Origin of the sequence: Streptomyces sp. A0592 (assembly GCF_004795115.1) — a bacterium.
GTDB classification, from domain to species: Bacteria; Actinomycetota; Actinomycetes; order Streptomycetales; family Streptomycetaceae; genus Streptomyces; species Streptomyces erythrochromogenes.
Genome location: NZ_SSBM01000034.1, coordinates 1 through 56,057 on the forward strand (window position 1 = coordinate 1; position 56,057 = coordinate 56,057).

Annotated in this window: 52 protein-coding genes and 1 riboswitch (1 of these 53 running past the window's edge); of the genes, 25 read left to right on the forward strand and 27 right to left on the reverse strand. The window is 72.4% G+C overall.

Annotation, left to right across the window (positions count from 1 at the left end):
- Positions 1-257: 257 nt before the first annotated feature.
- Both E6U81_RS31865 and E6U81_RS31870 read right to left on the reverse strand, forming a co-directional pair.
- Positions 258-1,214 carry an NAD-dependent epimerase/dehydratase family protein gene (locus tag E6U81_RS31865; RefSeq protein ID WP_136233498.1) on the reverse strand — a complete coding sequence of 319 codons (957 nt, stop codon included), beginning with the start codon at positions 1,212-1,214 and terminating at the stop codon, positions 258-260.
- Positions 1,211-1,858 carry a ScbR family autoregulator-binding transcription factor gene (locus E6U81_RS31870; RefSeq protein WP_136233499.1) on the reverse strand — a complete coding sequence of 216 codons (648 nt, stop codon included), beginning with the start codon at positions 1,856-1,858 and terminating at the stop codon, positions 1,211-1,213. The genes E6U81_RS31865 and E6U81_RS31870 overlap by 4 nt, the downstream gene beginning before the upstream one ends.
- A 182-nt stretch (positions 1,859-2,040) precedes the next feature.
- Between E6U81_RS31870 and E6U81_RS31875 the strand changes: the two genes are divergently transcribed.
- Positions 2,041-2,616, forward strand: coding sequence for an AfsA-related hotdog domain-containing protein (locus tag E6U81_RS31875; protein ID WP_240804132.1), 576 nt, complete (start codon positions 2,041-2,043; stop codon positions 2,614-2,616).
- A 123-nt stretch (positions 2,617-2,739) separates the two neighbouring features.
- Here the strand turns inward: E6U81_RS31875 and E6U81_RS31880 are convergent, their stop codons facing one another.
- Entirely contained in the window at positions 2,740-3,096 is a 357-nt protein-coding gene (locus tag E6U81_RS31880; protein ID WP_276615833.1) for a zinc ribbon domain-containing protein YjdM, read from the reverse strand.
- Positions 3,097-3,164: 68 nt separating this feature from the next.
- On the opposite strand from E6U81_RS31880, the gene E6U81_RS31885 reads away from it, so the two are divergent.
- Together E6U81_RS31885 and E6U81_RS31890 are read left to right on the forward strand one after the other, a co-directional pair.
- Positions 3,165-4,793, forward strand: a complete 1,629-nt coding sequence (locus E6U81_RS31885) for an AMP-binding protein (protein ID WP_136233502.1) — start codon at positions 3,165-3,167, stop codon at positions 4,791-4,793.
- Between the two features lie 138 nt (positions 4,794-4,931).
- The gene (locus tag E6U81_RS31890; RefSeq protein WP_136233503.1) at positions 4,932-6,149 is read left to right on the forward strand and encodes a serine hydrolase domain-containing protein; all 1,218 of its coding nucleotides are present in this window, start codon (positions 4,932-4,934) and stop codon (positions 6,147-6,149) included.
- Between the two features lie 41 nt (positions 6,150-6,190).
- Here the strand turns inward: E6U81_RS31890 and E6U81_RS31895 are convergent, their stop codons facing one another.
- Positions 6,191-6,475, reverse strand: a complete 285-nt coding sequence (locus tag E6U81_RS31895; RefSeq protein ID WP_136233504.1) for a hypothetical protein — start codon at positions 6,473-6,475, stop codon at positions 6,191-6,193.
- A 281-nt stretch (positions 6,476-6,756) separates the two neighbouring features.
- Between E6U81_RS31895 and E6U81_RS31900 the strand changes: the two genes are divergently transcribed.
- Positions 6,757-8,823, forward strand: a complete 2,067-nt coding sequence (locus tag E6U81_RS31900; RefSeq protein ID WP_136233505.1) for a discoidin domain-containing protein — start codon at positions 6,757-6,759, stop codon at positions 8,821-8,823.
- 114 nt (positions 8,824-8,937) lie between these two features.
- A complete protein-coding gene (locus E6U81_RS31905; protein ID WP_136233506.1) occupies positions 8,938-9,603 on the forward strand; it encodes a TetR family transcriptional regulator C-terminal domain-containing protein in 666 nt (221 codons plus the stop codon).
- 13 nt (positions 9,604-9,616) lie between these two features.
- Here E6U81_RS31905 and metE read toward each other — a convergent pair whose 3' ends face one another.
- Positions 9,617-11,935: a 5-methyltetrahydropteroyltriglutamate--homocysteine S-methyltransferase gene (metE, locus tag E6U81_RS31910; RefSeq protein ID WP_136233507.1), complete on the reverse strand. Its 2,319-nt coding sequence runs from the start codon at positions 11,933-11,935 to the stop codon at positions 9,617-9,619.
- Positions 11,936-12,115: 180 nt separating this feature from the next.
- A riboswitch (cobalamin riboswitch) is annotated at positions 12,116-12,342 on the reverse strand.
- A 116-nt stretch (positions 12,343-12,458) separates the two neighbouring features.
- Between metE and E6U81_RS31915 the strand changes: the two genes are divergently transcribed.
- A complete protein-coding gene (locus tag E6U81_RS31915; RefSeq protein ID WP_136233508.1) occupies positions 12,459-13,016 on the forward strand; it encodes a hypothetical protein in 558 nt (185 codons plus the stop codon).
- Positions 13,017-13,105: 89 nt separating this feature from the next.
- On the opposite strand, the gene E6U81_RS31920 is transcribed toward E6U81_RS31915, so the two are convergent.
- Positions 13,106-14,785, reverse strand: a complete 1,680-nt coding sequence (locus E6U81_RS31920; RefSeq protein WP_136233509.1) for an FAD-dependent monooxygenase — start codon at positions 14,783-14,785, stop codon at positions 13,106-13,108.
- Positions 14,786-14,932: 147 nt separating this feature from the next.
- On the opposite strand from E6U81_RS31920, the gene E6U81_RS31925 reads away from it, so the two are divergent.
- Both E6U81_RS31925 and E6U81_RS31930 read left to right on the forward strand, forming a co-directional pair.
- A complete protein-coding gene (locus tag E6U81_RS31925) occupies positions 14,933-16,117 on the forward strand; it encodes a SchA/CurD-like domain-containing protein (RefSeq protein ID WP_136233510.1) in 1,185 nt (394 codons plus the stop codon).
- Positions 16,118-16,130: 13 nt separating this feature from the next.
- Complete coding sequence (locus tag E6U81_RS31930) at positions 16,131-16,388, forward strand: acyl carrier protein (protein ID WP_136233511.1); 258 nt, start codon at positions 16,131-16,133, stop codon at positions 16,386-16,388.
- 100 nt (positions 16,389-16,488) lie between these two features.
- Here E6U81_RS31930 and E6U81_RS31935 read toward each other — a convergent pair whose 3' ends face one another.
- Together E6U81_RS31935 and E6U81_RS31940 are read right to left on the reverse strand one after the other, a co-directional pair.
- Positions 16,489-17,571, reverse strand: a complete 1,083-nt coding sequence (locus tag E6U81_RS31935) for a methyltransferase (RefSeq protein ID WP_136233512.1) — start codon at positions 17,569-17,571, stop codon at positions 16,489-16,491.
- Positions 17,572-17,606: 35 nt separating this feature from the next.
- Positions 17,607-18,650 carry a right-handed parallel beta-helix repeat-containing protein gene (locus E6U81_RS31940; RefSeq protein WP_136233553.1) on the reverse strand — a complete coding sequence of 348 codons (1,044 nt, stop codon included), beginning with the start codon at positions 18,648-18,650 and terminating at the stop codon, positions 17,607-17,609.
- 333 nt (positions 18,651-18,983) lie between these two features.
- Between E6U81_RS31940 and E6U81_RS31945 the strand changes: the two genes are divergently transcribed.
- Both E6U81_RS31945 and E6U81_RS31950 read left to right on the forward strand, forming a co-directional pair.
- Complete coding sequence (locus E6U81_RS31945; RefSeq protein ID WP_136233513.1) at positions 18,984-19,346, forward strand: hypothetical protein; 363 nt, start codon at positions 18,984-18,986, stop codon at positions 19,344-19,346.
- 147 nt (positions 19,347-19,493) lie between these two features.
- Complete coding sequence (locus tag E6U81_RS31950; protein ID WP_136233514.1) at positions 19,494-23,306, forward strand: helix-turn-helix domain-containing protein; 3,813 nt, start codon at positions 19,494-19,496, stop codon at positions 23,304-23,306.
- A 63-nt stretch (positions 23,307-23,369) separates the two neighbouring features.
- Here E6U81_RS31950 and E6U81_RS31955 read toward each other — a convergent pair whose 3' ends face one another.
- The 7 genes from E6U81_RS31955 to E6U81_RS31985 all read right to left on the reverse strand — a co-directional run bounded on the left by E6U81_RS31955 (position 23,370) and on the right by E6U81_RS31985 (position 30,476).
- Complete coding sequence (locus E6U81_RS31955) at positions 23,370-24,935, reverse strand: hypothetical protein (protein ID WP_136233515.1); 1,566 nt, start codon at positions 24,933-24,935, stop codon at positions 23,370-23,372.
- Positions 24,936-25,069: 134 nt separating this feature from the next.
- Positions 25,070-25,264 carry a hypothetical protein gene (locus tag E6U81_RS31960; protein WP_136233516.1) on the reverse strand — a complete coding sequence of 65 codons (195 nt, stop codon included), beginning with the start codon at positions 25,262-25,264 and terminating at the stop codon, positions 25,070-25,072.
- Between the two features lie 44 nt (positions 25,265-25,308).
- A complete protein-coding gene (locus E6U81_RS31965) occupies positions 25,309-26,022 on the reverse strand; it encodes an ATP-binding cassette domain-containing protein (protein ID WP_136233517.1) in 714 nt (237 codons plus the stop codon).
- A complete protein-coding gene (locus E6U81_RS31970; RefSeq protein ID WP_136233554.1) occupies positions 26,015-26,905 on the reverse strand; it encodes an ABC transporter ATP-binding protein in 891 nt (296 codons plus the stop codon). Before E6U81_RS31970 ends, E6U81_RS31965 begins: the two co-directional genes overlap by 8 nt.
- A 101-nt stretch (positions 26,906-27,006) precedes the next feature.
- The gene (locus tag E6U81_RS31975; RefSeq protein ID WP_136233518.1) at positions 27,007-27,873 is read right to left on the reverse strand and encodes an ABC transporter permease; all 867 of its coding nucleotides are present in this window, start codon (positions 27,871-27,873) and stop codon (positions 27,007-27,009) included.
- Positions 27,866-28,831 (reverse strand): ABC transporter permease, encoded by a 966-nt coding sequence (locus E6U81_RS31980; RefSeq protein WP_136233519.1) that lies wholly within the window; start codon positions 28,829-28,831, stop codon positions 27,866-27,868. Before E6U81_RS31980 ends, E6U81_RS31975 begins: the two co-directional genes overlap by 8 nt.
- A 46-nt stretch (positions 28,832-28,877) precedes the next feature.
- Positions 28,878-30,476 (reverse strand): ABC transporter substrate-binding protein, encoded by a 1,599-nt coding sequence (locus tag E6U81_RS31985; protein WP_136233520.1) that lies wholly within the window; start codon positions 30,474-30,476, stop codon positions 28,878-28,880.
- A 180-nt stretch (positions 30,477-30,656) separates the two neighbouring features.
- Here E6U81_RS31985 and E6U81_RS31990 point away from each other — a divergent pair, with 180 nt between their 5' ends.
- Together E6U81_RS31990 and E6U81_RS31995 are read left to right on the forward strand one after the other, a co-directional pair.
- Complete coding sequence (locus tag E6U81_RS31990; RefSeq protein ID WP_136233521.1) at positions 30,657-31,613, forward strand: fibronectin type III domain-containing protein; 957 nt, start codon at positions 30,657-30,659, stop codon at positions 31,611-31,613.
- 64 nt (positions 31,614-31,677) lie between these two features.
- Positions 31,678-33,774 carry an NB-ARC domain-containing protein gene (locus E6U81_RS31995; protein ID WP_136233522.1) on the forward strand — a complete coding sequence of 699 codons (2,097 nt, stop codon included), beginning with the start codon at positions 31,678-31,680 and terminating at the stop codon, positions 33,772-33,774.
- A 152-nt stretch (positions 33,775-33,926) separates the two neighbouring features.
- Here the strand turns inward: E6U81_RS31995 and E6U81_RS32000 are convergent, their stop codons facing one another.
- A complete protein-coding gene (locus E6U81_RS32000; protein ID WP_136233523.1) occupies positions 33,927-34,112 on the reverse strand; it encodes a DUF5999 family protein in 186 nt (61 codons plus the stop codon).
- A gap of 156 nt (positions 34,113-34,268) precedes the next feature.
- On the opposite strand from E6U81_RS32000, the gene E6U81_RS32005 reads away from it, so the two are divergent.
- Together E6U81_RS32005 and E6U81_RS32010 are read left to right on the forward strand one after the other, a co-directional pair.
- Positions 34,269-34,706: an SRPBCC family protein gene (locus E6U81_RS32005; protein ID WP_136233524.1), complete on the forward strand. Its 438-nt coding sequence runs from the start codon at positions 34,269-34,271 to the stop codon at positions 34,704-34,706.
- A 65-nt stretch (positions 34,707-34,771) separates the two neighbouring features.
- Entirely contained in the window at positions 34,772-35,503 is a 732-nt protein-coding gene (locus tag E6U81_RS32010) for a hypothetical protein (protein WP_240804134.1), read from the forward strand.
- A gap of 434 nt (positions 35,504-35,937) precedes the next feature.
- On the opposite strand, the gene E6U81_RS32015 is transcribed toward E6U81_RS32010, so the two are convergent.
- Positions 35,938-37,167 (reverse strand): acyl-CoA dehydrogenase family protein, encoded by a 1,230-nt coding sequence (locus tag E6U81_RS32015; RefSeq protein ID WP_136233525.1) that lies wholly within the window; start codon positions 37,165-37,167, stop codon positions 35,938-35,940.
- A 214-nt stretch (positions 37,168-37,381) separates the two neighbouring features.
- On the opposite strand from E6U81_RS32015, the gene E6U81_RS32020 reads away from it, so the two are divergent.
- Entirely contained in the window at positions 37,382-38,026 is a 645-nt protein-coding gene (locus tag E6U81_RS32020; protein ID WP_136233526.1) for a TetR family transcriptional regulator, read from the forward strand.
- A 203-nt stretch (positions 38,027-38,229) separates the two neighbouring features.
- Here the strand turns inward: E6U81_RS32020 and def are convergent, their stop codons facing one another.
- Complete coding sequence (gene def, locus E6U81_RS32025; protein WP_136233527.1) at positions 38,230-38,781, reverse strand: peptide deformylase; 552 nt, start codon at positions 38,779-38,781, stop codon at positions 38,230-38,232.
- A gap of 123 nt (positions 38,782-38,904) precedes the next feature.
- On the opposite strand from def, the gene E6U81_RS32030 reads away from it, so the two are divergent.
- From E6U81_RS32030 to E6U81_RS32050, 6 genes are all read left to right on the forward strand, one after another.
- Positions 38,905-40,143, forward strand: coding sequence for a MurT ligase domain-containing protein (locus tag E6U81_RS32030; RefSeq protein ID WP_030029096.1), 1,239 nt, complete (start codon positions 38,905-38,907; stop codon positions 40,141-40,143).
- Between the two features lie 28 nt (positions 40,144-40,171).
- Positions 40,172-40,900 (forward strand): glutamine amidotransferase, encoded by a 729-nt coding sequence (locus tag E6U81_RS32035; protein WP_136233528.1) that lies wholly within the window; start codon positions 40,172-40,174, stop codon positions 40,898-40,900.
- Between the two features lie 215 nt (positions 40,901-41,115).
- Positions 41,116-42,141 (forward strand): 6-phosphofructokinase, encoded by a 1,026-nt coding sequence (locus E6U81_RS32040; RefSeq protein ID WP_136233529.1) that lies wholly within the window; start codon positions 41,116-41,118, stop codon positions 42,139-42,141.
- A gap of 103 nt (positions 42,142-42,244) precedes the next feature.
- The gene (locus E6U81_RS32045) at positions 42,245-43,201 is read left to right on the forward strand and encodes a cytochrome c oxidase assembly protein (protein WP_136233530.1); all 957 of its coding nucleotides are present in this window, start codon (positions 42,245-42,247) and stop codon (positions 43,199-43,201) included.
- Positions 43,202-43,233: 32 nt separating this feature from the next.
- Positions 43,234-43,392: a hypothetical protein gene (locus E6U81_RS40150; RefSeq protein ID WP_037929045.1), complete on the forward strand. Its 159-nt coding sequence runs from the start codon at positions 43,234-43,236 to the stop codon at positions 43,390-43,392.
- 84 nt (positions 43,393-43,476) lie between these two features.
- Positions 43,477-44,184 carry a lysophospholipid acyltransferase family protein gene (locus tag E6U81_RS32050; RefSeq protein WP_136233531.1) on the forward strand — a complete coding sequence of 236 codons (708 nt, stop codon included), beginning with the start codon at positions 43,477-43,479 and terminating at the stop codon, positions 44,182-44,184.
- 51 nt (positions 44,185-44,235) lie between these two features.
- Here E6U81_RS32050 and E6U81_RS32055 read toward each other — a convergent pair whose 3' ends face one another.
- The 8 genes from E6U81_RS32055 to E6U81_RS32090 all read right to left on the reverse strand — a co-directional run bounded on the left by E6U81_RS32055 (position 44,236) and on the right by E6U81_RS32090 (position 51,420).
- Positions 44,236-45,897 (reverse strand): alpha/beta hydrolase, encoded by a 1,662-nt coding sequence (locus tag E6U81_RS32055; RefSeq protein WP_136233532.1) that lies wholly within the window; start codon positions 45,895-45,897, stop codon positions 44,236-44,238.
- Between the two features lie 180 nt (positions 45,898-46,077).
- The gene (locus E6U81_RS32060) at positions 46,078-46,863 is read right to left on the reverse strand and encodes an urease accessory protein UreD (protein ID WP_240804135.1); all 786 of its coding nucleotides are present in this window, start codon (positions 46,861-46,863) and stop codon (positions 46,078-46,080) included.
- Positions 46,860-47,555 carry an urease accessory protein UreG gene (gene ureG, locus E6U81_RS32065; RefSeq protein WP_240804136.1) on the reverse strand — a complete coding sequence of 232 codons (696 nt, stop codon included), beginning with the start codon at positions 47,553-47,555 and terminating at the stop codon, positions 46,860-46,862. The genes E6U81_RS32060 and ureG overlap by 4 nt, the downstream gene beginning before the upstream one ends.
- A gap of 39 nt (positions 47,556-47,594) precedes the next feature.
- The gene (locus tag E6U81_RS32070) at positions 47,595-48,269 is read right to left on the reverse strand and encodes an urease accessory UreF family protein (RefSeq protein WP_136233533.1); all 675 of its coding nucleotides are present in this window, start codon (positions 48,267-48,269) and stop codon (positions 47,595-47,597) included.
- A 13-nt stretch (positions 48,270-48,282) separates the two neighbouring features.
- On the reverse strand, positions 48,283-50,004 hold the full coding sequence (locus E6U81_RS32075) for an urease subunit alpha (RefSeq protein WP_136233534.1): 1,722 nt from the start codon (positions 50,002-50,004) through the stop codon (positions 48,283-48,285).
- Positions 49,997-50,308, reverse strand: coding sequence for an urease subunit beta (locus E6U81_RS32080; protein WP_031150035.1), 312 nt, complete (start codon positions 50,306-50,308; stop codon positions 49,997-49,999). The genes E6U81_RS32075 and E6U81_RS32080 overlap by 8 nt, the downstream gene beginning before the upstream one ends.
- Positions 50,309-50,323: 15 nt before the next feature.
- Entirely contained in the window at positions 50,324-50,626 is a 303-nt protein-coding gene (locus E6U81_RS32085; protein ID WP_136233535.1) for an urease subunit gamma, read from the reverse strand.
- A 344-nt stretch (positions 50,627-50,970) separates the two neighbouring features.
- A complete protein-coding gene (locus tag E6U81_RS32090; protein WP_136233536.1) occupies positions 50,971-51,420 on the reverse strand; it encodes an ATP-binding protein in 450 nt (149 codons plus the stop codon).
- 196 nt (positions 51,421-51,616) lie between these two features.
- On the opposite strand from E6U81_RS32090, the gene E6U81_RS32095 reads away from it, so the two are divergent.
- Both E6U81_RS32095 and E6U81_RS32100 read left to right on the forward strand, forming a co-directional pair.
- Positions 51,617-52,501, forward strand: a complete 885-nt coding sequence (locus E6U81_RS32095; protein WP_136233537.1) for a helix-turn-helix transcriptional regulator — start codon at positions 51,617-51,619, stop codon at positions 52,499-52,501.
- Positions 52,502-52,514: 13 nt separating this feature from the next.
- On the forward strand, positions 52,515-52,742 hold the full coding sequence (locus E6U81_RS32100) for a DUF397 domain-containing protein (RefSeq protein ID WP_136233538.1): 228 nt from the start codon (positions 52,515-52,517) through the stop codon (positions 52,740-52,742).
- 160 nt (positions 52,743-52,902) lie between these two features.
- Here E6U81_RS32100 and E6U81_RS32105 read toward each other — a convergent pair whose 3' ends face one another.
- Positions 52,903-54,075, reverse strand: a complete 1,173-nt coding sequence (locus E6U81_RS32105) for an 8-amino-7-oxononanoate synthase (RefSeq protein ID WP_136233539.1) — start codon at positions 54,073-54,075, stop codon at positions 52,903-52,905.
- A gap of 156 nt (positions 54,076-54,231) precedes the next feature.
- On the opposite strand from E6U81_RS32105, the gene bioB reads away from it, so the two are divergent.
- On the forward strand, positions 54,232-55,491 hold the full coding sequence (gene bioB, locus E6U81_RS32110) for a biotin synthase BioB (protein WP_136233540.1): 1,260 nt from the start codon (positions 54,232-54,234) through the stop codon (positions 55,489-55,491).
- Positions 55,484-56,057, forward strand: partial view of an adenosylmethionine--8-amino-7-oxononanoate transaminase gene (locus tag E6U81_RS32115; RefSeq protein WP_136233541.1) — the beginning only. The gene runs 755 nt beyond the window's last position; only the first 574 of its 1,329 coding nucleotides appear in the window; its start codon is at positions 55,484-55,486; the stop codon falls past the right edge of the window. Before bioB ends, E6U81_RS32115 begins: the two co-directional genes overlap by 8 nt.

Sequence of the window (56,057 nt, forward strand, 5' to 3'; positions counted from 1 at the left end):
GCCCCACCACGATCGCCGAACCACCCACGACCTCGACGAAAGCACCACCGAACAGCTCCGCCAGCGACTCGTCCCACTCGTCCGGCACAACGCCACGCACGTCATACGCCTTGACGATGTTCGAAAGGTCGGGCATTTCCACTCCTCCACAAGGGTCTTCGGGATGACCAGGACCGGCTGTGTCCGGGACGCTACCCGCCCCCTTCCCCGCCACGGCCCGTCCGCCCCCATCCCGTTGAGGCTTTGGCAGATCCACGTCACTCTGGCCGGACCGCGCCCCTCTCCCGGTACCAGGACGCCGCCCGGCCGAGCCGGTGCAGTGGGCCCGGCCCCGGGGCGATGCCCGCGAGCCGCCATGCCGCGTCCGCGCGGTACCAGTGGTCCCGCGCCAGCAGCGTGAACTGCCGCTCGCTCACCCAGCCGGGGGTCGCGGCCAGGGCCTCCAGGCACCTGCTCCAGGGCCAGTCCGCGGTGGGCCGCTCCGGCAGCACCCCGTGCCCGGCCAGGGCGTGCATGAGGTCCCGGTTGCGCACTGGCTCCGGGTGGTGGGCGTGCAGGACGCCCGTCGTGCCGGCCGCGGCACCGTTCCCGAGGGCGAACGCCGCGAGGAGCCGCGCCAGGTCGTCGACGTCGACGAAGGAGGCCAGCCCCGCTCCCCCGTCCCACTGCGCCGGCACCCGCCGGAAGGCGTCGGCGAGGGCCGGTACGACCCATCGGTCGCCCCTGCCCAGCACCAGCCCGGCGCGCAGCACCAGGCCCCCCGCATCGAGTACGGGCGCCTCCCCCGACAGCCGTCCGGCGCTGGCGGGCGAGACCGGCGCGGGCGTCAACTCCCCCGCCTGCGCGCCGCGGTGCGGTCCCGGGCCGTAGACGGCGCACGTCGACAGGTGGACGATGCGCCGCACCCCCGCGCGCCGCGCCTCCGCCATCAGGGCGGCGGTTCCGGCGGAGTTGACCGCCTCGCAGCGGTCGGCGTCCGGTCCGACGTAGGAGGCCAGCGAGAGCAGGACGACGGCGCCTTCGCACACCCCGCGCAGGGAAGCCGGGTCGGCCAGGTCCGCGCCCACCCGGTGTACGGCACCCGCCGCGGCGGGTGCCGGCGTACGGGTCAACACGCGCGGCACGACCTGCGGGTACCGGTCGGCCAAGTGGCGCAGTACCGCGGTTCCGACGAAGCCCGTCGCCCCGGTCACGACGACCTGGCGGCCGCTCACCCCTTCTGCTCCGGTGCGGCCGCCTCCAGCGTCAGGCGCAGTCCCCTGCGGGTGTCCTCGGTGGCAACGGCGGGCAACAGGTAGCGCCAGAGCGAGGCGATGCGATGCGGCAGGTCCGCCCGGCCGGTGGAGACCTGGGAGAAGAGCTGTGCGCCGGTGAAGGAGCTGACCAGCACCCAGGCCAGTTCGTGGTCGTCGACGTCCGGCTGGAGCTCGCCCTTGGCCCGGGCGAAGCGCAGCTGCTGGCGGAACTCCAGGACCCAGGCCTGGTAGGCGACGTCGTCGCGCAGGCCGAACTCGCCCTGTTCCACGGCCAGTCGTACGCCGGCACGGAGCACCGGATTGTGCCGGAGCTGCTCCGCGAGGTAGAGCGTGATGTCCACCAGGCGCTGGAGGCCGTCCTCGCCCGCGGGGAACTCCAGGCCCTCGCCCTGACCGACCATCACGGCGTAGGCGAGTTCCTCCTTCGAGCTGAAGTGGAAGTACATCCCGCCCTGCGTGACATCAGCCCGCTTCATGATCTTGCTGATGCTGGCTCCGCTGAAGCCGAACTCGTCGAAGACCTCCGCGGCGGCGCGCAGGATGGCCGCCTTCGTCTGAACCGCCCTGAGTTGCGGGGCTCGTTGCTGCTTGCGTTCTGACATGGGCACCTAATCCTTCTCGATAAAAAAACGAACATCCTTTATTTTAGGACCCAGCGCCGAACAAGCACCAGCACCAGCTCATGTCCGACGTTCCTGGGGGGGCTCAACCAAAGACTGTCTCAGCCACTCGCTCCACCTCACCCGCAACCGCCTCGCTCAGCAGCGCCTTACCGCGCGAGTACGTGCACAAGAGCGCGCACTCCGAGGTCCTGCTCACCGGATGGCGCTCCGTCACTCCCGACGAGTACGTCATCACCGCCCAGTGGCCCCGTGCCCACAGCTTCTACTCGCCCGACGCGGGCCACCACGACCCGCTGCTCCTGGCCGAATCCGTCCGCCAGGCCATCCCCCTGCTCAGCCACGTGGCGTACGACGTGCCCTTCGGCCACCGTCAGACCAACTCCACGCACCGCGCGCAGCTGCGGGCCGACATCAACCACCCGATCCTCTTCGACCACCCCGTCGACCACGCCCCGGGCATGCTGCTGCTGGAGGCCGTGCGCCAGGCCGCGTACGCCTCGGCCTTCCCGCGCCGCGGGGTCCTGACCGACATGGAGATGCAGTTCTTCCGCTACGCGGAGCTGAACTCGCCCTGCTGGATCGAGACGACCGCGCTCCCCGACCGTACGGCGGCGCCGGACGGCCGGCGGCTACCCGTGCGGGTCGTGGCCCGGCAGAACGGCGAGGAGGTCTTCACGGCCACGGCGGCGATCACCACCATGGCGCCCGTGCCACAGCGCGTCTTCTCCGCGCCCTGACCTTGCTGCGCGGAAGGACGCGCCGCACCCCCCGCGCGTACGACGAAGGCGCCTGCCCGGGCTCCCCCCGGTCAGGCGCCTTCCGTTCTCCCCTCGGGCCTCCTCGGGTCCCTCTCGGGTCCCTCAGCCCTTGCGGACCACGCCGGACTTGAGCTGCATCTGCCCGAACCCCTCGATCCTGCAGTCGATGTCGTGGCCGTCCACGCCGTCGACGAGGCGGATGTTGCGCACCTTGGTGCCCGCCTTGATCCCGGTCGGGCTGCCCTTGACCTTCAGCCCCTTGACGACCGTCACGGTGTCGCCGTCGGCCAGCACGTTCCCGACGGCGTCCTTGATCACCCGCTCCTCAAGGGCCTCGCCCGGTCCGGCGGCGACGAGGGGCCACTCGTGCCCGCACTCGGGGCAGATCAGCAACGAGCCCATCTCGTAGGCGTAGGCACCCGCGCACTCGGGGCAGGCTGGCAAGGGGTTCTCAGTCACCCCATCAGTATATTTCAGGCGCCATCGCCCCAGATCACCCAGCCTGCCCGTCCGTCCAGGAGGTCCATGTGTCTGCCGCATCGAGTTACGCGTCCGGGGTCTGCGAAGTGCCGCTGCTCGGTGACACCATCGGCGAGAACCTGGACCGGACGGTGCGCAGGTTCCCCGACCGCGACGCCCTCGTCGACGTGGCCGCCGGCCGCCGGTGGACCTACGCGGAGCTGGCCGCCGATGTCGACGCCCTCGCGCTCGGGCTGCTCGACCTGGGCATCGTGAAGGGCGACCGCGTCGGGATCTGGGCGCCCAACCGCGCGGAGTGGACGCTGGTGCAGTACGCCACGGCGAAGATCGGGGCGGTCCTCGTCACCGTGAACCCCGCCTACCGCTCCCACGAACTGGAGTATGTGCTGCGGCAGTCCGGCATCCGGCTGCTGGCCGCCGCGGAGAACTTCAAGACCTCCGACTACGCCGCCATGATCGAGGAGGTGCGCCCGCGATGTCCGGCCCTGGAGTTCGTGGCCCTGCTCGGCGGCCCCCTGTGGAACTCCCTGCTGGAGCGCGGCCGCCGGGGCGACCCGGTCGCCCTGGCCCGTGCGCAGTCCGCGCTCAGCCCGGACGACGCCGTCAACATCCAGTACACCTCCGGGACCACCGGGTTCCCCAAGGGCGCGACCCTCTCGCACCACAACATCCTCAACAACGGCTTCTTCGTGGGCGAGCTGTGCCACTACACCGAGGAGGACCGGGTCTGCATCCCGGTCCCCTTCTACCACTGCTTCGGCATGGTCATGGGCAACCTCGCCTGCACCAGCCACGGCGCGGCCATGGTGATCCCCGCGCCGTCCTTCGACCCGGTCGCCACCCTGGCGGCGGTGGAGTCGGAGAGGTGCACCTCCCTCTACGGCGTGCCCACGATGTTCATCGCCGAGCTGGCGGAGCCCGGCTTCGACGCGTACGACCTGTCCAGCCTGCGCACCGGGATCATGGCGGGCTCGCCCTGCCCGGTCGAGGTCATGCGGGAGGTCATCGAGCGGATGGGCATGGCCGAGGTGTCCATCTGCTACGGGATGACGGAGACCTCCCCCGTGTCGACGCAGACCCGCGCCGACGACTCGGTCGAGCGCCGGGTGTCCACCGTCGGCCGCGTCGGGCCGCACCTGGAGGTGAAGGTGGTCGATCCGCGGACCGGGCGGACCGTGCCCCGCGGCGAGCCGGGCGAACTGTGCACCCGCGGCTACTCGGTGATGCTCGGCTACTGGGAGGAGCCGGAGCGCACCGCGGAGGCCGTCGACGCGGCCCGCTGGATGCACACGGGTGACCTGGCCGTCATGGACGAGGAGGGGTACCTGAGCATCACCGGCCGGATCAAGGACATGGTGATCCGCGGCGGGGAGAACCTCTACCCGCGGGAGATCGAGGAGTTCCTCCACACCCATCCGGACGTCCTCGACGTCCAGGTCATCGGGGTGCCCGACCCCAAGTACGGGGAGGAGCTGATGGCGTGGGTGCGGATGCGCGAGGGGGCCGAACCGGTGACCGCGGACGCGGTCCGCGCGTACTGCGCGGGCCGGCTGGCCCACTTCAAGATCCCGCGGTACGTGCACGTCGTGGAGGAGTTCCCCATGACCGTCACCGGAAAGGTGCGCAAGGTGGAAATGCGCCAGGAGGCCCTTCGCCTGCTGGAACTACCCTCGTAGAACGGCGCGTTGCGGCTCACGCCAACGCCGCCGTTGCCCGATGATCTTTCATGGGCGCGTCGCGGCCGCGCCGTCCGGCCGTCCGCGACGCTCCGCCCCTCCCCTCCCTGCCGACTGACCACCGACCAGAGGAACACCGTGCCACTGCCCGTCAACCGACGTCTCGCCCTGACCGCCGCCCTGCTCGCCGTGACGGCCGCCGTCGCGCCCGCGACCACCGCCCAGGCGGCCGGGACCGCCGGCGGCGCCCCCGACCTCGAAGCGCTGACCCAGGCGCTGCGCAACACGACGGCCGCCGGGGCGCCCGGCGCCATGGCCCGCTTCAGCGGCCCCGACGGGGTCCGCACCCGGGCCGTCGGCGTACGCGACAAGGCCACGGGTGCGGCCATGGACCCGCAGGCCCGCTTCCGGATCGGCAGCGTCAGCAAGACCTTCTCCTCCGTGGTCCTGCTCCAGCTGGTCGGGGAGAAGAAGATCGACCTGGACGCCCCGGTCAACCGCTACCTGCCCGGCCTGCTGCCCGACGACCGGATCACCGTCCGCCACCTGCTGACCCACCGCAGCGGTCTCGCGGACTACACCGACGCCATGTTCGAGCACACCGTCCCCGGCTTCGAGGCGGTGCGCAACCGGGTGTTCAGCTACCAGGAGCTGCTGGACCTCTCGCTGCGCGAGCCCAGGACGACCGAGCCCGGCGCGGCGTACAAGTACTCGAACACCAACTTCGTCGTCGTCGGGATGCTCATCGAGAAGGCCACCGGCAACCGGGTGGGCAAGGAGTACGAGCGGCGTATCTTCAAGCCGCTGGGGCTGCGCAACACCACGTACGTGCACCCCGACACGAAGATCAAGGGACTGCACGCCCGCGGCTACCTCCACCCCGACGAGGCCGGCGCGCCGCTGGTCGACTCCACCGAGCAGACCGTGTCGTGGGCCCAGTCCGCCGGAGCGGTGATCTCCAGCCCGGCGGACCTGAACACCTTCACATCCGCACTGCTCGGCGGCCGACTGCTGGCCCCGCGGCTGCTGGACGCCATGGTCACCGCGACCCCGACGGACACCACGAACACCCGTTTCTACGGGCTGGGACTGCGCCGCTACGACCTGTCCTGCGGCACGTCGGTCTACGGGCACACGGGCACGGTGCAAGGCTTCTACACGTACGCCTTCTCCACGCGCGACGGCCGGCGCAGCCTCTCCGCCATGGCGAACACCTCCAACAGGGGTGAGGCCAACACAGCGCTCGGCGGCACCCTCGAAGCGGCCTTCTGCGGCAAGCAGACCGAGAAGAAGGGCGCCCGCGGCTTCGGCTTCGCCCCGGCCGAGATGGACCTGCCCGAGCACAACGCTCGCTGACGCGCGCTGACGCCCGTCCGGCCGGGCGCCGCCGGGGTACCTCAGTCGGTGCCCACCACGTCGTCGCAGGCGGGGCAGACCCGGTCCGCGTACCCGGCGTCGTACCACGTCGGGCCGGGCTGCCCCGCGGGCCGCTGCGGGGCGGCCCGCATCGCGAAGGTGTCCCTGCCGCAGAAGGTCCGGGGACCGGGGACACCGGGCATCCCGGGGGCCGCGGGCGCCGCGTGCACGCGCAGGACGACCACCTCGCCGCCTGCGTCCGCGGGCCCGCCGGCGTGCGCCGCCGCCGGGTCCTCCACCTCGTACATCACGGCCATCGCGCTCATGCCCCGACGTTAGGCCGTCCCGGCGCCTCGCACCGCCCGGCCACGCCGGGCCCGCCCGTCCGTCCGCCCGTGAGTCCGTGAGTCCGCGCCGGACCCTCGCGGTCGAACGCCTGACGAATCATCAGGTCATCTGTCCCGGACTCTTGACTCCGTCGGCGCCAGTGGTGATTCTCGACCCACCGTTTGCGGGTTCATGACAAGTCAGTGTCACCTGTGGCCGTCGCGTCCCCGAACGGATCCGGCTCCTCCACCGCGCCATCCGCTGACCGAAGACGTGAGTGATGACCAATACCCGACACAAGAACCCCAGGCGCAGCCCCATCGCGGTCCTGTCATTGCTCCTCGCCGTGGTGGCGATGGTGCTCGGCCCCGTGCCCAGCTCCGCCGCCGACGACCCCGGCTGGTGGAATCCGGTGGCGCGGCCCGCACCCGACTCCGACATCAACATCACCGGCGAGCCCTTCAAGGGCACCGACGCCCAGGGACGGGTCCGCGGATTCGTCGACGCCCACGACCACCTGATGTCCAACGAGGGCTTCGGCGGGCGCCTCATCTGCGGCAAGCCCTTCTCCGACATGGGCGTGGCCGACGCGCTCAAGGACTGTCCCGAGCACTACCCCGACGGCACCCTGGCGATCTTCGACTTCATCACCAAGGGCGGCGACGGCAAGCACGACCCCAACGGCTGGCCCACCTTCAAGGACTGGCCCGCCCACGACTCGCTCACCCACCAGCAGAACTACTACGCGTGGGTCGAACGGGCCTGGCGCGGCGGACAGCGCGTGCTCGTCAACGACCTCGTCACCAACGGCGTGATCTGCTCGGTCTACTTCTTCAAGGACCGCAGCTGCGACGAGATGACGGCCATCCGGCTCGAAGCGCAGAAGACCTACGACATGCAGGCCTACATCGACAAGATGTACGGCGGCCCCGGAAAGGGCTGGTTCCGGATCGTCACCGACTCCGCCCAGGCCCGCGAGGTCGTCAAGCAGGGCAAGCTGGCGGTCGTCCTCGGGGTCGAGACCTCCGAGCCGTTCGGCTGCAAGCAGATCCTGGACTTCGCCCAGTGCAGCAAGGAGGACGTCGACCGGGGCCTCGACGAGCTGCACAAGCTCGGCGTGCGGAGCATGTTCCTCTGCCACAAGTTCGACAACGCCCTGTGCGGGGTCCGCTTCGACCAGGGCGCGCTCGGCACCGCGATCAACGTGGGCCAGTTCCTGTCGACCGGCACCTTCTGGAAGACGGAGAAGTGCACCGGCCCGCAGCACGACAACCCCATCGGGCTCGCAGCCGCACCCGCCGCCCAGAAGGAGCTCCCGGCAGGGGTCTCCGTGCCCTCGTACGCGGCGGACGCGCAGTGCAACACCCGCGGTCTGACCGACCTGGGCGAGTACGCGGTGCGCGGCATGATGAAACGCAAGATGATGCTGGAGATCGACCATATGAGCGTCAAGGCCGCCGGCCGGGCCTTCGACATCCTGGAGTCCGAGTCCTACCCGGGCATCATCTCCTCGCACAGCTGGATGGACGACAACTGGACCGAGCGCCTCTACAAGCTCGGCGGGTTCGTCGCCCAGTACATGAACGGGGCCGAGGGCTTCAGTGCCGAGGCCAAGGCCAAGAACGCCCTGCGCGACAAGTACAACGTCGGCTACGGCTACGGCACCGACATGAACGGCGTCGGCGGCTGGCCCGGCCCGCGCGGGGCCGATGCCCCCAACCCGGTCCGCTACCCGTTCCGCAGCACCGACGGCGGCTCCGTCATCGACAGGCAGACCACCGGGCAGCGCACCTGGGACCTCAACACCGACGGCGCCTCGCACTACGGCCTGGTCCCGGACTGGATCGAGGACATCCGCAACGTCGGCGGCCAGGACGTGGTCGACGACCTCTTCCGCGGCGCCGAGTCCTACCTCACCACCTGGGGCTCGTCCGAGAAGCACAAGGCCGGGGTGAACCTCGCCGCGGGCGCCTCCGCCACGGCCAGCTCCTCCGAGTGGAACCCGTTCACCAGCTACGCCCCGTCCCGGGCCGTGGACGGGAACACGGGCACCCGCTGGGCGAGCGACTGGAGCGACGACCAGTGGATCCAGATCGACCTCGGCGCGGCCAACCTGGTCAAGCGCGTCACCCTCGACTGGGAGCGGGCGCACGGGCAGGCCTACCGCATCGAGCTGTCGGGCGACGGCGCGAACTGGCAGTCCTCGTGGTCCACCACCGCCGGTGACGGCGGTCTGGACACGGCCCTGTTCACCGGCACCACGGCCCGCTACGTTCGCATCCACGGGGTGCAGCGCGGCACCAAGTGGGGCTATTCGCTCCACGAGGTCGGCGTCTACAGCAGCTGACGCCCTCCACGTCCCCGCTTCCGGGGCCGGCCGGATCCGCCGATCCGGCCGGCCCCGGACGCCTTTGCCCGACAGCACCGCACCGCACGGAACGGAACGAAGGGAACGACGCCCATGGCACGGATGCCGTCGGCCGAGCGACGCCGCCAGCTGACCGAGGCGGCGATCCGCGTGATGGCCCGCGACGGCGTCGCCAGGGCGACGACGCGCTCGATCTGCGCCGAGGCCGGCGTATCGCTGAGCGTCTTCCACTACTGCTTCGAGTCCAAGCAGGCCCTGCTGGAATCCGTCATCGCGGCGATCACCGAGCACGGCATCGCCGTCGCGCGGGAGGCCATCCGGCCGCGGGCCACCCTCCGCGAGACCATCCGGGCCGGCTTCCAGGCGTACTGGGACCACGTCGCCGCCAACCCGGGCGAGCACATGCTCACCTACGAGCTCACGCAGTACGCCCTGCGCCGGCCCGGGTTCGAGCACCTGGCGCGGCGCCAGTACGAGCTGTACTCCGACACCTACACCGAGCTCATCGAACAGCTCCGCCGGCTCATGCCCTTCGAGCTGCGCGTACCGGTGCACGTACTGGCCCGCTACCTGGCCGCCATGACGGACGGTCTGACCCTCAATCACCTCGTGCTCGGCGATGCCGCGGTCTCGGCGGCCATCCTCGACATGATCACCGACCATGTCGCGGGGCTCACCGAGACCGCGCACCGGCCCGCGGACGGGGACGCGGACCGGGCGCACTCGCCGGAGTACGCCGGTCCCCCGCTCTCCGTCTGACGGGCTGCGCCGGTCAGACGGCGCCGGAGCCGTCGGCGCCCACCTCCGCGCGGACCAGGCGGGCCGCCTCGACCAGGTTCTCCAGCGAGGCCCGGGTCTCGGGCCAGGCCCGGGTCTTCAGGCCGCAGTCGGGGTTGACCCACAGCCGTTCGGCGGGGATGGCCCCCAGGCCCTTGCGCAGCAGCGCCGACGCCTCGTCGACGGAGGGGATCCGCGGCGAGTGGATGTCCCAGACACCCGGGCCGACCTCGCGCGGATAGCCGGCACCCGACAGCTCGTCGGCGACCTGCATGTGCGACCGGGCGGCCTCCAGGCTGATGACGTCGGCGTCGAGGTCGCCGATGGCCTCGACGATGTCGCCGAACTCCGCGTAGCACATGTGCGTGTGGATCTGGGTGTCCGGCCGGACGCCCGCGGTGGTGAGCCGGAAGGACTCGGTGGCCCAGGCGAGGTAGTCCGCGTGGTCGGCGGCTCGCAGCGGGAGGGTCTCCCGCAGGGCGGGCTCGTCCACCTGGATGACGGCGGTCCCGGCGGCCTCCAGGTCGTTCACCTCGTCGCGCAGGGCCAGCGCGACCTGCCGTGCGGTGTCCGCGAGCGGCTGGTCGTCGCGGACGAAGGACCAGGCGAGCATGGTGACCGGCCCGGTGAGCATGCCCTTGACCGGCTTCGTCGTCTGCGTCTGCGCGTACGCGGTCCAGCGGACGGTCATCGGGTCGGGGCGGGAGATGTCGCCGGCGAGGACGGGCGGACGGACGTAGCGGGTGCCGTAGGACTGGACCCAGCCGTGCTGCGTGGCGAGGTAGCCGGTGAGCTGCTCGGCGAAGTACTGGACCATGTCGTTGCGTTCGGGCTCGCCGTGCACCAGTACGTCGATGCCGGCCTTCTCCTGGAAGGCGAGCACCTCCCGGATCTCCGCCCTGATGCGGTCCTCGTAGCCGGCGGTGTCGGTGCGGCCGGCCCGCAGGTCGGCGCGTGCCGTGCGCAGTTCGGCGGTCTGCGGGAACGATCCGATGGTCGTCGTGGGCAGCAGCGGCAGGCCGAGGCGGGCGTGCTGGGCGGTCGCCCGCTCCGCGTAGGGCTGGGAGCGGCGGCCGTCGGCGTCGGTGACAGCCGCGGTCCGGGCCCGGACCGCGGGGTCGCGGGTGACGGAGGAGTTGGCCCGGGAGGCCAGGTCGGCCCGGTTGGCGGCGAGTTCGGCCGCGATGGCGTCCGTGCCGCGGGCGAGCCCGCGGGCGAGCGTGGCGATCTCGGCGGTCTTCTGGCGGGCGAAGGCGAGCCAGCGCCTGACCTGCGGGTCGATGTCCCGCTCGGCGGAGGCGTCCAGCGGCACGTGGAGCAGCGAGCAGGAGGCGGCCACGTCGACGGTGCCGGCCAGGCCGAGGAGGGTGCCGAGCGTGGCGAGGGACTTCTCGAAGTCGTTGATCCAGATGTTGCGGCCGTTGACGACGCCGGCGACGAGGCGCTTGCCGGGCAGGCCGCCGACGGCGGCGAGGTCGTCGAGGTTCGCGGCGGCCGCGCCGGTGAAGTCCAGGGCGAGCCCGTCCACGGGGGCCTTGGCCAGCAACGCCAGGGCCTCGCCGAGCCGGTCGAAGTAGGAGGCCACGAGCAGCTTCGGCCGGTCGGCCGCGGCGCCGAGCTCGCGGTAGGCGCGGGCGGCGGCGTTCAGCTCGGCGGGGGTGCGGTCCTGCACCAGGGCGGGCTCGTCCAGTTGCACCCACTCGGCCCCGGCCGCACGCAGGTCGGCGAGGACGCGTGCGTACACCGGGAGCAGGCGGTCGAGGAGGGCGAGGGGGTCGAAGCCGGCCGCCACGCCGGGGGCGGGCTTGGCCAGCAGCAGGTAGGTCACCGGCCCGACGAGCACCGGGCGGGCGGTGTGGCCGAGCGCGCGGGCCTCCTCGAACTGGGCGACCTGCTGGGAGGAGTCGGCGGTGAAGACGGTGTCCGGGCCCAGTTCCGGCACCAGGTAGTGGTAGTTGGTGTCGAACCACTTGGTCATCTCGAGCGGGGCCACCTCCTGGGTGCCGCGCGCCATGGCGAAGTAGCCGTCCAGGGCGTCCGCGCCGACGGCGGCGCGGTGGCGTGCGGGGACGGCGCCGACCATGACGCTGGTGTCCAGCACGTGGTCGTAGTACGAGAAGTCGCCGGTGGGCACCTCGGTGATGCCGGCGTCGGCCAGCTGCTGCCAGTTGGTCCGGCGCAGGTCGCGGGCCGCCTCACGGAGGGCGTCGGCGCCGACCCGGCCCTTCCAGTAGCCCTCGACGGCCTTCTTCAGTTCCCGGTTCTGCCCCTGACGGGGGTAGCCGTACACGGTGGCGGGGGTCTTGCTGGTCACGGAACTCTCCTTCGCGAGCTGTCTCCTGTGGACCCGGTGGGGGTCGGGAGCGCGAAGGGATGACGCATCGGACGGACCTCGACCGGTTGCGGGTGCGTACCTGTGCGTACGCGTCCGCGGTCGCCCGCCTGATGTATCGCCGACCCGCCCACGAGGCCACCGGGGTTTCCGCGCACGACGGGTCGCACGCGGGCAACGGGCAGGTCTTCGGACTCGCGGGCACGCCTGCCGGTCTCCCGGCGGGCACCTACTGGCCGTCGCTTCCCAGGACCTCGTTCCGGTCCCAGTGCGTATGACGGCGGTCGTTCCCGCTCACCGCTGCGGGGCAGTCCCGGATTCCCACCGGGTTCCCTCTTACGACGCATCCCGCCTGGCGGACGGGGCGAACCAGCTGCCCGGCCAGAGTAGATGCCCTTCCCCGGCAACGGGCGGAGTTGTCCAGGATCCGGATACCGGGATGAGACCGCCGGGGGTCATGCCGGGCCGGGGCGCTAGGTTTCCCCCCTCGCACCTGGAGGAAGTATTGACTGCGCGTTTCCCCGCGGCACGACGTCGTGGAAGAGCCTCCCGGGGTGTCCTCGTCGCCGCTCTGGCCCTCGGTGTGCTGACCGGGTGCTCGTCGGAACCCGACGCCGCCGAGGCGGAGTACCTCGGGGACTACAGCAGTCACCCGCCGCTCTCCGTCGTCGGCCACCCGTCCACGGGCACGTTGGGGATCACCCAGCAGGTGGTGTGGCGGATCGCCGACGGCCGGGTCGGCGAGCTGGCGGACCTGGGCGACCCCACCAAGGACAGGGGTGCGACCGAGAAGACCGCGGAGAACTGGATCGCCGCGTTCCGCAAGGGCGCCGGCGGGAAGGTCACGGCGGAGTTCTACGACGAGGGCTCCTACCGCCAGACCGTCGTGCTCTACCTGCACGGCACCGGTCAGATCAAGGAGATCTTCATCCTGCCCGCGAACGTGGACGGCGAGGGCGTCTTCCGGGTGAGCATGGCGGAGCCTGACCCCGCCGAGGCCACCGCCGTGGCGCCGTGGGTGCCGAAGAAGCCGGGCGAGCTCGGTTCGACGATGATCCGGTGACCTGAGCCCTACGGAGAAGGGCGCCCTCCTCGCGGATATCCGCGGGGAGGGCGCCCTTCTCTGCGTATCCGGGTGTCGGGCCGGTGGCGTCAGTAGCGGTCCAGCACCGTGGTGAGGACCTTGTAGAGGACCGATTCCGGGTCCGCCACCGCCTCCACCGAGCGCCAGGCCACGAAGCCGTCCGGGCGGACCAGGACCGCTCCGCGCGGGGTGGTGCCGTGCGCCTCGGCCCAGTCGGCGCCGTCCTCCGGGATCAGGTCGGCCTCCGGGCCGCTGCCGATCGCGTAGGCGTCCAGACGGACGTTCATGCGCTTGGCGACCGGTCCCGCCGCTCCGCTCCACGGCGTGCCCTCGGAGCTGAGCAGGACGAAGGACCGCTCGTAGAGGTCGACCGTGGACCTGCGCCGCCCCTCCACCGGGTCGCGGAGCCACAGGTGCGGGGCGCGCGAGCCCGGGTCCCCGCACAGCCGCATCCGCTCGGGCACGACCGGCAGGTCGGGGTCGGCTCCCACCACCGCGCCCTGGGCGTACCGGTACCCCATGGCCACGGAGAGGACCCCGTTCTGCCGGCCGCCGCGCGCGGGCGCCTCGGGAGCGGACTCGGGTACGGAATCGGGGACGGTCTCGGGCTCCGGCTCGTACCCCGGGTGGCTGTGCTCGGCCGAACGGGCCGAGGCCCGCTCGCTCGTCGCCCGCGCCACCGGCAGCCGCTCGGCCTCGTACGTCTCCAGCAGCCCGGGACCCGCGGCCCCGTCCAGCACAGCGGCGATCTTCCAGGCGAGGTTGTGCGCGTCCTGGATACCCGTGTTGGAGCCGAACGCCCCCGTCGGCGACATCTCGTGGGCGGAGTCGCCGGCGAGGAAGACGCGGCCCGCCACGTACCGCTGGGCGACGCGTTCGGCCGCGTGCCACGGCGCCTTCCCGGTGATCTCGACGTCCAGGTCGGGTGCGCCGACGGCCCGCCGGATGTGCTCGACGCAGCGCTCGTCGGTGAAGTCCTCCAGCGTCTCGCCCCGGTCGGGGTGCCACGGGGCGTGGAAGACCCACCGCTCGCGGTTGTCGACGGGCAGCAGGGCCCCGTCGGCGTCGGGCTTGGTCAGGTAGCACACGATGAAACGCCGGTCGCCGATCACGTCCGCGAGCATGCGGGACCGGAAGGTGATGCTCACGTTGTGGAACAGGTCGCCGGGACCGCTCTGGCCGATCCGGAGCTGTTCGCGCACGGGGCTGCGCGGCCCGTCGGCGGCGACCAGGTAGTCGGCGCGCACCGTGCTGTGCTCCCCGGTCTCGCGGTTCTTGACGATCGCGGTGACCCCGCTCTCGTCCTGTTCGAAGGAGAGCAGTTCGGTGGAGAACCGCAGGTCCGCCCCGAGCGTGGGGGTCACGGACATGAGGACCGGCTCGATGTCGTTCTGGCTGCACAGGCACCAGGTCGAGGGGCTGAAGCGCGCCAGTGCGCCCCCCGGGTCGATCTGTTCGAAGAGCCACTCCTGGTCGTCACCGGTCAGCGAGCCGCCCTGGAGGATGCCGTGGTTGTCCGCCAGGACCGAGGCGGCCTCGCGGATGCGGTCCTCGACCTCGGCGACCCGGAACAGCTCCATCGTGCGTACGTTGATACCGCGTCCACGCGGGTGCAGCGAGGTTCCCGCGTGCTTCTCGACCAGCATGTGCGTGATGCCATGACGGCCGAGGAACAGCGAGGTGCACAGGCCCACCAGCGAGCCGCCCACGATGAGGACCGGGACGCGGTGGTCGACGTTTTCCTTCATGGCTCTTCCATGCCCTGTACGAGGGGGGTTCCCTCGCCCGTTCACCCGCTTGGTTCTCTCCTCTCGCGCCGACGGGGCTACCGGACCACGATCGGTTCGGGTGGCGCCGCCCCGTGGCGACCGTGTGGTCTCGAAGGAGTGTGAACGATGACAACCTTGTCGGAACGGATATCCCAGTCCGCCTTCGACGACTCGCGACTTCGGGTCGTGCTGCTGCTGGATCTGTACGACGGTGCACAGAACCAGTTCCTGGAGGTCTACGAGGACCTCCACAAGCAGGTCTCCTCCGTTCCCGGGCACATCCGGGACGAGCTGTGCCAGTCGATCGAGAATCCGTCGCAGTGGCTGATCACCAGTGAATGGGAGAGCGCACCGCGGTTCTTGGCCTGGGTCAACAGCGAGGAGCACGTCGCGTCGGTCCAGCCGTTGCACGGCTGCGTACGGGACACCCGCTCGCTGAGGTTCAGCGTGCTGCGCGAGACCGGCCGGGACCACGGTCCTGCCACCGCGGCCTTCTCCCCCGGCGTACCTGCCGGCCCGGCCTTCGTCTCCGCTTCCGCGGACGGCCCCGAGCGGTCCGGGGGCCGCCTCCAGGTCGCCCCGCGCCGCGGCGACGGCGTCGTCCGCCATGCCCTGACCTTCACCGTCAAGCCGGGCAGCGAGGCCGTCGTGGCGGAACTGCTGAGCGGGTACGCGTCCCCGCAGGCGCAGGTCGACGAGCACACCCGGCTGCGCCGCAGCTCGCTCTTCATGCACGGCAACCGGGTCGTTCGGGCCATGGAGGTCGAGGGCGACCTGCTCGCGGCGCTGCGCCACGTGGCCCTGCAGCCCGAGGTCAGGGCGCTGGAGGAGGCCATCAACCCCTATCTGGAGCAGGACCGTGATCTCAGCGACCCCGGTTCGGCCCGGACCTTCTTCACCCGTGCGGCCCTCCCGGCGGTGCACCACGTGGCGGCCGGCGGCGGCGAGGGCCCGGAGCTCGCACGGCACGCGCTGTTCTACCCCGCCAAGAAGGGGTGCGGCACGGAACTGGCCCGGCTGCTCGCCGCACAGGACGAGGCGGCCGTGGACGACGCGGCGAGCCCCATCGAGGCGAGCACCGTCTTCCAGCGCGACGACGTCGTCGTCCGTCTCCTCGACCTGCGCGGGCCGCACGACGCCCGGCCGGCTCTGACGCTCGGCGTCGAGGGCGGCCACAAGGCGGCGGTGCTCGCGCGGCTGCTCGACAGCGCCAAGGACGGCGTCCCCACCACCCACCAGGAGATCTCACGCTTCCTCGAGCGCTCTGAGATGCGCCTGATCACCGACCGGCGTTCGCCGGACCGAGCCTGAGGAGAAGCCCGCCATGACCGACCGACTGACCGTGGAAGAGCTGGCCGCGCTGATGAAGAAGGGTGCGGGCATCGCCGTGGACCCCGCCGTGATGGCGAGCCGGCCCGACTCGCAGTTCGACGAGTGGGGGCTCGACTCCCTGGGGCTGCTCGGCATCGTGGGCGAGCTGGAGAACCGGCACGGCCGGTCCCTGCCCGCCGGTGCGGACCAGTGCAAGTCGCCGCGCGAGTTCCTCGACCTCGTCAACAACGCCCTGACGGCCGGGACCTGACGCGTACGGGCGGTCAGGCGCCGCCGCACGGCACGCATGACGACGCCCCGGGACCGGCGGTCTGCCGGTCCCGGGGCGTCGCCGCGCGTGCCGGCCGGGATCACCCGGGCACGGTGCACTCGAAGGCGTGCAGGTACGCGTTGACGGGTCGGATGTCGCCGAGCAGCAGTCCGGCGTCCGCCAGCCGGGTGCAGAGGCTCTCCTTGGTGTGCTTCGCGCCGCCGACGTTGAGCAGCAGCATCAGGTCCATGGCGGTGGTGAACCGCATCGACGGCGTGTCGTCGACCAGGTTCTCGATGACGACGACCCTGGCTCCGGGGCGGGCCGAGGCGAGGACGTTGCGCAGGCACCGGCGGGTGCTCTCGTCGTCCCATTCGAGGATGTTCTTGATGATGTACAGGTCGGCCTCGACCGGGACGGCCTCACGGCAGTCGCCGGGGACGATGCCGGTCCGGTCGGCGAGGGGACCGCCGTCGCGCAGCCGGGGATCGGCTTTCGCGACCACGCCGGGCAGGTCGAGCAGGTGCCCCCGTACGGTCGGGTGCTTCTCGAGCAGGCTGGCCAGCACGTGGCCCTGGCCGCCGCCGATGTCCGCGACCACCGAGACGCCGGTGAGGTCGAGGAGGTCCGCGACGTCGAGCGCCGACTGCATGCTGGAGGTGGTCATGGCGCGGTTGAAGACGTGCGCCGACTCGTGGGCGTCCTCGTGCAGGTAGTCGAAGAAGCCCTTGCCGAACAGGTCGTGGAAGAGGCTCGCGCCGTCGCCGGTGCTCACGGCGTCGTCGAGCCGCGGCCAGGCCTGCCAGGTCCAGGGCTCCGTGCACCACAGGGAGATGTAGCGCAGGCTGTGCGGGTCGTCCTCGCGCAGCAGCCGCGACATCTCGGTGTGGACGAAGCCGCCGTCCTCGGTCTCGGCGAAGATCCCGTAGCAGGACAGGGCACGGAGCAGGCGTTGCAGGGGCCCCGGCTCGGCGTGCACCGCGGCCGCGAGCTCGGCGGGGGTGGCCGGCGACTCCCCGAGGGCGTCGGCGACCTTGAGGCGGGCCGCGGCCCGTACGGCGGCGGCGACGGCCGCACCGAAGGCGAGCTCCCGCAGCCGCATGGCGGGCGGGGGCGTGTGCGGCGGGCCTGCGTTCGGGGCGGGAACGGGCGCGGGTGCGGGGGTGGAACTCACCGTGGTCATACGGCCTCGATTCTCCTGATGAGGGGGAGCACGGGTCAGCACATGCCGGTCGGCACGGAGGTGTCGCACCGGTTGTTGAGGAACCGGTTGCCCGACCCGGCCCCCTGGTTGGCCAGGTCGGCCGGCAGGTTGTCCCTCACCACGTTGTCCTCGATGACGTTGTCGGTGTTCGTCGCGCCCACGAAGCTCTTGAACAGCAGGATGCCGCCCGACAGCGGGGAGGATCCGACGTTGCCGCGGATGGAGTTCGAACGCACGATCGTCTCTTCGGCGCCGGTGAGGACGATGCCGACGCCCTGGATGTCGGGGAGGCGGCTGTTGCCCTTGCAGAACTTGTTGTTCGCGTGGATGCGGTTGCCGCGGATGCTCAGGTCCCCGGCGCCGGGCTCGCCCTCGTCGCCGACGACGAAGACGCCGCCGCAGTTGCCGGTGAGGGTGTTGCCGCTGACGGTGAGGTTGCGCACGCGCCGGACGGTGACGCCGATCCGGTTGCCGGTCAGCCTGTTGCCCCGGATCACGGCGCCCTGGGTGTCGGTGGCGCCGCCCTCGCGCGCGACCGTGTTGGCGATGAAGATGCCCGACTCGGCGTTGTCGCGGGCGATGTTGTCGCGGAAGAACCCGCGAGTGGAGCGTTCCTGGGCGATGCCCCAGGTGCTGTTGTTCTCGGAGATCACGCGCTCGACGCTCAGCCGGTCGGTGTACGAGGCCCAGATGCCGTTCCGCTTGAAGCCCGAGACGGTGAGCGCGCGGATCTCGACCCCGGTGACGGGCCGCTCCTCGGTCCCCATGACGCAGATGCCGGTGTCGGCCTGGGAGCAGGCGAGGGCGGCGCGTCCGGACGCCTTCGGCGTGGCGGGCAGCGTCTGCGCGGCAGGCGGCCTGATCACCGTCCGCTCGCCCCAGCCGCGCAGTGTCAGCCTCTTCGTGATCAGCACGTTCTCGTAGTAGGTGCCGGGCATCACGGTGATGATGTCGCCCGGCCGCGCGGCATCCACCGCGTCCTGGATCGAGTCGCCCGGGTGCACTCGGTGTCCGGCCGCGGATGCGGGTGGCGCGAACACGCCGAAACCGGCGGCCATGACGACGGCGATGCACGTGAGGGACTTGAGTTGTCGGTTCGTCACAATGCAGAAGTTATGGGCGATTGAGACATATCGCCACACTGGGTGAGCGTATCGATGCATGCCGTGGGCAAACGGCCGCATTTTGACGCCCGGAGAGTGGATCGTCATACCGGTGGCGCGGCCCGGCGGGCGCCGTTGCCCTCCGGCCGACAGCCGCGCAGGTCATCACCTGTTTCCCGGTCGGCCTCGGAACGGGCAACGGGCAACCCGTCGACCCGGCCGCCCCGGCCGCCCCGGCGCGGCGAGTGTGGAGCCGTCAACACGAGGCACGAACCGCAAGGGGAAACCATGCGCAAGCTGTTCCGCGGCGCCGCCGCTCTCGTCACCTCCGTCGTCGCCGTGGTCGCGCTCAGCGCTTCGGTGGAGGCCAAGCCGGTCGACGCCTGGGCGGGATGCCCGGACGGGGCGGTCTGCATCTACCCTCAGAACCAGAACCCGGCCGTCAAGCCGTCCCACGTCTTCTCCAGGTACGGGGCCCACAACCTCACCCATCAGTTCGGCAACCACTGGGTGCTCAACAATCAGTACGGCGGTGCGACCGCAAACCTGTGCACCGGCTCCAACGGCGCGGGCTGCGGCCGCCCCATCGCTTCCAAGACCGGTGTGTACGCCGACCTCACGCCCGTCAACTCGATCCGGCTCAACCCGTAGCGCCCCCGCGAGGAGGCCTTCCGGAGCCGCCGCGCGCGACGGCTCCGGACGTTCCTGTTCTCGTCATACCGGCTGGAAGATCGAGTTCTCCGGCCGCCTCTGGCGGTAGCCTGGGCAGCACCACCTCGCTGCCTGGGCGCGCACGCCATGGGGGATGTTTTGGGGGATCCGGACCGCCGGCGGAAGACCGACCACTTGCGGGAGTCCGACGACACCGCACGGCCCTTCCCTGCCCAGCTGAGACGTCTGCGGTTGCAACGCGGGCTGTCCCTCGCGGACCTCGCGCGCGAGACGCACTACAGCAAGGGCTATCTCAGCAAGATCGAGACCGGCTCGAAGCGCGTCACCGTCGATGTCGCGCGGCGCTGCGACGACGTGCTGCGGGCAGGGGGTGAACTGCTGCGGATGGCCCGGGAGACGGAGGCCCCGGAGGGTGATGCCGCGCTCGGCGGCGTCCCCGGCCCGGCCGGGCCGCGGGCGGAGGGCGAATGCCCCTACCGCGGCCTGCCCGCCTTCACCGCGCGGGACGCCCGGTGGTTCTTCGGCCGGGAGCGGGCCACCGCCGAGCTGGCCGAACGGGTCTTCGAGCGGATCGGCGCCGGGCCGCTGGTGCTCGTGGCCCCGTCGGGCGCCGGCAAGTCCTCCCTGCTGAACGCCGGCCTCGTACCCGCCCTGCGCGGCGGCGGCTTCCCGATGCCGGGCGCCGACGGCTGGCCGGTGGTCAGGTTCACCCCGACCGCGCACCCGCTGGACGAACTGCTCGGCCGGGCCGCGAAGGTGCTGGGCGGCGATCTCGGCGTCACCGCAGGAGAGTTGCGGGAGCGCCCGTCCGCCCTGCTCGAAGCGGTCCACCGGCTGGCGGAGCCGGACCCGACGGCAGCCCCGGACCTGCGGCCGCCGCCCCTGCGCGCGGTGCTGCTCGTCGACCAGTTCGAGGAGCTGTTCACCCTCTGCACCGACGAGGACGAGCGCCGGGCGTTCGTACGGGTGCTGTGCGCGCTCGCCGTCCCGGGTCCGGCGCCCACCCCCTGCGATCCGGCCGTCGTGGTGCTCGGCGTACGGGCCGACTTCACCGGCAACTGCCTGGACCTGCCGGAGCTGGCACCGGTCTTCCAGGGCGGGCTGTTCGTCCTGGCGCCGATGTCGCCCGAGGAACTGCGGGAGTCGATCACCCGCCCGGCCCGGCTCGCGGGCCTCTCCCTCGAACCGGGGCTGGTCCCGCTGCTGCTGCGCGACGTGGGCCTGCGCGAGGACACTCCGGGCGGGACGACGCCCTCCGGCGCGCTGCCGCTGGTCTCCCACGCCCTGATGGCCACCTGGCGCCAGCGCGAGGGCGCCGCCCTGACCGTCGCCGGGTACGAGCGCACCGGCGGCATCCAGGGGGCCGTCGCCCGGACCGCCGAGGAGGTGTTCGCCCGCCTCTACCCCGCCGAACAGAACACGCTCCGGCGCATCCTGGTGCGGCTGGTGCACGTCGCCGAGGGTACGGGCGCCACGCGGCGCCGGATGAGCCGGACGGCCCTCATGGAACAACTGGCCGACGCGGGCCCCGCCGCGGCCGCGCTCGACACCTTCGTACGGGCCCGCCTGATCACCATGGACAGCGACACCGTGGAGATCACCCACGAGGCCCTGCTGCACGCCTGGCCGCGGCTGCGCGGCTGGATCAGCGCCGACCGGGCGGGGCTCCTGATCCACCAGCAACTGGCCCACGCCGCAGCCGAGTGGGAGCGCGAGGGCCGCGATCCGTCGGCGCTCCACCGGGGGACCCGGCTGGACACCGCCCGCTCCTGGGCGGACGAACTCGACGGCCGGAGCCGCCTCGCTCCCGGGGAGGCGGCCTTCCTCCGGGAGAGCCTGGCGGCGCAGGACGGGCGGGAGCGGCAGGCCGCCCGGCAGGCGCGGCTGCGCCAGCGGATGCTGGCCACACTGGTCGTCCTGCTGGTCCTGGCCGTGGGCGCCGGCGGGCTCGCGTACCAGCAGCGCTCGGGGGCGCTCGGCCAGGAGCGGATCGCCCGTTCACGGGCGCTCGCCCTGCAGTCGGCGGCGCTGGCAGCGGGGCAGCCGGAGGCTTCGATGCTGCTCGCCGGGGACGCGTACCGGACCGCCGGGACGAGCGAGGCGCGCGGGGCGCTGCTGAGCACGCAGTCGCAGCCCTTCGTCGCCCGGCTGGGCGGGCACGGCGGGCCCGTCAACGCGGTGGCCTTCGGGCCGGACAACGGCATCCTGGCGACGGGCAGTTCCGACGGGACGGTGACCCTGCGGCGGGTGTCCGACCGGCGCACGACAGCGACCTTCACGCTGCCCGGGCGGGTCCGCTCGGTCGCCGTGAGCCCGGACGGCCGGACCCTCGCGGCAACCTCCACGGACGGCCCCGCGCGGCTCTGGGACACCGCCGACGGCCGTACGAGGGCGGTGCTCCCGGCGAGCACGACGGGGGCGCGGGCCGTGGCCTTCGCACCGGACGGGCGGAGTGTGGCGACCGGCTGCCCGGACGGGACGGTCCGGCTGTGGGAGACCACCGGGGAGTACGGCGAGGTCGCGTCCCTGGCCGGGCACGCCGGGCGGGTCAACGCCCTGTCCTTCGCCGCGGACGGCCGCACGCTCGTCTCCGCCGGCGCCGACCGGACGGTACGGCTGTGGGACCCGGCGCAGGCGCGTGCGCTCGGCGTCCTGTCCGGACACACCGACGAGGTGCTGGGGGCGGCGTTCGCCCCGGACGGCCGGACGGTCGCCACGGGGGGCGTGGACCGGACCGTACGGCTGTGGGACGTGGCCGGGCTCCGGACGACGGCCGTGCTGACCGGGCACAGCGACGACGTCAACGGCGTCGCCTTCACACCGGACGGCCGGGCGGTCGTCAGCGCGGGCGGCGACGGCGCCACCCGGATGTGGGACGTGGCCGGCGGCCGGCTGACGGCGACGCTCGCCGGGCACACCGACTACGTGCTCGGTGTGGCCGTGGACAGCCGGGGCGCGATGCTGGCCACCGCCGGCTTCGACCAGTCGGTGGTGCTGTGGGACCTGCGGGGCGCGGTGCTGGCCCCGCGGCCGTTCACGGAGGTGTGGCACGCCGCGTACAGCCCGGACGGGAAGCTGCTGGCCACGGCGGAGGCGGATCACACGGTCCGGCTGTGGGACGTGGCGGGGCGCCGGGTCGTGGCCTCCTTCGAGGGGCACAGCGAGACGGTGTTCGGGGTGGACTTCGCGCCGGACGGCCGGACCCTGGCCTCGGCCGGCTCCGACGGCACGGTCCGGCTGTGGGACGTCGCGGCGGGAACCCCGTCGGCCACGCTGGCCGGCCAGGGCGGGACCGTGTTCGCGGTGGACTTCGCACCTGACGGCCGGACGCTGGCCTCGGCCGGCTCCGACGGCACGGTCCGGCTGTGGGACGTCGCCTCGCGCCGCCGGATCGCCACCCTCGGCGGCCACACGGACTTCGCCAACGACGTGGCGTTCAGCCCCGACGGACGCACCCTGGCGAGCGCCGGTGACGACCTGACGGTCCGGCTGTGGGACGTGGCCGGACGGCGCCCGCTCGCCACCCTCACCGGGCATACCGGCGCGGTCCGGGGCGTGGCCTTCAGCCCCGACGGGCGCACGCTCGCCACCAGTGGCAACGACGGGACCGTACGGCTGTGGGACGCGCGGCGCCACCGCTTCGAGGCGGCCCTGTCCGGGCACACCGGTTCGGCCCGGGGCATCGCCTTCTCCCCCGACGGCCACACGCTGGCGAGCAGCGGCAACGACCGCACGGTGCGCCTGTGGGACGTGGCCGGCCGGCGCACACTGGCGGCGCTGTCCGGACACACGAACGCGGTGTGGGGCGTCGCTTTCGCCCCCGACGGGGGCACGGTGGCGAGCAGCAGCACGGACGGCACCGTACGGCTGTGGGACCTGGACGTGGGGGCCAGGCTCGCGGCGATCGACCGGCTGCGGGCGGGGCGGGGCGGGAGGTAGCCCTCGCAACACGCGGGGCCGCCGGCCCCCGAGGAGATTCCGAAGGCCGGCGGTCCGCCGGGTTCAGTGGTCGCGGACCGCGACGATGCCGTTGAAGACTCCGACGTACGCGGTGCCGTCGGGGCCGAGCGTGATGGGCGCCCAGTTGTTGTCGTAGAGCGGGCCGGTGCCGGTCAGCTGCCGCCAGCGGCGCTCGCCGGTGCGGAAGTCCACGGCCGTGAGGTACCAGCCGTCGATCCCCCAGGCGTTGGGCTCCTTCTCGTAGAAGTAGATCAGCCCGTTCGCGGTGGAGAGCTTCGGGACCACGGACGGCGCGCGCACGGCGCTCTCCCACACCGTGTCGCATCCGCTGCCGTCCGCGCGGACGTCGATGCGGGCCGCCCCGCCCACGACGGACTTGCCCAGCAGCAGGCTGGTGGGGTTCTCGTAGCCGTAGTTGTTCTCGACGACGATGCTGTTGCCCCAGGTGATCAGGGAGTTGTCGGTGGTCGAGGCGCCCGAGCCGAAGACGGGGACCTTGCAGACGAGCCTGCGGTCCGCGGCGACGTCCGTGCCGCGCCGGTAGACGAGGACGTTCATCCGGTCGTCGGCGTTGTCGGTGATGGCGACGTAGCCGTTGCCGAAGAGGTCCGGTGTGGTGCCAGAACCCTGGTTGACGGAACCGGGCTTGGTACCGGTCCCGCGGTCGTAGGTCTGGCGCCACTGCACCTCGGGGGTCCCGTCGGCGGCCGCCCGGAAGCTGTACAGCGCGTGGTCGGAGACGATGGAGACGCCGTCCTGGGCGACCGAGAAGGAGTTCTGGATCTCCTCGCCCTCCAGTCGCACCGAGCGGATCTGCGAGGTCGCCGGGTCCACGGTGCCGACGCGGCCCTGGCGGGTCACCCACCAGATGCGTCCGTCCCAGTCGGGCATCACGGAGGTGACGGGGTCGCAGGTTCCGCCGGGCCGCAGGTTGGTCCAGGTCACGCAGTCGTGCGGGACGTGGCCGGTGAGGTCCCAGTCGTCGTCGACGGTGAACTTCCAGCTGCCGTCCGGGTTCTGGGAGTGCGCGAGGCGCAGCACGTGCTGGCGGGAGTCGGCGAGGACGGCGCGGTCCTGGTCGTCCAGGTAGAAGTAGGCGCCGCCCGAGGTGTCCTTGAAGATCTTCGCGAAGTCGAGCGAGGTGATCGCCTCGACGGTCGAGGAGCGCTGCGGGAGCCCGTACTCCGCGAGCGTGGCGAGCGTACGCGGGTCGAGGAGCTTGACCTTGAAGCCCGAGAAGGTGCCGCACACCGTGACGAGGCGGCCGCCCGAGTCGAAGGTGGCGGTGGCGCATTCGCCGCCGAGGGCCGCGATCTTCTCACTGGTCACCCGGAGGTTCCTGCCGAGCGGGCCCGACCAGGGCGAGGTGGCGCTCCCGGCCGCGTCGGAGTGCATGCCGCTGCGGCCGTTGGGCGCGAGGTACGGGTGCTGCGGCGGGGCCTCGCCCGGCAGCGGAGCGGCGGTCGCGGGGCCGCCCTCGTAGTGGGTGATCAGCCGGTGGCCCGGCGACTTGGGTATCTCCTCGGCCTGGGCCCCGGACCCGCCGTGGAGCAGCGTGAAGGCGGCCACGACGGGTACTGCGGCGCAGTTCAGCGCTCTTCGGAACATCCGGACTTCCTCCGTGTCGCAACAGTGCTGTTGACATTGCGTCTGACATCGCGCCGCCGCCAGACGCTAGATCGCAGTGTCGGAGGAGTCCATGCATGCGCCGGAGGATTCACGAAGGCGCAACAGTCAGTCGATCAAGGGTGGAGGCTGGAGACCACGTTCGCGGTGGCCGTCAGGCCGTTGTGGATGGTTGCGGCCATGCTGCTGCTCGCGAGGTAGAAGCCGAGGAGTACACAGACGAGGGCGTGCGAGAACTTCAGCCCGCCGCTGCGCAGGAAGATCCAGGCGAGGATGAGGAGCAGGACGACCACGGAGAGGGAAAGCACCATCGAGACCTCCTGAGTCACCGTCATGGTGGCGCAGGGCGGCCTGCTTACGGGCGAACGACGTGTCCGCCGTACGGGTGTTGACCGTCCGTGACGGGCGGTCGGTCCTTGACGATCTCGTTCCAGTGGACCGTGCGCCCGCACCACCGCTCCAGCAGCACCGGATCGTGGCCCACCGCCAGCAGTCCGGCCCCCGTCCCGGCGCGGTAGTCCTCCACGACCGCGACCAGGGCGGCCGTGGTGGAGGCGTCCAGCATCGCGGTCATCTCGTCGCAGACCAGCCAGCGCGGCCGCAGCACCAAGGCCCTGGCCAGACAGGCGCGTTGCAGCTGACCGTCGCTGACCTCGTGCGGTCGGCGGGCGAGCAGGTCCGCGCCGAGTCCCACCTGCTGCGCCAACTCGGCCACCCGCGCCGCCGCTTCCGTACGCCGGCCGGTCGCGCGGAGGGGTTCCGCGACGAGGTCGCGCAGCCGCAGGCGCGGGTCGGCGGCGAGGCGCGGCTGCTGGAAAACGACACCGACCGCGGTGCGCAGGGAACGCGGGGCCCGGTGGGCGAAGCCGGTCACGGCGTGGCCGTCGAGGGTGACGGTCCCCCGGTCGGGCCGGTGCAGCAGGGCGGCGACCCGGGCCAGGGTGGACTTGCCGCAGCCGCTCGGACCGAGCAGGCCGAGGGACTCCCCCGGGTGCAGGCTCAGGTGCGCGCCGCGGACCGCGGGGGCGCGGCGGTCGTAGCCCGCGGTGATGTCCTTGAGCTCAAGCATGGTGGCAGGCCACCCCTTCGGTGAGCGCGGGCCGCCGGGTGCGGCAGAGCGGGTCGGCGGACGCGCAGCGGGGGGCGAAGGCGCAGCCGGGCGGGAGCGCGCCGAGCTCGGGCGGGACCCCGGGGACGGGGGTGAAGGCGCGTTCGGGGAGGGCGTCGAGGAGGCCACGGGCATAGGGGTGGCGGGGCCCGGGGCCGGCGAAGAAGGCTCCGGCCGGTGCGGTCTCGACGATCCGCCCCGCGTACATGACGGCGACGGTGTCGGCGATCCGCTCGGCCGCGGCCAGGTCGTGCGTGATCAGCAGCAGCGCCCGGCCGTCGGCGCGGGTGTGGGCGCGCAGCTCGTCGGCGGTGCGCAGGACGAGGTCGCGGTCGAGCCCGGTGGTCGGCTCGTCGGCCAGGAGCAGCGGGGCGTCGCCCACGAGGGCGAGGGCGGTGGCCGCGCGCTGGGCGAGGCCGCCGGAGAGTTCGTGGGGGTGGCGGTCGAGGTGGGAGGAGGGGAAGGCGGCGCGCCCGGCGGCCGCCTCGGCGGCCGCGCGCAGGGCGGGCGCCCGGGTGCCGGTCAGCTCCCGGACGGTCTCCTCCAGCTGGGAGCGGATGGTGCGCACCGGGGTGAGGTGGGCGGCGGGGCTCTGCGGGACCAGGCCGACGCGCCGGCCGCGTACGGTCCGGGCGAGGGTGCGCTCGTCGGCGGCGAGCAGGTCGAGGCCGTCGGCGAGGCGGGCCGATCCGGCGGTCTCGGCGTTGCCCGGGAGCAGGCCGAGGAGGGCGGAGGCGAGTACGGACTTGCCGCAGCCGCTCTCCCCGACGAGGGCGAGGGCCTCGCCGGGGGCCAGGGCGAAGGTGGCACCGGTGACGGCCTCCACGTACCGGCCCGCGGGCATGCGGAAGCGGACGGAGAGGTCTTCGACGCGCAGGACGGGCTCGGCCCCGCCGGGGCGGCCGTCGGCTCCGTCGGTGGCGGCGGGGACGGGGGACGAGGGGTTCACAGGGTCAGCTCCGAGCGGCGGCGCGGGTTGCGGCGTTCGCGCCAGGCGCCCGCGAGTCCGGCGACGGCCAGGGTCGGGACGATCAGGAGGAGGCCGGGGAAGAGGGTGGGCCACCAGTCCCCGGCGAGCAGCGAGCCGCGCGCGCTCTGCACGAGGTTGCCCAGGCTCGCCTGGTGGGCCGGGAGTCCCAGACCCAGGAAGGACAGGGCGGACTCGTGCCACATCGCGTGCGGGATCATCAGCACGGCGGCGAGTCCGGCCTGCGGGAGGATGCCGGGCACCAGGTGGCGTACGGCGACCCGCCACCGCGAGGCGCCGCCGGAGACGGCCGCGTCCACGTAGGGCCGGCCGCGCAGGGACAGGACCTCGGCGCGGACGATGCGGGCCGTCGAGAGCCAGTGGGTGACCGCGACCGAGGCCACGACGGGCCAGACGCCCGGCCGGAACAGCGCCACGATGAAAATGCCCAGGAGCAGGTGCGGGATGGAGGAGAGGGTGTCCACCACCCGCATCGCGACCCGGTCGGTCCAGCCGCCGAGCGCGCCCGCGGCGGCGCCCACCGCCGTGCCGATCACGGTGGCGACCAGTGCGGCCACCAGGCCGACGAGCAGGGAGACCCGCAGTCCGTGGACGCATCGCAGCAGCAGGTCGCGTCCGACGTCGTCGGTGCCGAAGGGGTGCGCCCACGACGGGGGTTGCAGCTTCGCCGCCAGGTCGACCGCCTGCTGGTCCAGTTGCACGAGCGGGGGCACGAGCAGGACGGCCGCCACGACGACCGCCATGACGGCGGCGGAGGCACGGACGCGCAGGGTGCGCGTGGAGCGCCGGGTGCGGCCCTGCGGACGCCAGAGGCGCTCAGCCATCGAAGCCCACCCTCGGGTCGGCCAGCCCGTACAGCAGGTCGGACAGCAGGTTGCCGGCGAGTACGGCCGCGGTGGCCAGCACCGTCAGTGCCGCCAGCAGCGGGAAGTCGACCGAGGTGGCCGCCTGCACGGTTGCCGCGGCGATGCCCGGCCAGCTGAAGACGGTCTCCACCAGCAGTGCTCCGGTGATGAGTTCGGGCACCCGGGAGCCGATCAGCGTCAGCATCGGCAGCATCCCGGAGCGCAGGGCGTGGCCGAGCAGGACCCGGCGCTCGGCCAGACCCCGTGCGCGGGCGCCGCGTACGGGGTCCTCCCCGAGCGCGTCGGCGACGCCCTGGCGGACGTAGAGGAAGAACCACGGCAGTTGGGAGACGCCCAGCACCAGTGCGGGGAGCACGAGGTGGGAGGCGACCTGCGCGAAGGTGACCGTGTCGCTGCCGGCGTCGGTGAGGCCGCCCGAGGGCAGCACGCCGAGCCGTACCGAGAAGAACCAGATGGCGAGCAGCGCCAGCCAGAAGGCCGGGGCGGCCTCCAGGGTGTAGGCGAGCGCGGAGACGGCGCGGTCGAGCGGTCCTCCCGTCCGGCGTGCGGCCAGCACCCCGAGCACGGTGCCCGCGAGGACGGCCGCGGTGAAGGCGCAGGCGGCGAGCAGCGCCGACCAGCCCACCCGCTCCGCGATGACGTCGGCGACGGGCTGGCGCATGACGGCGGAGGTGCCGAGGTCGCCGGTGAGCGCCGACGTCAGCCAGTCCCACCAGCGTGCGGCCAGGGGCTGGTCCGCGCCGAGGTTGATCCGCAGCTGGTCGAGTTCGGCCTGTGAGGCGGTGAGCCCGGCGGTGCCGGCGTAGGCCTTGACGGGGTCGAAGGGGGACAGCGCGGCGATGGCGAAGACGCCGAAGGTGACGGCGAGCAGGACGGGGACGGCGGACAGGGTCCGCCGCCCCGCCATGCGCGCCATCGGCCTCCAGGGGAGGCGGGCGGGGCGGGTGGTCACTGCGGACGGCTCACTTCTGCCGGGGCTTCCAGGTCTCGACGTTCCACCAGGGGCCGGCGCCGAGGCCGTGGTCGTGCGGCTCCACCTGTGTGCCGAGTCCGTCCCACTTGTCGTTCACGACGTAGAGGTGGTCGATGTGGGTGAGGAAGACGTAGCCCGGGTTCTCGGCGAGCCGGCGCTGCACGGTGTCGTACGCGGCCTTGCGCGCGGCCGGGTCGGCGCTGCGGCGCCCTTCGGCGAGGGCGGTGTCCACGGCCGGATCGTCGTACCGGGCCATGTTGTTGAAGCCGTCGCCGCCCAGCGAGGAGGTCAGCAGCAGGTACTGGTCGAAGTCCGGGTCGGCCGGTGAGCCGCCGCCCGCGAGGACGGCCTCGGTCTTCATCCGGGGTTCGATGACCTCCCAGGTGCCGGCCTCGGTCCTGACGTCGATGCCGGCCTTCTTGGCGTCGGAGGCGAAGGCGAGGGCGTGGTCCTGGCGGATCTTGTCGCCGGAGGTGTACCAGAGCGGGAAGGAGGCGCGGACCCCGTCCTTGGTGCGGATCCCGTCCTCGCCGGCCTTCCAGCCGGCGTCGTCGAGGATCTTGCGGGCGCCGTCGAGGTCGTGGCGGCGCTCGGTGCCGGCCGTGAACCACGGGCTGTCGGTGGGCACCGGGCCGAAGGCGGGTTTGCCCGCGCCCTCGAGCAGCTTGTCGACCATGGCCGTGCGGTCCACGGCGATGTCCAGTGCCCGGCGGACTGCGGGGTCGCCGGTGACCTTGTGGTGCGTCGGGAGGGTCACGTTGCGGTAGTCGAAGGTCTTGGCGGCGTACGTACGGCGCGTGGTGTCCTTCGCGAAGCCCTCGGCGAGGTTCGGCGGCAGGATGGCACCGTCCAGCTCGCCGGAGCGCAGCCGGGTGGCGCGTACGTCGTCGTCCTTGATCACGGCCATGGTGAACTTCTTGACGGCGGGCTCGCCGCCCCAGTAGCCGGGGTTGGCCCTGAAGCTGAGCTTCTCGCCCTTGGACCAGCCGGCGAGCACGTAGGGGCCGGTGCCGACGGGCCGTGTGGTGAAGTCGCCGCTGTTGACGTCCTGCTTGCCTGCGATGTGCTCGGGGGCGATGGGCAGGACGGTCCGCTCGGCGAAGGGGGCGTAGGGGTACTTCAGGGTGAAGACGACGGTGTCCTCGCCCTTCGCCTCGACGGCCTCGATCGCGTCCAGCTCGGTCTTGGAGGCGTTGTTCGTCCCCGGGGCGAGGATCGTCCGGTAGGTGAAGACGACGTCCTTGGCGGAGAAGGGCGCCCCGTCGCTGAACGTGACGCCCCGGCGCAGCGTGAAGGAGTAGGTGCGCCCGTCCGCGGAGACCTCCGGGAGGGACGCGGCCAGCGCGGGCTTCAGCTTCATGTCCGCGTCGTGCGTGAGCAGACCGTCGAAGATCTTGGAGTTGCCGTCCTTGCCGTAGCCGAGCAGCGGGCTGAGGCTCTCCGGCTCGGTGGCCGTGCCGACCACGACCGAGTCCGCGCCGGCCGCGCCGCCGGCCCCGGCTCCGGGGGTGGAGCAGGCCGCCACGCCCGTGATGAGTGCGGCGGCCAGTGTCGCCCTGGCCGCTCCCCGTACTGTCCGGGCCGTCATGCTCTGCACATCCCTGTTCACGTTCATCCGTTATTGCAAAGAGCTGGCAATAATGCCAGACGTGATCAGAAGTCGACGAATCGGGTCACATCGCCGGTCCGTTACGCACAGGTCTTGTCGCCCTCCCGCCTCCCGTGCCATATATGTCTAGACCTTTACGGAAGCCGAGGAAGGCACCCCGTGCGACGCAGCGCCCCCACGCTCGCCCTCTTCCTGTCCCTCACCGTCCTCACGGGCCTCAGCGCGTGCACCGCGCCCGACACCGAGCCGCCGTCCGCCCCCACCGGACTCACCGCCCAGGCCGGCAGCGCCACCTCCGTGCACGTCATGTGGAACGCGGCCGCGGACCGGGACGGAGTGACGCACTATCAGGTCTTCGAGGGCGACAGGCCGGTGCGCGAACTCCCGGCCGAGAAGACCATGGTGGACATCACCGGCCTCACCCCGCAGACCGGCTACTCCTTCACCGTGCGGGCCCGGGACGCCGCCGGGAACCTCTCCGAAGCCGCTCCGGCCGCGCTCGCGACCACCCCGGCGGCCAAGGCGGAGGACCGCACGGCGCCCTCCGCCCCCGCCACCACCACCGCCGTCGCGACCGGACCCCGGTCCGCCCGGGTGGCGTGGACCCCCTCGACGGACGACTCGGGCGTCACGGCCTACGACGTCCACCAGGGCGGCGTACGCATCCACACGGCCGGCCCCGGCGAGAGCGCGACCACCCTGACCGGCCTGCGGCCCGACACCGTCTACACCTTCACGGTCCGGGCCCGCGACGGCGCCGACAACTCCTCCCCCGACGGCCCGGCCGTGGACGTGAGCACGCCGCCCGCCTCCGGCGACGGGCCGGGCACCGCCCCCGCCGAGCTCACCGCGACCGCCTCACCGGGCGCCGTCACCCTCACCTGGACCGCCCCCGACACCGGCCGCCCCACCGCCGAGTACGAGCTGTACGTCAACGGACGTCCCACGACCGTCATCCAGTTCGGTGCGGGCGCGGTGCCCACCGGCCGGGTGGAACACCGCCTCACGGTGGCCGAACCGGCAGGCACCGAATGGACCGTGAAACTGCGGGCCAGGCTCCCCGACGGCAACTGGGGCGCCTTCTCCGCGGAGCGGCGGATCACGCTCGTCGCGTGATCCGGGGGCACCCGATCCGGCCTTAACGGCACGGTGGGATAAGAAGATCACGCACAATACTCCCGTGTTCGGTGAGTACTCGGTCAATGACAATCAGCCAGATTCCACGGACGGCGTCCCCGAACCGGGCGCCGGGACACCTCCGGGCAACCTGCCGCAGGAGCCCGCGAGCTTCATCGGCAGGGAGCCCGAACTGCACCTGCTCGGACGGTTGCTGCGCGAGCGGAGACTGATCACCCTGACCGGGGTGGGAGGCGTCGGCAAGTCCCGGCTCGCCCTGCGCGCGGTCGCCGACGCCGGCCAGGCCCGGCCCGACGGCGTCTGGTGGGTCGAGCTGTCACCGCTGCGCGATCCGGCCCTGCTGACCGCGACCGTCGCGCACGCCGTCGGCCTCCTGGACCACTCCCCGCGCCCCCTCGACGAGGAGCTGTGCGCCTGGATGGCCGACAGGGAGCTCCTGCTCGTCCTCGACACCTGCGAGCACCTCGTCCCCGACTGCCGGCACCTGGCGGGCGAACTCCTGCAGTCCGCGCCCGGGCTGACCATCCTGGTCACCTCCCGCGAGCCGCTGCGCAGCGCGATCGAGGACGTCGTCGAGGTGCGTCCGCTGCCCTGCGAGGGTCCCGACAGCGACGCCCTGGCCCTCTTCCGGGCCCGCGCCCTCGCCGCGAGCCCCCGCGCCGCGGCCGTCTTCGCCGACCCGGAGCGGACCGCGGTGGCCGCCGAGGTGTGCCGGCGTCTGGACGGGATCCCCCTCGCCCTGGAACTCGCGGGCGCCCGGCTGCGGTTGTGGACGGTCGAGCAGATGGCCGAGCGGATCGGCGAACGCTTCGAGATGCTCTCGGACGTCCGTGTCCCGCGGCCGCCCCGGCACCAGACGATGCGGACCACGATCGGCTGGAGCCACGAGCTGTGCGAGCCGCTGGAACGGCTCCTGTGGGCCCGGCTCTCGGTGTTCACCGGCGACTTCGACATCGCCGCGGCGCGCGCCGTGTGCGCGGGCGGCCCGCTGCCCGCCGCCCGGGTGGAACGCGTACTGGCCGGTCTCGCCGCCAAGTCCGTGGTCCTGCGCACCGAGGAACGGGGCGCCGGCACCCGCTACCGCCTGCTGGACACGATCCGCGAGTACGGGAACGACTGGCTCGCCGAACTCGGCGAGACCCAACTGGTCACCGACCGGCACGCCCACTGGTACGCGGCGCTCTCGCACGCCGCCGACCGGGGCTGGATGGGTCCGGGGCAGGTGGACTGGTACCGCAGGATCACCGCCGAGCACGCGCAGTTGCGCACCGCACTGGAGCACCTGCTCACCGCCGACCCGACGGCGGCACTGGAGATGGCCGGGGCGCTGTGGTTCTACTGGTTCGCGTGCGGGCACGTGCACGAGGGCCGGGCGTTCCTGGAACGCGCCCTGCGGCTCGCCCCGCGTACAGAACTCGCGTACAACCAGGCCCTGTGGGCCCTCGGGCTGACGATGGTGCTCCAGGGGGACATGGACGAGGCCCGGCGCCTCGGCGAGGAGTGCGCGCGGGACGCGGCCCACCTGGCGGACCCGGAACGGGAACTGCGCGCCGCCTACCTGCACGCGGCGTCGGTCCTGATGCCGGGCGACCCGGTACGGGCCCTGGAACTGTCCGGCCCGCAGGCCCGGGCCGCCCACGGCGGGCGGACCACCGGACCGGGCTGGCTGCTCTGCAAGCTGTCCACCAGCTACTCCCTGTGTGCCCTGGGGCGCTTCGGGGACGCGACCGAGGAGGCGCGGTCACTGCGGGAGGCCTGCGCGGAGCTGGGCGAGCGCTGGATGCGGGCGTACGCGGACTACATCCTGGCGGTGGCCGCGCTGGGCATGGGCGACCACGGCGAGGCCGCACGGCACGTGCGGGCCATGCTCTCCGGGAAGCGGCTCCTCGGCGACCGGCTGGGCATCGCGCTGGGCCTGGACCTGCTGGCCGCGGCCGTGGCCGGGCTGGGCGACGGCGAGCTGGCGGCACGCCTGCTGGGCACCGGGCACGCGTGGTGGCGGACCGTGGGCCGGCCGCAGATGGGGTCACCCTCGCTGACGGCCGTACGGGACCAGGGCGAACGGCAGGCGCGGGCGGCAATCGGAAACGCGGCCTTCGAGGCGGCGTTCCGGGGCGGGGCGGCGGCGCCCACGGGCTGAACCCAGCCCGCGGACGGCGCGCTGCGTAACCGCATCGGGGCTCCCGTCAGTACGGGAGGGGTCTGCCCGACGGTGTGCGCAGGTCCAGGTCTCGGGGGGCGGGCTTGGGGACGGGCTTTCGGATCAGCTGCTGGCGCATGCTGCCTCCTCGCTCAGACCAGGGCCGGGCGGCGGGGTTCGACCGCACGGCTGTCGGGGAGCAGTTCACCGGTGTCGTCGAAGATCACGACTCCGTTGCACAGCAGGCTCCATCCCTGTTCGGGGTGGGAGGCCATAATGCGGGCGGCGTCGTGGTCGGCGCTGTCGGCGGCTGGGCAGGGGGGCTGGTGGGAGCACATTGGCGCACCTCCTCGCGAAGTGGGGCGGGAGGGCCGGTGGTCACCCGGTCGAATCCGCGATCCACGGTGGCGGCGAGTATTACTGATCGCCACCCCCGGACGGAACCCATATTCGCCGTCCAGTTCACGGTGTGTATGCCCGATTACCATGCGCTCATGCCCGTTATCCGGATCGTTCACCGCTCGTCCGCACCGGCCGCCGAGGCGTGGTCGCGGCTCACGGACTGGGAGCGCCACGGAGCGCAGGTCCCCCTCACGCGGACGATCGTCGAGACCCCTCCTCCGACGCACGCGGGAACGATCTTCACGGCCCGCACAGGTGTGGGCAGGATCACATTCGACGACCGGATGGAGGTCGTGGTCTGGCGGCCGCCCGCGGCGGACTCGCCGGGGCTCGTCCGGCTGGAGAAGCGCGGCCGGGCGGTGACGGGCTGGGCGGAGATCGAGATCCGCCCCCTTCCCACGGGCGGCTCGGAGGTCCACTGGCGCGAGGAACTGCGCCTGCGCGGCCTCCCCCGCGCCCTCGACCCCGCGGTGGCGGCCGCCGGCCGCCTCCTCTTCGGCCGCGCCATCGCCCGGCTGCTGGCCCGCTGACGGTGCGGGCTACTCTGCCGTGATCACCGCGCCGGTGATCACGGCACCGCAAGAGGAGAAGATCCGTGGCCACTCCGCCACCGCCAGCCCCGCAGCACCAGGGACCCGGCCCGTACGGCGGCCCCGTGTTCACGGGCCCGCAGCAGCCGTACGGCGCGTACGGCACCCACCCGCAGCCGGGACGCCACGGCTGCAGCGTGTGCGGGGCCTGGCCGGCCGCGCCCGCCACCGTCCGGGGCCACCAGGGCCTGGTCGTGCTGGCACGGTTCCTGAGCCGCCGGGGCCCGTTCTGCCGGGACTGCGGCCTGGCCACCTACCGCGGCATGTCGTCGGACACCCTGTGGCAGGGCTGGTGGAGCCCGCTGTCCCTCTTCATCACCCCCGTGACCCTGCTCATGAACCTCGGCCCGCGGGCGGCCTTCCGCAGGCTCGCTCCCCCGTCCGGCGGCTTCCGCCCGGCGCTCGACCCGGGCAGGCCGCTGTGGCGGCGTGCGCCGGCGCTGCTCGTCCTCGCGCCGCTCGCGCTCCTCGCCCTCGCGATCCCCACGCTCGTGGTACTGGGCCTGCTGGCCGGCGACGAGGAGCCGACGAGGCTGAGCGTCGGCCAGTGCGTGCGCGACGTGGCGAAGGGCTCCGGCCAGACCCTGCTCGTGGAGCCCTGCGACTCACCGAACGCGGAGTACCGCGTCACCCGCCACCTCGGTCCCGGCACGACCTGCGCGGACGGCGAGCTCTACGCCTACCCCGAGTACGGCCCCGGCGGCACGACCACGAGCTGCCTGGCCCCCCTGCGCTGAGGCCCGGCCGGCCGGGGCCGCCCACGGAGCAGCTCCAAAGCTGCGCCGGACCCGTCTACCCCCGCGCGAGCGGATCGGCACGCCGAGATCGCACGACCACCGGAAGCGGGACCGGCCCGCCGAAATCCGCACCGGCCCGCAGGCGGTGACGCGGAGCGCGCCCAGCGCGCCCCCCTGCGGACCGGCAGCCCATGACCCCGTCGACTCTCGGGCCCACAGGCAGGCGGGACAGCCGCGTCCGGCGCCGAAAGGGCTCCGCGAGCCCGTGATCCCGTAGGCCGAAGCGGCCGCCGGCCCGTGGGGCCACGGGCGCCGACCCGGCGAACCCTGCGCCGGCGGACCGGCAGCCCGCGACCGCGTCGGCACGGGGATCCGCAGGCAGGCACCGCGCGGGGTCCGCCGGGCTGGAGCCGCCGAACCCGTCCGGCCCCGCGCTAGCGGATCGGCATGCCGGAGATCGTCCGCGCGATCACCAGCCGCTGGATCTCGCTGGTGCCCTCGAAGATGGTGTAGATCGCGCTGTCCCGGTGCATCCGCTCGACCGGGTACTCACGGGTGTAGCCGTTGCCGCCGAGGATCTGGACGGCCTGGGCGGTGACCTTCTTGGAGACCTCGCTCGCGAAGAGCTTGGACATCGAGCCCTCGGCCGATTCGAACGGCCGGCCCGCGACCGCCATCCACGACGCCCGCCACACCAGCAGCCGCGCGGCGTCGATCTGCGTGCGCATGTCGGCGAGCTGGAAGGCCACGCCCTGGTTGTCGATGATCGGGCGGCCGAACTGCGTGCGGGTCTTCGCGTAGTCGAGGGCGACCTCGTACGCGGCGCGCGCGGTGCCCACGGCCATCGCGCCGACGGCCGGACGGGAGGCCTCGAAGGTGGCCATGGCCGCGTTCTTGACCCGCTCGCCCCCGCCGCTGCGGGCGCGCTCGTGGGCCCGGGCGAGCCGCTCGTCCAGCTTCTCCTTGCCGCCGAGCAGGCAGTTGCCGGGGACCCGTACGTCCTCCAGGACCACCTCGGCGGTGTGGGAGGCGCGGATGCCGTGCTTCTTGAACTTCTGCCCCTGGGACAGCCCGGGCGTGCCGGGCGGCACGATGAAGGACGCGTGCCCCTTGGTGCCGAGCGCGGGGTCGACGACCGCCACGACGATGTGGACGTTGGCGATACCGCCGTTGGTGGCCCAGGTCTTGGTGCCGTTGAGCACCCACTCGTCCTTGGCCTGGTCGTAGACCGCGCGGGTGCGCATGGAGCCGACGTCCGAGCCGGCGTCCGGCTCGGAGGAGCAGAAGGCGGCGACCTTCACGTCGTCGGGGGTGCCGTACATCTGGGGGATCCAGGTGCCGATCTGCTCCTCGGTGCCGTTGGCCACGACGCCGATCGCCGCGAGCCCGGTGCCGACGATGGACAGCGCGATCCCGGCGTCGCCCCAGAAGAGCTCCTCCATGGCCATCGGAATGCCGAGCCCGGTCGGGTCGAAGAACTGCTGGGCGTAGAAGTCCAGGGAGTAGATGCCGACCTTGGCGGCCTCCTGGATGACGGGCCACGGAGTCTCTTCGCGCTCGTCCCATTCCGCGGCGGCGGGTCGCATCACGTCGGCCGCGAAGCCGTGGATCCAGTCCCGTACCTGCTTCTGGTCGTCGTTCAGCTCCATGGTGAACTCCGCCATGTTCCCTCCACCTGTCCGCACTCGTCACTCCGGAGGTTACTAGCGGTAACCTACGTGGGGGCCACAGTCTGTTACCGGCGAGTAAGTACTGTCAAGCGCGAGCGACGGCGCCGTCGGCCCGCAGTCCGTGTCCGCCGATTCGATCGCCGAGGTGCCTCGGGTGTTACGTTGCGTGTGCGTCACGCACATCGCAAGGGCGGGGAGAGAACACGTCATGGAGACCACGCAGCAGACCGGCGAACCGGGAGCGGCCGAACGCCGTCGGCGGGAGCTGCTCGAAGCCGCCGACCGGGTCGTACTCAGGGACGGCCCCAAGGCCTCCATGAACGCCATCGCGGCCGAGGCCGGCATCACCAAGCCCATCCTCTACCGGCACTTCGGGGACAAGGCGGGCCTCTACCAGGCACTCGCCGTCCGGCACACCGATGCCCTGCTCGACTCGCTGCGGGCCGCGCTCGACGCCCCCGCGGAACGCCGCCGGCGGGTGGAGGCGACCCTCGACACCTACCTGGCCGCCATCGAGGCCCGCCCGCAGGTGTACCGCTTTCTGATGCACCCCGCGGAGGACTCCCACACCGCCGAACGGGGCTTCGACGTCGGCCTGCACTCGGCGCCGCTGCTGCGCAGGCTCGGCGAGGAGCTGGCCCAGGTGATCAGCGAGCGGGTGGACCTCGGCGCCGACGGCGAGCGGCTGGCCCGGGTCTGGGGCCACGGCATCGTCGGCATGATGCACGCGGCCGGCGACTGGTGGCTGGGTGAACGCCCCTGTGACCGCGCGGACCTGGTCGCGGCCCTCACCGACCTCCTCTGGGGCCGCCTCGCCACCGCCGGCAACCGCAAGGACGGCCCGGGCTTCTGACGACTCCGGCCCCGCCACCCTCCGGACACGGGCCCGGCCCATCCCCGACTCCACCGCCGCTCCGGGCACGGGCCGGGCTCATCCCCAGCCGACAGGCGCGTGGGGTGCGGGGTCCCACACCCAGCCCCGCCGGCGTTCGAGGCGCGGGTCCGGGCAGAGCCCGGTTCCCGGCGGCGCCGGGTTCCCGGGGCGGAGTCATCCACCTAGGGCGTGGCGCCGGGGCCCCAGGGGGCCTTGCGGATCGCCCGCCGCAGGCGGCGGGCCCGCATCCCCGTCACGCGGTCCGCGTACACGGTCCCGTCCAGGTGGTCGCACTCGTGCTGCAGGCACCGCGCGAAGAACCCCGTACCGGAAATCCGTACGGGAGCCCCGTCCGAGGCGACCCCCTCCACGACCGCGTGGTCGAAGCGGGCCGTGCCCGCCTCCAGCCCCGGCAGCGACAGGCAGCCCTCGGGTCCGAGGAACTCTTCCCCGTCGGCCGTCACCAGACGAGGGTTGACGATGTGCCCGACGTGTCGTACGTCTTCGTCATCGGGACAGTCGTAGACGAACACCCGCTGGGCGACACCGATCTGGTTCGCGGCGAGGCCGACCCCCTCGGCGGCGTACATCGTCGCGAACATGTCCTCGATCAGCCGGTCGAGGGCCGGGCCGAATTCGGTGACCTCCGGGCAGGGCGAGTGGAGCACCGGATCACCCAGCAGGCTCATGGTGCGGACGAGACCGGTGGTTCCGGGGATCAGGCGCTGTCGCATGGCGTCAAGCCTACGACGGGCGACTATATGAGGAGATCCGCGGCGGGGCGGGGGCGCCGCGGTCAAGGCTGCGGCAGGTACTGGATAGGCTGGGGCCGACCGACGCTAGGAGGACAAGGGACGATGGCAGGCAACACGGAGCCGCTTTCGCCGCGGGCCAAGCTGGCCGTGACGGCGGGCAAGGCCGCGGCGGCGGTGTCGCGGGCCGCGGGACGCGGAAGCGGATCGGTGATCGGCGGCAAGGTCGCACTCAGGCTCGACCCCGATCTTCTCGGCGCGCTGGCGCAACACCTCGACGTCGTCCTCGTCTCCGCGACGAACGGCAAGACCACGACGACCCGGCTGATCGCCGAGGCCCTGCGGGCCAGCGGTCCGGTCGTCTCCAACGCCCTCGGCGCCAACATGCCGGCGGGCATCACCTCGGCTCTGGCCGGCGGCTCGGACGCCAAGTACGGCGTCATCGAGGTCGACGAGAAGTACCTGGCCGGGGTGGCCCGGGACGTCACCCCCAAGGTGATCGCCCTGCTCAACCTCTCCCGCGACCAGTTGGACCGCGCCGCCGAGACCCGCATGCTCGCGGAGAAGTGGCGCGAGGGCCTCCAGGGCTCCAAGGCGGTCATCGTCGCCAACTGCGACGACCCGCTGATCGTCTGGTCCGCCTCCTCCTCGCAGAACGTGGTGTGGGTCGCGGCCGGCCAGGAGTGGAAGGACGACGCCTGGTCGTGCCCCTCCTGCGGCGGTGTCATGCAGCGCCCCGGCGACGACTGGTTCTGCGGCGAGTGCGGCTTCCGGCGCCCGACCCCGACCTGGGTGCTCTCCGGCGACCACGTGCTGGACCCGCACGGCTCGGCCTGGCCGATCCACCTCCAGCTGCCCGGCCGCGCCAACAAGGCCAACGCCGCCACCTCGGCCGCCGTGGCCGCCGTCTTCGGCGTCCCGCCGCAGGTCGCGCTGGAGCGGATGTACCAGGTGCAGGCCGTCGCCGGCCGCTACGACGTGGTCAACTTCCAGGGCCGCGAACTGCGCCTCCTGCTCGCGAAGAACCCCGCGGGCTGGCTCGAAACGTTTTCGCTGATCGACCCGCCGCCGACCCCGGTGATCCTCTCCGTGAACGCGCGCGGCGCCGACGGGACCGACACCTCCTGGCTGTGGGACGTCGACTACCCGCGCCTGGCCGGCCACCCGATCTTCGTGATCGGCGACCGCAAGCTGGACCTCGCGGTCCGCCTCGAGGTCGCGGGCCTGGACTTCCGGGTGTGCGAGACCCTCGACGAGGCCGTGCAGCTGGCGCCGCCCGGACAGATCGAGCTGATCGCCAACTACACCGCCTTCCAGGACGTGCGCCGCCGCGTCGGCAACTAGTACTCATACCCCCAGAGGACACAAGAGCATGAGCGACAACAGCCTGCGTCTGGTGTGGGTCTACCCCGACCTGCTCAGCACGTACGGAGACCAGGGCAACGCCCTCGTCGTGGAGCGCCGGGCCCGCCAGCGCGGCCTGGACGTGCAGCGTGTGGACGTGCGCAGCGACCAGCCCATCCCCACCTCGGGCGACATCTACCTGATCGGCGGCGGCGAGGACCGGCCGCAGCGCCTGGCCGCGGAGCGGCTGCTGCGCGACGGCGGTCTGGAGCGCGCCGTCTCGAACGGGGCGATCGTCTTCTCGGTCTGCGCCGGCTACCAGATCCTCGGCAACGAGTTCGTCAACGACCAGGGCCAGCGCCAGGAGGGCCTCGGCCTGCTGGACGTCGTCACCGTGCGCGGTGAGGGGGAGCGGTGCGTCGGCGACGTCCTCGCCGACATCGACCCTCGCCTGGGCCTGCCGCAGCTGACGGGCTTCGAGAACCATCAGGGCGTCACCCACCTCGGCCCGACGGCCAAGCCGTTCGCCCGGGTGACGATGGGCCGCGGCAACGGCACCGGCGACGGCACCGAAGGCGCGTACAACGACACGGTGTTCGGCACCTACATGCACGGTCCCGTGATGGCGCGCAACCCGCACATCGCGGACCTGCTGCTGAAGCTGGCCCTCGACGTGAACGCGCTGCCGGCCATAGACGACCGGTGGTACGAGGCGCTCCGCGCGGAGCGCATCGCGGCCGCGACGCAGCCCGCGTAACAGCCGCGGAAACCGCTCATCAGGGCGGCCCCCGCATCATGTGTTCGGCCCGGTTTTCCCTTGGGGGAACCGGGCCGACGTCGTTTTGTACGAGGAGTGCGACCAGCATGTGGAGGATGGTTCAGCGCACTGCTAAACCGCTTGTAGGGTGGCCGTAGTTCCCACCGGACGACGTGGTCCGGTCGCCGGCCCACGTTGCAAAGGTCTCTTCTGCCATGCGCATAGGTGTGCTCACTTCCGGTGGCGACTGCCCCGGCCTCAACGCCGTCATCCGCTCCGTCGTACACCGCGCCGTCGTCGACCACGGCGACGAGGTGATCGGCTTCCACGACGGCTGGAAGGGCCTGCTGGAAGCGGACTACCGCAAGCTCGACCTCGATGCCGTCGCCGGCATCCTCGCCCGCGGCGGCACCATCCTCGGCTCCTCCCGGGTCCAGCCCGAGCACCTGCGCGACGGCGTCGAGCGGGCCCGCGGGCACGTGGCCGACCTCGGGCTCGACGCGATCATCCCGATCGGCGGCGAGGGCACCCTGAAGGCCGCCAACCTGCTCTCGCAGGCCGGTCTGCCGATCGTCGGCGTCCCGAAGACCATCGACAACGACATCGCCTCCACCGACGTCACCTTCGGCTTCGACACCGCCGTCGGGGTAGCCACGGAGGCGCTGGACCGGCTGAAGACCACCGCCGAGTCCCACCAGCGCGTGATGGTCGTCGAGGTCATGGGCCGCCACACCGGCTGGATCGCCCTGCACTCGGGCATGGCGGCCGGCGCGCACGCGATCGTCGTACCGGAACGCCCCTTCGACATCGATGAGCTGACGGCGATCGTCGGCGAGCGCTTCTCCGCGGGCAAGCGGTTCGCGATCGTCGTGGTCGCCGAGGGCGCCAAGCCGAAGCCCGGCTCGATGGCCTTCGAGGAGCGCGGCAAGGACATCTACGGCCACGAGCGGTTCGCCGGCATCGGCAACCTGCTGGCCGTCGAGCTGGAGAACCGCCTGGGCAAGGAGGCCCGGCCGGTGATCCTGGGCCACGTCCAGCGCGGCGGCACGCCCACCGCGTACGACCGCGTCCTCGCGACCCGCTTCGGGTGGCACGCGGTGGAGGCGGCGCACCGGGGCCGGTTCGGCATGCTGACCGCGCTGCGCGGCACGGACATCGAGATGGTGCCGCTCGCCGAGGCGACGTCGACCCTGAAGACCGTCCCGGCCGAGCGCTACGACGAGGCGCAGACCGTACTCTGACACCCCCTCTGTACGCCCCTTTTGTCCTGGGCCGCCCCCGCGCGCACGAGCGCACGGGGGCGGCACTAGTGTGGTGGGGCAGCACAGTCGAGGGAGTGAACAGATGGACCACAGCGGGCACGGCATGGACATGCACATGGACTTGCCGCCGTTCACTCTCGGGCGCGGGCTGGAGTTCTCCTTCGACGCGTTCTTCCTGTTCGCCTCCGTGCTCGGGCTCGCCCTGTACGGGTGGGGGGTGCTGCGGCTGCGCCGGCGCGGGGACTCCTGGCCGCTGGGCCGGACCATCGCGTTCACGCTGGGCGTGCTGACCGTGATCCTGGTGATGTGCACCAAGCTGAACGACTACGGCATGGTCATGTTCAGCGTGCACATGGTCCAGCACATGGTGATCAGCATGATCACCCCGATCCTGGTGCTGCTGGGCGCCCCGGTGACGCTGGCGCTGCGCGCGCTGCCGCCCGCCGCGCGCGGGCGCAAGGGGCCGCGCGAACTGCTGCTGGCGCTGCTGCACAGCCGCTACATGCGGGTGATCACCCACCCGGCCTTCACGATCCCGATGTTCATCGCGAGCCTCTACGCGCTGTACTTCACCCCGCTCTTCGACTTCCTGATGGAGAGCCGCGCCGGGCACATCTCGATGATGGTCCACTTCTTCGCGGTCGGCATGATCTTCTTCTGGCCGATCATGGGCGTCGACCCCGGTCCGCACCGTCCGGGATACGTCATGCGGATGCTGGAGCTCTTCGCGGGCATGCCCTTCCACGCCTTCTTCGGTATCGCGCTGATGATGGCGAGCCAGCCGATGATCAAGACGTACGCGAACCCGCCGGCCTCCCTCGGCATCGATCCGCTGCTCGACCAGCAGTGGGGCGGCGGCATCGCCTGGGCGTTCAGCGAGATCCCCTCGGTGCTCGTCCTGATCGCCCTGATCTACCAGTGGTACCACTCCGAGCAGCGGGCCGCGAAGCGCTCGGACCGGGCCGCCGACCGCAACGGGGACCAGGAGCTGGAGGCGTACAACGCGTATCTCGCCTCGCTCCAAGCGCGTGGCCAGTAGCGCGATCCCGTCCCGGCGCGCCACCATGGGGCATGACCGGATCCGTTAAGGCGATGGCAGTGATGACCTTCGCCGCACTGGTGGCCGTCGCCACGTATTCCGTGGTCCTCGGCAGCAACGGCTGGCTGTGGTTCGGATGGGTGGTCCTGGGGCTGCTGACGGCGGGGATGGCCGCCTCGCGCAGTACCTGAGGAAGGTCACCACCGCCCCCTCCATCCCGCGACTCACCGTCCGTAGACTGGCCGTGACGACGGGATACCGACAGGAGCGGCCTGGTGTTCTACCTCTTGCTCAAGCACGTGTTCCTCGGCCCCCTGCTGCGACTGCTGTTCCGGCCGCGGATCGAGGGGCTGGAGAACATCCCGGCGGAGGGCGCGGCGATCGTCGCGGGCAATCACCTGTCGTTCTCCGACCACTTCCTGATGCCGGCGATCCTGGCCCGGCGGATCACCTTCCTCGCGAAGGCCGAGTACTTCACCGGACCGGGGCTCAAGGGCAGGCTCACCGCCGCCTTCTTCCGCAGCGCCGGGCAGATCCCCGTGGACCGCTCCGGCAAGGACGCCGGCCAGGCGGCTCTGCGCGAGGGGCTGGGGGTGCTGGCCAAGGGCGAGCTGCTGGGCATCTACCCGGAGGGCACGCGCTCGCACGACGGCCGGCTGTACAAGGGCAAGGTGGGCGTGGCCGCGATGGCCCTGGGAGCCGGGGTCCCGGTCATTCCCTGCGCGATGGTCGGCACCTTCGAGATCCAGCCGCCCGGCCAGAAGATCCCGAACATCCGGCGGGTGACCATTCGCTTCGGTGAGCCGCTGGACTTCTCCCGGTACGCCGGGATGGAGCGCGAGCGCGCCGTCCTGCGGGCGGTCACCGACGAGATCATGTACGCGATCCTCGGCCTGTCCGGGCAGGAGTACGTCGACCGGTACGCGGCCGAGGTGAAGGCCGAGGAGGAGGAAGCGCGGAAGAAGGCCCGGCGCACGCGCTGAGCCTTCTCCCGCTTCACGGGTCCTGCGGGGCTCCCGCCCACCCGTCCCGCGTCAGCGGACGGCGGGCAGTTCCTCGCGTGCCGGAAGGTCGGCCGGAGCGGCGTCCAGCGATCGGGCGGCGGCCGCCGCCGGGGCGACCGGGGTGGCGTGCGGGGCGCACGTCACGTCCTTGGCGTCGACCTTGCCGGTGAGCAGGTAGGTGTCCACCCGCGTGTTGACGCAGCTGTTCACCAGGCTGGTGACACCGTGCGAGCCGGCGTTCTTCTCGGTGATCAGGCGCGAGCCGGCGAGCCGGCGGTGCAGCTCGACGGCGCCCTTGTACGGGGTGGCCGCGTCCCGCTCGGACTGGACGATCAGGACCGGCGGCAGGCCGCGCCTGGCGCCGACCTCGATCGGGGTGCTCTGCTTGGACCTCCAGGTCGCGCACGGCAGGTTCATCCAGGCGTTCGACCAGGTGAGGAACGGGTACTTCTCGTGCAGCCTGGTGTTGTCCCGGTCCCACTTGGTCCAGCTGGTGGGCCACTTCGCGTCGGCGCACTCGACGGCGGTGTAGACGGCGTTGCTGTTCTCCGACGCCGCGTTGCCCTTGGTGTCCGACATGTCCGGGGCGATGGCGTCGATGAGCGCCTGCTCGTCGCCGGCCGCCCAGGCCGCGAAGGTCTGGGCGACGGGCACCCAGGAGGAGTCGTAGTACGGGGCGCTCTGGAAGAAGCCGATGAGCTCGGCCGGGCCGACGATCCCGCCGAGCGGGGCGGCCTTGGCCCTGCCGCGCAGCTCCTGCCACTTGGCGTCGACCTTCGCGCGGGTGTCGCCGAGGTGGAAGACGGCGTCGTTCTTGGCGACCCAGTCCTGCCAGTCGTTCCAGCGCATCTGGAAGGCGACGTCCTGGCCGAGGTTGGCCTCGTACCAGATGTTGTCCTGCGACGGGTCCACCACACTGTCGACGATCATGCGGCGCACGTGGGTCGGGAAGAGGGTCGCGTAGACCCCGCCCAGGTAGGTGCCGTAGGAGACGCCGAGGTAGTTCAGCTTCCGCTCGCCGAGGGCGGCCCGGACGACGTCGAGGTCGCGGGCGGTGTTCGGCGTGGTCATGTGCGGCAGCATCTCGCCGCTGCGCTCCTTGCAGCCGTCCGCGTACTCGGCGGCGAGCTTGCGCTGGGCGCGCTTGTCAGCCTCGGTGTCGGGGACCGGGTCGGCCTTGGGGGCCTTCACGAACTCCTGCGGGTCGATGCAGGAGATGGGCGCGGAATGGCCGACACCGCGCGGGTCGAAGCCCACGAAGTCGTAGGCCTTGGAAGCGTTGACCCACAGCGGGCTCTTGGTGGTGACACGGCGCGGGAAGCGCATGCCGGAACCCCCGGGGCCGCCGGGGTTGTAGACGAGAGCGCCCTGGCGCTCCTCCTTGGTCCCCGTGCTGCCGATCCGGTCGACGGCGATGTCGATGGTCTTGCCGTACGGCTTCGCGTAGTCCAGCGGTACCTTCACCCAGCCGCACTGGATGGGCTTCTCCAGGCCCCAGTCGGCGGGGCAGTCCTTCCAGTCGATCCCGGTACGGGCGGCGCGGGCGGCTGCGATCTGCACGCCCAGCGCCTCCGGGAGCCGGACGTCCCGGTCGGCCGGGGCGGCGGCGGCCGGCGGGGCGAGCAGCAGGCTCGCGGCCAGGGCGCCGGTGATCAGTGTGGCGGCGCTCCCCAGCGCCGCGTTGCGTATCACGTGGTTGTTCCCCCTGCGTCAAATGCCGCGTTGGCAGCCGGGTTGGCCGCTGCGGTCGTCGGCGTGCAGGGGGATCCTGTCGTCTTCTCCCGCCCCGGCGACAGGGTGCCGTCGACTTCTTTGCCAAGCCGATAACCGGACAGCCGAGTACCGCTGAGCGGTGCCCGGTTCGTCCGGCGTTCAGCGATGGTAGGCGCGGCAGGCCTCGTCGAGGACCTCGCGCAGCCGCAGGGCGTCCCCGGCCAGGGCCGTCACGAGCACGGCCGGTCCCGCCAGCGGTGTCGCGACGGCGCACTCCCCCAGCACCGCGGCCGACGGCGGGTCCTGCGCGAAGGCCGGGTCCACGACGAGGAGCTGGCCGACGGCCCGGTGCCCGGCCAGGCCGGCCGGGCCGTCCCAGCCGCCGGGAGCGCCGGGCCCGCAGGCGAGCTCCTGGTCCAGCAGCGGCCGGCCGCCGCGGGTGACGGTGAGGCGGCTGCGGAGCAGTCCGGACTGCTCCCCGTGGCGTCCCAGTACCTGTTCCTCGCGCAGCAGCAGGCGTGCGGTCGGGGCCAGCCGGACCCGCGTGCGCACCCGCAGGTCGCTGCCGCGGACCGAGACGAGCTGCTCCGGAAGCCACCGCACCGAGGCACCGTCCTCCAGGTCCAGCTCCACGTCGTAGCGCGCGGGCTCGCCCGCCCGGCCGGGCAGCGCCAGGGTGGCCGCCGCGGATGTCAGGGCCAGCCGGGCCCCCGGTCCGGCGGTGGCGCGGACGGTGAGGTGGTCGCCGCCGAGCGGGGCGCTCATCGCGCCGACGAGCACGACCCCGGCCTCGGCCTCCCGGCCGCGGGTGCGGCGCAGGGCGAGCGGGCCCTCCCCGGCGAGCAGGGGCAGCGCGGTCCCGCCCCGTCCGTCGGCCACGGCGTGGATGCGGGCGGTGGCCCGCACTCCGGTGGCGGGCGGGGGGACGGGGGGCGCGGTGGTCACCGTACGGTCCAGGCGGCGATGCGCTCGCGGACCCAGGCGGCGACCGGGGCCACGCCCTCGGGGCCGCGCAGCGACTGGAAGGCGACGGGCAGGTCGCCACGCCGCTCGGCGGCGTCGCGGGCCATCCGGCCGAGGTCGGAGCCGACGTGGGGGGCGAGGTCGGTCTTGTTGACGATGAGGAGGTCGGCGGTGGTGACGCCGGGCCCGCCCTTGCGCGGGATGTCGTCGCCGCCGGCCACGTCGATGACGAAGATCTGGGCGTCGACGAGGCCCCGGGAGAAGGTGGCGGTGAGGTTGTCCCCGCCGGACTCGACAAGGACCAGGTCGAGCGGGGCGTGCTCGCGGAAGGCGTCCTCCAGTTCCTCGACGGCCTCCAGGTTGGCGGAGATGTCGTCGCGGATGGCGGTGTGCGGGCAGGCTCCGGTCTCGACGGCGGCGATCCGCTCCGGCGGCAGGACCGCCTCGCGGAGCAGGAACTCGGCGTCCTCGCGGGTGTAGATGTCGTTGGTGACCACTGCCATGGACAGCTCGGTGCGCAGCGCGCGGCACAGGGCGGCGACGGTGGCGGTCTTGCCGGAGCCGACGGGTCCGCCGAGTCCGATGCGCAGGGCGCGCCGGGTGCCGTCGGCGCGCAGCGGTTCGGCGCTGTGGGTGTGGCGGTGGGTGTGGGCGACGGCGTGGTCGAGGTGCATGGGGATGCTCCCGGGGGTCGAAGGGGTGCGGCGGTGTGGTCAGGAGGCGAAGAGGCGGACCGGCCAGTCGGCATGGACCTCGGCCGCGATCTCCAGCAGGGGCGAGGAGGCCGCGGGCAGGGCCTCGACCCCGTCCAGCAGGGCCTGGTGGGCGGCCTCGACGGCCCGGGCAGCGACGTCGTCGAGCTCGGGGGCGAGCCGGGCCAGCACCCCGCTCGCCTCGAAGGGGTCCAGGCCCAGCAGCCGCACGGTGGCGGTGGCCGGTCCGCCGACGCTCTCGTACACCGCCACGTGCGCGGCGCCCTGCGGCCCGAGCCCGGCCGCCCGGGCGGTGAGGCCGAGCACCACGGGCTGGTGGGCGCCGCGCGGGAACGCCGCGGCCAGCTGCTCCAGTCCGGGGTCGGGCCAGGTCGCCCGCGCGGCCCGCAGCAGTTGGCGGCCCAGCCGCCGCGCCGCGGTGCGCAGTGCGGGCGACGGGGTGCGGGCGTCGGCCGCGGCGTCGAGCACGGCCGGGTCGAGCCCGGCGGCGGCCGCCGCCGCGAGGGCGGCGGCGGTGAGCCCGGCAGTGTGCAGCCTGCCTCGGCAGAAGTCCTCCAGGGTGGCGGCGTCATGGATCCGGCCCGCCTTGCAGGCGGCCTCGGCCCCGCCGGAGTGGGCGTGGCCTCCGGCGGGGAAGCGGCCGTCCGCGAGGACGAGCAGCGCGGCGAGGCTCATGCGGAGAGGCCCATCAGAAGAGGAAGTAGCGCTGGGCCATGGGCAGTTCCGCGGCGGGCGCCGGTTCGACCGCTTCGCCGTCGATGGTGACGGTGAAGGTGTCGGCGTCGACCTCGACCCGCGGCATGGCGTCGTTGTTGCGCATGTCCGCCTTGGTCACCTTCCGCGTGGTCTCAATGGCGGTGAACCGCTTGCCGAGTCCGAGCCGTTCGGGCAGGCCGTCGTCGAGCGCCGCCTGTGCGGTGAAGTTCAGCGAGTTCAGGCCGGGTGCGCGGCCGTGGCTGCCGAACATCGGCCGGGGCAGGACGGGCTGCGGGGTGGGGATGGAGGCGTTGGCGTCGCCCATCTGTGCGTAGGCGATCTGGCCGCCCTTGACGACGAGCTCGGGCTTGACCCCGAAGAAGGCGGGGTTCCACAGCACCAGGTCGGCGAGCTTCCCGGTCTCGACCGAGCCGACGTCGCGGGCGATGCCCTGGGCCACGGCGGGGTTGATCGTGTACTTGGCGACGTAGCGGCGGGCCCGGTGGTTGTCGGCGGGTCCGTCGCCGGGCAGGAAGCCGCGGCGCCGCTTCATCACGTGGGCGGTCTGCCAGGTGCGCAGCACGACCTCGCCGACGCGGCCCATGGCCTGGGAGTCGGAGGAGATGATGGAGATGGCGCCGAGGTCGTGCAGGACGTCCTCGGCGGCGATCGTCGAGGGCCTGATCCGGGACTCGGCGAAGGCGAGGTCCTCGGGGACGGCGGGGTTGAGGTGGTGGCAGACCATCAGCATGTCGAGGTGTTCCTCGACGGTGTTGACGGTGTGCGGCCGGGTGGGATTGGTGGAGCTGGGCAGGATGTTCGGCTCGGAGACCACGGTGATGATGTCGGGTGCGTGCCCGCCGCCCGCGCCCTCGGTGTGGTACGAGTGGATGGTCCGCCCGGCGATGGCCGCGAGGGTGTCGGCGACGAAGCCGGCCTCGTTGAGCGTGTCGGTGTGGATGGCGACCTGGGCGCCGGTCTCGTCGCAGACGCTCAGGCAGGCGTCGATGGCGGCGGGGGTGGCCCCCCAGTCCTCGTGGATCTTGAATCCGAGGGCTCCGCCGCGCAGCTGGGAGTGCATGGCCTCGCGGGAGGTGGTGTTCCCCTTGCCGAGGAGGCCGATGTTGACCGGGTAGGCCTCCAGCGCCGCGAACATCCGGGCCAGGTGCCAGGGTCCGGGGGTGACGGTGGTGGCCTTGGTGCCCTCGGCCGGTCCGGTGCCGCCGCCGACCAGGGTGGTGATCCCGGAGGCCAGGGCCTCGTCGATGACCGTCGGGGAGATGAAGTGCACGTGGGCGTCGATGGCGCCGGCCGTGACGATCTTCCCGTTGCCCGCGATGATCTCGGTCTCGGGGCCGATGACCAGCGCGGGATCGACGCCGTCCATGGTGTCGGGGTTGCCGGCCTTGCCGATGCCGCAGATCCGGCCGTCACGGATGCCGAGGTCGGCCTTGACGATGCCCCAGTGGTCGAGGATCACGACTCCGGTGATCACGGTGTCGGGTGCGCCCTCGGCCCGGGTGGTGCGGGCCTGGCCCATGGATTCGCGGATGACCTTGCCACCGCCGAAGACGGCTTCGTCGCCGGACCGGCCGGGGCCGCCTCCGAGGTCCTGCTCGATCTCGACGAAGAGGTCGGTGTCGGCGAGCCGGATCCGGTCGCCGGTCGTCGGTCCGAACAGGTCGGCGTACACCCGGCGGGAGATCTCAGCCATCGAGCGGGCCTCCGGTCTCCCCGCGCAGTCCGGGTACGGTCCGCGAGCCCGCCAGCGGGACCAGTTCCACCGCAGCCGGGATGCCCGGCTCGAAGCGGACGGCCGTGCCGGCGGCGATGTTGAGCCGGAGCCCGCGGGCTGCGGCGCGGTCGAAGTCGAGGCCTGGGTTGGCCTCTGCGAAGTGGTAGTGGGAGCCGACCTGGACGGGCCGGTCGGCGGAGTTGAGCACGGTGAGACGGGTGACGGGGCGGCCCTCGTTGAGGAGTACCGGCCCCTCCCCGAAGGCGATTTCGCCGGGGATCATGCGGGGTACTCCTTGTCAGACGATGGGGTCGTGGACCGTGACGAGTTTGGTGCCGTCGGGGAAGGTCGCCTCGACCTGGACGTCGTGGATCATCTCGGGGATCCCCTCCATGACCTCCGCGCGGCTCAGGACGGTGCGGCCGGAGGCCATGAGCTCGGCCACGGTCCGGCCGTCGCGGGCCGCTTCGAGGATGTGGGAGGTGATGAGCGCCACCGCCTCGGGATGGTTGAGGCGCACTCCTCGCGCCCTCCGCTTCTCGGCCACGTCGGCGGCCACGTGGATGAGCAGTCGCTCTTGTTCGTGCGGTGTCAGTTGCACTCGTATCACCAAGCTTCCGGGACAAGATCGACTTCGCGCCGAGGTGACCTTAGCGGCGTTCAACACTCTGTTGACCTGCGCATTTCCGACCCAAGCGTCTCGTGCCCAACGCAGAGGAAGGCTTTCCGTTCCGCCCACCGCAGCTTTACCGGCTCATGGGTGATCATTGGTGGTCGTACGTGACCGCCACGCTAGGGGCCGCTCTTTTCCGCAGAGTTAACCCACGTTTCGGGAAGGCACCCGGTTCGGGTCCGCCACCCCTCGGCCGCGACTTCCGTATACGGAAAACGCCGGGGCCCGAGGGGCCCCGGCGTTCACGGGTCGTTCGGCGGTTCGCAGGGCGGTCAGCAGTTCCCGGCGGCCGCGGCCGGCGCGCCCGCGGTCCAGGGCAGCGCGATCCAGACCGTCTTGCCGCCGTCCTCGGTGGGGGTGACCGAGAGCCGGCCGCCCGCCTCCACGGCGAGCCAGCGGATGATGACCATGCCGCGGCCGTTGTCCTGCTGGACGGCGGCCGGAAGCCGCTTGGGCCAGCGCGGGTGGCTGTCGGTCACCCCGACCCGCAGCCACTCCTCGCGCTCCAGGCGGATGTCGACGGTGAAGGTGGGCGACTGGCCGAAAGTGTGCTGCACGGCATTGGTGGCGAGCTCCGAGACGATCAGGCGGACGCTGTCCGCGGTCTCGGCGTCATCGGGCAGTCCCCATTCGCACAGCACCTCCGCGACGTAGCGCCGGGCAGCGGCCACCGAAGCGGGATCGCTCGGCAGAGTGACGGATGCTTCCTGGTGGTCTGCCATGGCGACGTCCCTTTCCCACCGGGGCGGAAACGCCCCGGATCTGTGCTGGACGCCAGAGTGCCACCCATCGTGCCGCCGCATCAGCGTTTCCCCAAAGATCTGCATATATCTGTCGCCCGATGCGGTGAACTCTGCTACGGAAGAGCGTATTTGGACGGCAGACTGGTGCGACCTGTGCCGGTGGAAGGAGGCGGGTGTGCAGCACGGTCCCGCGGTGCGCCGGCGCAAGCTCGGCGAGGAACTGCGTGCCCTGCGTGACCGGTCCGGACTCACCAGTGGTGAGGCCGCCCGGATCGTGGGATGGCACCAGTCGAAAATCAGCCGTATCGAGACGGGTCGCAGCGGCGTGAAACCGGAGGACATCCGGCTGCTCCTCGACGCCTACGGGGAGGTCGTGAGCCCGGAGCAGCGAGCGCTGCTGGAGGCCCTCTCCGCCTCGGCCGCCGGCCCCGGACCGGGCGGCGACACGGGGCGGGGACGCCAGTGGTGGCACGACTACCGGGGGCTGCTGCCGCAGGAGTACCGGGACTTCATCAGCCTGGAGGCGGGGGCCCGGTCGGCCCGCACGGTGGAACTGTCCGTGGTGCCGGGGCTGTTGCAGACGCCCGAGTACGCGCGGGCGGTGACCCGGGCCGCGCTCGGCGGGCTTCCGGAACCGAAGGTGGACGCGCTGGTCGACGTACGGCTGACCAGGCAGGCGGTGCTGCGGGCCGATCCGCCGCTGGAGCTGAGCGCGGTGCTGGACGAGGCGGTGCTGCGCCGGCAGATCGGCGGTCCCGGAGTGATGGCGGAGCAGCTGCGGCACCTGGTCCGGGTGGCCCGGCTGCCCCAAGTGGACCTCCAGGTGCTGCCGTTCAGCGTGGGTGGTCATCTCGGCCTCACGGGACCGTTTGTCATTTTCTCATTTACGAACATCGCCGATCTGGATGTGGTGGTACTCGACCATTTGACGAGTAGCCTCTATCTCGAGCGGAAGGAAGACCTAGAGGCGTACGGCGCCGCGTTCCGCACCATCCAGGCGCACGCCCTGCCGCCCCAGGACTCTTCGGAACTCATCAGCTCACTCGCTGACGACGCGTAGAGGAGGCACCCCCGTGTCCGCAACCCCCTTAAGCACCAGCGGACTTCTGATCAGAGCTGCGCGGTGGCGGCGGAGCAGCCGCAGCACCGGCATGAACAACTGCGTGGAAGCGGCCGTCCTCGGCGACGGCCTGCTGGCCGTCCGCGACTCCAAGCGGACGGACGGCCCGGCCGTGCTCTTCACCGGGCCTGCCTGGAACGGCTTCCTCACCTCCGTACGGACGGACACGCACGCGGCCTAGGTCGTCTCTTTCGGATCTTGTCGGTCGGGCCCGCGTCGTCCGGTGCCGTGGCCGGCAAGGCGGAGGGGCGCCCGTGTACTGGACGTACTCGGGCGCCTCGACAACGCGGCCGGGTGCGGTGCCCGGCGGCGCGGGCCCGGCAAGATCCGGAAGAGACGGCCTAGCCGTTCGTGGCTCCGGCGGGCGCGGTCGTGAGGATCGTCGTGACCGCCCGATCGATCTCGTCCCCCGTGAGGTCGGCCCGGGCGGTCAGCCGCAGCCGGGAGATGCCGTCCGGCACCGACGGCGGGCGGAAGCACCCCACGGACAGACCTGCCTCGCGGCAGTCGGCGGCCCAGCGCAGTGCCGCCGAGGCCGACGGGGCCCGTACCGACACCACGGCCGCGTCCGGCCGGGCCGCGGTCAGGCCGGACGCGGTAAGCCGCCCGTACAGCCGGTCGGCCACCTCGCGGGCGCGGTCGGCGCGCTCCGGTTCCCGCCGGAGCAGGCGCAGGCTCGCCAGAGCCGCGCCCGCGGCGGCCGGGGCCAGCCCGGTGTCGAAGATGAAGGTGCGCGCCGTGTTGACCAGGTGCCTGATCACCTTGGCCGGGCCGAGCACGGCACCGCCCTGGCTGCCCAGTGACTTCGACAGGGTCAGGGTGGCCACCACGTAGGGCGCGCCGGCGAGCCCGGCGGCGTGCAGCGCGCCGCGGCCGCCCTCGCCCAGGACGCCCAGGCCGTGGGCGTCGTCGATGAGCAGGGCCGCGCCCTCGTCACGGCATGCGGCCGCGTACTCGGCCAGCGGGGCGGCGTCTCCGTCGACCGAGAACACCGAGTCGCTGACCAGCAGGGCCCGGCCCTCGTGCGCGGCGAGCGCCTTGCGCGCGGCGTCCGGGTCGGAGTGCGGGACCACCGCGGTCCCGGCGCGCGAGAGCCGGCAGCCGTCGACGATGGAGGCGTGGTTGCCTGCGTCGGAGACGACGAGCGTGCCCCAGTCGCTCAGGGCCGTGACGGCGGCGAGGTTGGCCGCGTACCCGGAGGACAGGACGAGGGCGGCCTCGAAGCCGCAGAAGGCGGCGAGCTCCCGCTCCAGTTCCTCGTGCAGTGCGGTGGTGCCGGTGACGAGACGGGAGCCGGTGGCCCCGGCACCCCAGCACTCCGCCGCCTCGCGGGCCCCGCGGATGGTCTCGGGGTGCCTGGAGAGGCCGAGGTAGTCGTTGCTCGCGAGGTCCAGCAGCGGCGACACCGGCGGCCGGGGACGCAGCGTGCGCACCAGTCCGGCCTGCTCCCGCGCGCGTTCCGCGGCGTCGATCCAGGCGAAGACGTCCGCTGGGTCGGGGGTGTGCTGGGGCATCGGCGTGTCCTCGTGTTTTGTCGGCAGTCCACAGACCTGCCCGACCCTAGTCGCCGCGACTTGTCCGCCAGGTGTGGTGATACACACACACCCATCCGGCCATGTTGTGCGATCTCTCCTTGGCCCGGATGGGTCCGGTGGGACAGGATCTGGTCCATGGACCTGCTGAACACCCTGGTGGACAAGGGGCTGCGGCGTGAGCTGCCGACCCGCGAAGAAGCACTCGCCGTACTGGCGACTTCTGACGACGAACTGCTCGACGTGGTGGCCGCGGCCGGCAAGGTGCGCCGCCAGTGGTTCGGGCGTCGGGTCAAGCTCAACTACCTGGTCAACCTGAAGTCGGGCCTGTGCCCCGAGGACTGCTCCTACTGTTCCCAGCGTCTCGGCTCGAAGGCCGAGATCCTCAAGTACACGTGGCTCAAGCCGGAGGAAGCCTCCCAGGCGGCGGCCGCGGGCGTCGCGGGCGGGGCGAAGCGGGTCTGCCTGGTGGCCAGCGGCCGCGGTCCGACGGACCGCGACGTGGAGCGCGTCGGCAGGACCATCGAGGCGATCAAGGAGCAGAACGAGGGCGTCGAGGTGTGCGCCTGCCTCGGTCTGCTCTCGGACGGCCAGGCGGAGAAGCTGCGCGAGGCGGGCGCCGACGCCTACAACCACAACCTGAACACCTCCGAGGCCACCTACGGCCAGATCACCAAGACCCACACCTACGCCGACCGCGTGGACACCGTGGAGAAGGCGCACGCGGCGGGCCTGTCGGCCTGCTCCGGCCTGATCGCGGGCATGGGTGAGACAGACGAGGACCTCGTGGACGTGGTCTTCTCGCTGCGCGAGCTGGACGCCGACTCCGTGCCGGTCAACTTCCTGATCCCCTTCGAGGGCACCCCCCTGGCCAAGGAGTGGAACCTCACCCCGCAGCGCTGCCTCCGGATCCTGGCGATGGCGCGGTTCGTCTGCCCCGACGTCGAGGTCCGGCTGGCGGGCGGGCGCGAGGTGCACCTGCGCTCGCTGCAGCCGCTGGCGCTGAACATCGTCAACTCGATCTTCCTGGGTGACTACCTCACCAGCGAGGGCCAGGCCGGCCAGGCCGACCTCGACATGATCGCGGACGCCGGTTTCGAGGTGGAGGGCGCCGGTACGACGACCCTTCCCGCGCACCGCTCCGACGTGGCGGACGCGGCCCCCGCCGGCGGTGGCTGCGGGTCCGGCGGCGGCGCCTCGCTGTGCGGTTCGGGTGCGGGCTCGGCTTCGGCCGGGGACGAGGCGGCGGGCTGCGGCTCGGCGTGCGGCGGCTGCTCGGGCCACGCGCACGCGGAGGCCGCCGCGGTTGCGGCGCAGGCCGAGCCCGGTGCCCTCCGGTCGGACCTGGTGGCGGTACGCCGCCGCGGCGCGGGGACGGACATCGCGCCCAATGCCTGACCAGCCCCGGCCCGAGCCGCGGTCGGCGGGCGCGGACCTGCTCGCGCTGGACCGGCAACACGTCTGGCACCCCTACGGGCCCATGCCCGGGCGGCAGGAGCCGCTGGTCGTCGCCTCCGCCGCGGGGGTGCGGCTGAGGCTCGCCGACCCGGCCCAGGGACAGGGCCACGACGAGCTGGTCGACGGCATGTCCTCCTGGTGGTCGGCCATCCACGGCTACAACCACCCGGTGCTGAACGAGGCCGTGACCACGCAGCTCGGGCGCATGTCGCACGTGATGTTCGGCGGGCTCACCCATGAGCCCGCCGTCCGGCTCGCCGCCAGGCTCGTCGAGATCACCCCGCCGGGACTGGAGCACGTGTTCCTGGCCGACTCCGGTTCGGTCTCCGTCGAGGTCGCCGTCAAGATGTGCCTGCAGTACTGGCGTTCGCTGGGGCACACCGGCAAGACCAGGCTGCTGACCTGGCGCGGCGGCTACCACGGGGACACCTGGCAGCCCATGGCCGTCTGCGACCCCGAGGGCGGCATGCACGAGCTGTGGCAGGGTCACCTGCCGCGGCAGGTCT

What these genes read in the sequence shown, in the direction of transcription:
- E6U81_RS31870 (WP_136233499.1), bottom strand. Translation starts at nt 1,858, where the DNA reads ATGTCAGAACGCAAGCAGCAACGAGCCCCGCAACTCAGGGCGGTTCAG.
- E6U81_RS31895 (WP_136233504.1), bottom strand. Translation starts at nt 6,475, where the DNA reads ATGAGCGCGATGGCCGTGATGTACGAGGTGGAGGACCCGGCGGCGGCG.
- E6U81_RS31900 (WP_136233505.1), top strand. Translation starts at nt 6,757, where the DNA reads ATGACCAATACCCGACACAAGAACCCCAGGCGCAGCCCCATCGCGGTC.
- E6U81_RS31905 (WP_136233506.1), top strand. Translation starts at nt 8,938, where the DNA reads ATGGCACGGATGCCGTCGGCCGAGCGACGCCGCCAGCTGACCGAGGCG.
- E6U81_RS31920 (WP_136233509.1), bottom strand. Translation starts at nt 14,785, where the DNA reads ATGAAGGAAAACGTCGACCACCGCGTCCCGGTCCTCATCGTGGGCGGC.
- E6U81_RS31925 (WP_136233510.1), top strand. Translation starts at nt 14,933, where the DNA reads ATGACAACCTTGTCGGAACGGATATCCCAGTCCGCCTTCGACGACTCG.
- E6U81_RS31930 (WP_136233511.1), top strand. Translation starts at nt 16,131, where the DNA reads ATGACCGACCGACTGACCGTGGAAGAGCTGGCCGCGCTGATGAAGAAG.
- E6U81_RS31935 (WP_136233512.1), bottom strand. Translation starts at nt 17,571, where the DNA reads ATGACCACGGTGAGTTCCACCCCCGCACCCGCGCCCGTTCCCGCCCCG.
- E6U81_RS31940 (WP_136233553.1), bottom strand. Translation starts at nt 18,650, where the DNA reads ATGGCCGCCGGTTTCGGCGTGTTCGCGCCACCCGCATCCGCGGCCGGA.
- E6U81_RS31945 (WP_136233513.1), top strand. Translation starts at nt 18,984, where the DNA reads ATGCGCAAGCTGTTCCGCGGCGCCGCCGCTCTCGTCACCTCCGTCGTC.
- E6U81_RS31950 (WP_136233514.1), top strand. Translation starts at nt 19,494, where the DNA reads ATGGGGGATGTTTTGGGGGATCCGGACCGCCGGCGGAAGACCGACCAC.
- E6U81_RS31955 (WP_136233515.1), bottom strand. Translation starts at nt 24,935, where the DNA reads ATGTTCCGAAGAGCGCTGAACTGCGCCGCAGTACCCGTCGTGGCCGCC.
- E6U81_RS31960 (WP_136233516.1), bottom strand. Translation starts at nt 25,264, where the DNA reads ATGGTGCTTTCCCTCTCCGTGGTCGTCCTGCTCCTCATCCTCGCCTGG.
- E6U81_RS31965 (WP_136233517.1), bottom strand. Translation starts at nt 26,022, where the DNA reads ATGCTTGAGCTCAAGGACATCACCGCGGGCTACGACCGCCGCGCCCCC.
- E6U81_RS31970 (WP_136233554.1), bottom strand. Translation starts at nt 26,905, where the DNA reads ATGCCCGCGGGCCGGTACGTGGAGGCCGTCACCGGTGCCACCTTCGCC.
- E6U81_RS31975 (WP_136233518.1), bottom strand. Translation starts at nt 27,873, where the DNA reads ATGGCTGAGCGCCTCTGGCGTCCGCAGGGCCGCACCCGGCGCTCCACG.
- E6U81_RS31980 (WP_136233519.1), bottom strand. Translation starts at nt 28,831, where the DNA reads ATGGCGCGCATGGCGGGGCGGCGGACCCTGTCCGCCGTCCCCGTCCTG.
- E6U81_RS31985 (WP_136233520.1), bottom strand. Translation starts at nt 30,476, where the DNA reads ATGACGGCCCGGACAGTACGGGGAGCGGCCAGGGCGACACTGGCCGCC.
- E6U81_RS32000 (WP_136233523.1), bottom strand. Translation starts at nt 34,112, where the DNA reads ATGTGCTCCCACCAGCCCCCCTGCCCAGCCGCCGACAGCGCCGACCAC.
- E6U81_RS32005 (WP_136233524.1), top strand. Translation starts at nt 34,269, where the DNA reads ATGCCCGTTATCCGGATCGTTCACCGCTCGTCCGCACCGGCCGCCGAG.
- E6U81_RS32015 (WP_136233525.1), bottom strand. Translation starts at nt 37,167, where the DNA reads ATGGCGGAGTTCACCATGGAGCTGAACGACGACCAGAAGCAGGTACGG.
- E6U81_RS32020 (WP_136233526.1), top strand. Translation starts at nt 37,382, where the DNA reads ATGGAGACCACGCAGCAGACCGGCGAACCGGGAGCGGCCGAACGCCGT.
- def (WP_136233527.1), bottom strand. Translation starts at nt 38,781, where the DNA reads ATGCGACAGCGCCTGATCCCCGGAACCACCGGTCTCGTCCGCACCATG.
- E6U81_RS32030 (WP_030029096.1), top strand. Translation starts at nt 38,905, where the DNA reads ATGGCAGGCAACACGGAGCCGCTTTCGCCGCGGGCCAAGCTGGCCGTG.
- E6U81_RS32035 (WP_136233528.1), top strand. Translation starts at nt 40,172, where the DNA reads ATGAGCGACAACAGCCTGCGTCTGGTGTGGGTCTACCCCGACCTGCTC.
- E6U81_RS32040 (WP_136233529.1), top strand. Translation starts at nt 41,116, where the DNA reads ATGCGCATAGGTGTGCTCACTTCCGGTGGCGACTGCCCCGGCCTCAAC.
- E6U81_RS32045 (WP_136233530.1), top strand. Translation starts at nt 42,245, where the DNA reads ATGGACCACAGCGGGCACGGCATGGACATGCACATGGACTTGCCGCCG.
- E6U81_RS40150 (WP_037929045.1), top strand. Translation starts at nt 43,234, where the DNA reads ATGACCGGATCCGTTAAGGCGATGGCAGTGATGACCTTCGCCGCACTG.
- ureG (WP_240804136.1), bottom strand. Translation starts at nt 47,555, where the DNA reads ATGCACCTCGACCACGCCGTCGCCCACACCCACCGCCACACCCACAGC.
- E6U81_RS32070 (WP_136233533.1), bottom strand. Translation starts at nt 48,269, where the DNA reads ATGAGCCTCGCCGCGCTGCTCGTCCTCGCGGACGGCCGCTTCCCCGCC.
- E6U81_RS32075 (WP_136233534.1), bottom strand. Translation starts at nt 50,004, where the DNA reads ATGGCTGAGATCTCCCGCCGGGTGTACGCCGACCTGTTCGGACCGACG.
- E6U81_RS32080 (WP_031150035.1), bottom strand. Translation starts at nt 50,308, where the DNA reads ATGATCCCCGGCGAAATCGCCTTCGGGGAGGGGCCGGTACTCCTCAAC.
- E6U81_RS32090 (WP_136233536.1), bottom strand. Translation starts at nt 51,420, where the DNA reads ATGGCAGACCACCAGGAAGCATCCGTCACTCTGCCGAGCGATCCCGCT.
- E6U81_RS32105 (WP_136233539.1), bottom strand. Translation starts at nt 54,075, where the DNA reads ATGCCCCAGCACACCCCCGACCCAGCGGACGTCTTCGCCTGGATCGAC.
- bioB (WP_136233540.1), top strand. Translation starts at nt 54,232, where the DNA reads ATGGACCTGCTGAACACCCTGGTGGACAAGGGGCTGCGGCGTGAGCTG.